46 protein-coding genes, 1 tRNA gene, 1 rRNA gene and 1 pseudogene are annotated in these 51,604 nt (G+C 60.1%); 39 read left to right on the forward strand and 10 right to left on the reverse strand.

Annotated features, from left to right (window positions below):
- The first annotated feature begins 3 nt into the window (after window positions 1-3).
- The 24 genes and pseudogenes from rrf to ACQUSW_RS13555 all read left to right on the forward strand — a co-directional run bounded on the left by rrf (window position 4) and on the right by ACQUSW_RS13555 (window position 23,671).
- A 5S ribosomal RNA gene (gene rrf, locus ACQUSW_RS13440) occupies window positions 4-120 on the forward strand.
- A 278-nt stretch (window positions 121-398) separates the two neighbouring features.
- The gene (locus tag ACQUSW_RS13445) at window positions 399-863 is read left to right on the forward strand and encodes a hypothetical protein (RefSeq protein WP_428932825.1); all 465 of its coding nucleotides are present in this window, start codon (window positions 399-401) and stop codon (window positions 861-863) included.
- On the forward strand, window positions 860-1,951 hold the full coding sequence (locus ACQUSW_RS13450; protein WP_428932826.1) for a hypothetical protein: 1,092 nt from the start codon (window positions 860-862) through the stop codon (window positions 1,949-1,951). Before ACQUSW_RS13445 ends, ACQUSW_RS13450 begins: the two co-directional genes overlap by 4 nt.
- A gap of 2 nt (window positions 1,952-1,953) precedes the next feature.
- Window positions 1,954-3,006: an HAD-IIA family hydrolase gene (locus ACQUSW_RS13455; protein ID WP_428932827.1), complete on the forward strand. Its 1,053-nt coding sequence runs from the start codon at window positions 1,954-1,956 to the stop codon at window positions 3,004-3,006.
- A gap of 38 nt (window positions 3,007-3,044) precedes the next feature.
- Entirely contained in the window at window positions 3,045-3,293 is a 249-nt protein-coding gene (locus ACQUSW_RS13460) for a hypothetical protein (RefSeq protein WP_428932828.1), read from the forward strand.
- Window positions 3,280-3,948 (forward strand): annotated as a pseudogene (locus ACQUSW_RS13465) (TlyA family RNA methyltransferase); the annotation flags it as partial. The gene ACQUSW_RS13460 and the pseudogene ACQUSW_RS13465, both read left to right, overlap by 14 nt.
- Before the next feature lie 222 nt (window positions 3,949-4,170).
- Complete coding sequence (locus tag ACQUSW_RS13470; RefSeq protein WP_428932868.1) at window positions 4,171-5,082, forward strand: NAD kinase; 912 nt, start codon at window positions 4,171-4,173, stop codon at window positions 5,080-5,082.
- Complete coding sequence (gene recN, locus ACQUSW_RS13475; RefSeq protein WP_428932829.1) at window positions 5,079-6,764, forward strand: DNA repair protein RecN; 1,686 nt, start codon at window positions 5,079-5,081, stop codon at window positions 6,762-6,764. Before ACQUSW_RS13470 ends, recN begins: the two co-directional genes overlap by 4 nt.
- A 91-nt stretch (window positions 6,765-6,855) precedes the next feature.
- A complete protein-coding gene (gene pyrG, locus ACQUSW_RS13480; protein WP_428932830.1) occupies window positions 6,856-8,556 on the forward strand; it encodes a CTP synthase in 1,701 nt (566 codons plus the stop codon).
- A 4-nt stretch (window positions 8,557-8,560) separates the two neighbouring features.
- Window positions 8,561-9,124 (forward strand): NUDIX domain-containing protein, encoded by a 564-nt coding sequence (locus tag ACQUSW_RS13485; protein ID WP_428932831.1) that lies wholly within the window; start codon window positions 8,561-8,563, stop codon window positions 9,122-9,124.
- Between the two features lie 2 nt (window positions 9,125-9,126).
- Window positions 9,127-10,032 (forward strand): site-specific tyrosine recombinase XerD, encoded by a 906-nt coding sequence (xerD, locus tag ACQUSW_RS13490; protein WP_428932832.1) that lies wholly within the window; start codon window positions 9,127-9,129, stop codon window positions 10,030-10,032.
- Between the two features lie 115 nt (window positions 10,033-10,147).
- Window positions 10,148-11,203, forward strand: a complete 1,056-nt coding sequence (locus ACQUSW_RS13495; RefSeq protein ID WP_428932833.1) for a hypothetical protein — start codon at window positions 10,148-10,150, stop codon at window positions 11,201-11,203.
- A gap of 1 nt (window position 11,204) precedes the next feature.
- On the forward strand, window positions 11,205-12,863 hold the full coding sequence (locus tag ACQUSW_RS13500) for an efflux RND transporter periplasmic adaptor subunit (RefSeq protein WP_428932834.1): 1,659 nt from the start codon (window positions 11,205-11,207) through the stop codon (window positions 12,861-12,863).
- Window positions 12,860-13,549, forward strand: a complete 690-nt coding sequence (locus ACQUSW_RS13505) for an ABC transporter ATP-binding protein (RefSeq protein ID WP_428932835.1) — start codon at window positions 12,860-12,862, stop codon at window positions 13,547-13,549. Before ACQUSW_RS13500 ends, ACQUSW_RS13505 begins: the two co-directional genes overlap by 4 nt.
- Complete coding sequence (locus tag ACQUSW_RS13510; protein WP_428932836.1) at window positions 13,546-14,880, forward strand: ABC transporter permease; 1,335 nt, start codon at window positions 13,546-13,548, stop codon at window positions 14,878-14,880. Before ACQUSW_RS13505 ends, ACQUSW_RS13510 begins: the two co-directional genes overlap by 4 nt.
- 62 nt (window positions 14,881-14,942) lie before the next feature.
- Window positions 14,943-15,809: a ParA family protein gene (locus ACQUSW_RS13515; protein ID WP_428932837.1), complete on the forward strand. Its 867-nt coding sequence runs from the start codon at window positions 14,943-14,945 to the stop codon at window positions 15,807-15,809.
- Entirely contained in the window at window positions 15,793-16,629 is an 837-nt protein-coding gene (locus tag ACQUSW_RS13520; RefSeq protein WP_428932838.1) for a segregation and condensation protein A, read from the forward strand. The genes ACQUSW_RS13515 and ACQUSW_RS13520 overlap by 17 nt, the downstream gene beginning before the upstream one ends.
- Window positions 16,619-17,209 (forward strand): SMC-Scp complex subunit ScpB, encoded by a 591-nt coding sequence (gene scpB / locus ACQUSW_RS13525; RefSeq protein WP_428932839.1) that lies wholly within the window; start codon window positions 16,619-16,621, stop codon window positions 17,207-17,209. Before ACQUSW_RS13520 ends, scpB begins: the two co-directional genes overlap by 11 nt.
- The gene (locus ACQUSW_RS13530) at window positions 17,206-18,042 is read left to right on the forward strand and encodes a pseudouridine synthase (protein WP_428932840.1); all 837 of its coding nucleotides are present in this window, start codon (window positions 17,206-17,208) and stop codon (window positions 18,040-18,042) included. The genes scpB and ACQUSW_RS13530 overlap by 4 nt, the downstream gene beginning before the upstream one ends.
- Before the next feature lie 17 nt (window positions 18,043-18,059).
- Complete coding sequence (locus ACQUSW_RS13535; RefSeq protein WP_428932841.1) at window positions 18,060-19,247, forward strand: prephenate dehydrogenase; 1,188 nt, start codon at window positions 18,060-18,062, stop codon at window positions 19,245-19,247.
- Window positions 19,248-19,319: 72 nt separating this feature from the next.
- Window positions 19,320-19,997 carry a (d)CMP kinase gene (cmk, locus tag ACQUSW_RS13540; RefSeq protein ID WP_428932869.1) on the forward strand — a complete coding sequence of 226 codons (678 nt, stop codon included), beginning with the start codon at window positions 19,320-19,322 and terminating at the stop codon, window positions 19,995-19,997.
- A 4-nt stretch (window positions 19,998-20,001) separates the two neighbouring features.
- Window positions 20,002-21,531: a ribosome biogenesis GTPase Der gene (gene der / locus ACQUSW_RS13545; protein ID WP_428932870.1), complete on the forward strand. Its 1,530-nt coding sequence runs from the start codon at window positions 20,002-20,004 to the stop codon at window positions 21,529-21,531.
- A gap of 96 nt (window positions 21,532-21,627) precedes the next feature.
- Entirely contained in the window at window positions 21,628-22,686 is a 1,059-nt protein-coding gene (locus tag ACQUSW_RS13550; RefSeq protein ID WP_428932842.1) for a Glu/Leu/Phe/Val dehydrogenase family protein, read from the forward strand.
- Between the two features lie 73 nt (window positions 22,687-22,759).
- Entirely contained in the window at window positions 22,760-23,671 is a 912-nt protein-coding gene (locus tag ACQUSW_RS13555; RefSeq protein ID WP_428932843.1) for an NUDIX domain-containing protein, read from the forward strand.
- A 68-nt stretch (window positions 23,672-23,739) separates the two neighbouring features.
- Here the strand turns inward: ACQUSW_RS13555 and tkt are convergent, their stop codons facing one another.
- The 3 genes from tkt to ACQUSW_RS13570 form a co-directional block, all read right to left on the reverse strand.
- Entirely contained in the window at window positions 23,740-25,791 is a 2,052-nt protein-coding gene (tkt, locus tag ACQUSW_RS13560; RefSeq protein WP_428932844.1) for a transketolase, read from the reverse strand.
- A gap of 65 nt (window positions 25,792-25,856) precedes the next feature.
- Complete coding sequence (locus ACQUSW_RS13565) at window positions 25,857-27,008, reverse strand: ROK family transcriptional regulator (protein WP_428932845.1); 1,152 nt, start codon at window positions 27,006-27,008, stop codon at window positions 25,857-25,859.
- Between the two features lie 40 nt (window positions 27,009-27,048).
- On the reverse strand, window positions 27,049-28,224 hold the full coding sequence (locus ACQUSW_RS13570) for an ROK family transcriptional regulator (protein WP_428932846.1): 1,176 nt from the start codon (window positions 28,222-28,224) through the stop codon (window positions 27,049-27,051).
- A gap of 175 nt (window positions 28,225-28,399) precedes the next feature.
- Here ACQUSW_RS13570 and ACQUSW_RS13575 point away from each other — a divergent pair, with 175 nt between their 5' ends.
- From ACQUSW_RS13575 to ACQUSW_RS13600, 6 genes are all read left to right on the forward strand, one after another.
- Window positions 28,400-29,449, forward strand: coding sequence for a substrate-binding domain-containing protein (locus ACQUSW_RS13575; protein ID WP_428932847.1), 1,050 nt, complete (start codon window positions 28,400-28,402; stop codon window positions 29,447-29,449).
- Window positions 29,450-29,523: 74 nt separating this feature from the next.
- Window positions 29,524-30,498 (forward strand): ABC transporter permease, encoded by a 975-nt coding sequence (locus ACQUSW_RS13580; RefSeq protein WP_428932848.1) that lies wholly within the window; start codon window positions 29,524-29,526, stop codon window positions 30,496-30,498.
- Window positions 30,499-30,548: 50 nt separating this feature from the next.
- On the forward strand, window positions 30,549-31,277 hold the full coding sequence (locus ACQUSW_RS13585; RefSeq protein WP_428932849.1) for an ATP-binding cassette domain-containing protein: 729 nt from the start codon (window positions 30,549-30,551) through the stop codon (window positions 31,275-31,277).
- An 8-nt stretch (window positions 31,278-31,285) separates the two neighbouring features.
- Window positions 31,286-32,188 carry a sugar phosphate isomerase/epimerase family protein gene (locus ACQUSW_RS13590; protein WP_428932850.1) on the forward strand — a complete coding sequence of 301 codons (903 nt, stop codon included), beginning with the start codon at window positions 31,286-31,288 and terminating at the stop codon, window positions 32,186-32,188.
- Entirely contained in the window at window positions 32,188-33,636 is a 1,449-nt protein-coding gene (locus ACQUSW_RS13595; protein ID WP_428932851.1) for an FGGY family carbohydrate kinase, read from the forward strand. The genes ACQUSW_RS13590 and ACQUSW_RS13595 overlap by 1 nt, the downstream gene beginning before the upstream one ends.
- Window positions 33,637-33,672: 36 nt before the next feature.
- Window positions 33,673-34,731 (forward strand): Gfo/Idh/MocA family protein, encoded by a 1,059-nt coding sequence (locus ACQUSW_RS13600; protein ID WP_428932852.1) that lies wholly within the window; start codon window positions 33,673-33,675, stop codon window positions 34,729-34,731.
- 40 nt (window positions 34,732-34,771) lie between these two features.
- Here ACQUSW_RS13600 and ACQUSW_RS13605 read toward each other — a convergent pair whose 3' ends face one another.
- Entirely contained in the window at window positions 34,772-35,179 is a 408-nt protein-coding gene (locus ACQUSW_RS13605; RefSeq protein ID WP_428932853.1) for an RNA-binding S4 domain-containing protein, read from the reverse strand.
- Here ACQUSW_RS13605 and ACQUSW_RS13610 point away from each other — a divergent pair.
- Window positions 35,178-35,321: a hypothetical protein gene (locus tag ACQUSW_RS13610; RefSeq protein WP_428932854.1), complete on the forward strand. Its 144-nt coding sequence runs from the start codon at window positions 35,178-35,180 to the stop codon at window positions 35,319-35,321. The two genes, ACQUSW_RS13605 and ACQUSW_RS13610, sit on opposite strands and share 2 nt — an antisense overlap.
- 35 nt (window positions 35,322-35,356) lie before the next feature.
- Window positions 35,357-35,430, forward strand: a tRNA-Pro gene (locus ACQUSW_RS13615).
- 180 nt (window positions 35,431-35,610) lie between these two features.
- Here ACQUSW_RS13615 and ACQUSW_RS13620 read toward each other — a convergent pair.
- Both ACQUSW_RS13620 and ACQUSW_RS13625 read right to left on the reverse strand, forming a co-directional pair.
- Window positions 35,611-36,204: a tyrosine-type recombinase/integrase gene (locus ACQUSW_RS13620; RefSeq protein WP_428932855.1), complete on the reverse strand. Its 594-nt coding sequence runs from the start codon at window positions 36,202-36,204 to the stop codon at window positions 35,611-35,613.
- Window positions 36,205-36,367: 163 nt separating this feature from the next.
- Entirely contained in the window at window positions 36,368-36,835 is a 468-nt protein-coding gene (locus tag ACQUSW_RS13625; protein ID WP_428932856.1) for a hypothetical protein, read from the reverse strand.
- Between ACQUSW_RS13625 and ACQUSW_RS13630 the strand changes: the two genes are divergently transcribed.
- The 6 genes from ACQUSW_RS13630 to drt3b all read left to right on the forward strand — a co-directional run bounded on the left by ACQUSW_RS13630 (window position 36,828) and on the right by drt3b (window position 43,207).
- Window positions 36,828-37,100 (forward strand): hypothetical protein, encoded by a 273-nt coding sequence (locus ACQUSW_RS13630; RefSeq protein WP_428932857.1) that lies wholly within the window; start codon window positions 36,828-36,830, stop codon window positions 37,098-37,100. The genes ACQUSW_RS13625 and ACQUSW_RS13630 overlap by 8 nt on opposite strands.
- Before the next feature lie 7 nt (window positions 37,101-37,107).
- The gene (locus tag ACQUSW_RS13635; RefSeq protein ID WP_428932858.1) at window positions 37,108-37,917 is read left to right on the forward strand and encodes a tyrosine-type recombinase/integrase; all 810 of its coding nucleotides are present in this window, start codon (window positions 37,108-37,110) and stop codon (window positions 37,915-37,917) included.
- 213 nt (window positions 37,918-38,130) lie between these two features.
- Window positions 38,131-38,709, forward strand: a complete 579-nt coding sequence (locus ACQUSW_RS13640; RefSeq protein ID WP_428932859.1) for a type IV toxin-antitoxin system AbiEi family antitoxin domain-containing protein — start codon at window positions 38,131-38,133, stop codon at window positions 38,707-38,709.
- Window positions 38,706-39,626 (forward strand): nucleotidyl transferase AbiEii/AbiGii toxin family protein, encoded by a 921-nt coding sequence (locus ACQUSW_RS13645; RefSeq protein WP_428932860.1) that lies wholly within the window; start codon window positions 38,706-38,708, stop codon window positions 39,624-39,626. Before ACQUSW_RS13640 ends, ACQUSW_RS13645 begins: the two co-directional genes overlap by 4 nt.
- Before the next feature lie 141 nt (window positions 39,627-39,767).
- Entirely contained in the window at window positions 39,768-41,156 is a 1,389-nt protein-coding gene (gene drt3a, locus ACQUSW_RS13650) for an antiviral reverse transcriptase Drt3a (protein ID WP_428932861.1), read from the forward strand.
- Complete coding sequence (gene drt3b / locus ACQUSW_RS13655; protein ID WP_428932862.1) at window positions 41,153-43,207, forward strand: antiviral reverse transcriptase Drt3b; 2,055 nt, start codon at window positions 41,153-41,155, stop codon at window positions 43,205-43,207. The genes drt3a and drt3b overlap by 4 nt, the downstream gene beginning before the upstream one ends.
- Window positions 43,208-43,632: 425 nt before the next feature.
- Here drt3b and ACQUSW_RS13660 read toward each other — a convergent pair whose 3' ends face one another.
- The 4 genes from ACQUSW_RS13660 to ACQUSW_RS13675 all read right to left on the reverse strand — a co-directional run bounded on the left by ACQUSW_RS13660 (window position 43,633) and on the right by ACQUSW_RS13675 (window position 48,422).
- The gene (locus ACQUSW_RS13660; RefSeq protein ID WP_428932863.1) at window positions 43,633-44,187 is read right to left on the reverse strand and encodes a hypothetical protein; all 555 of its coding nucleotides are present in this window, start codon (window positions 44,185-44,187) and stop codon (window positions 43,633-43,635) included.
- A gap of 420 nt (window positions 44,188-44,607) precedes the next feature.
- Complete coding sequence (locus ACQUSW_RS13665) at window positions 44,608-46,008, reverse strand: ApeA N-terminal domain 1-containing protein (protein ID WP_428932864.1); 1,401 nt, start codon at window positions 46,006-46,008, stop codon at window positions 44,608-44,610.
- A gap of 138 nt (window positions 46,009-46,146) precedes the next feature.
- Window positions 46,147-47,292 (reverse strand): hypothetical protein, encoded by a 1,146-nt coding sequence (locus ACQUSW_RS13670; protein ID WP_428932865.1) that lies wholly within the window; start codon window positions 47,290-47,292, stop codon window positions 46,147-46,149.
- 734 nt (window positions 47,293-48,026) lie between these two features.
- Complete coding sequence (locus ACQUSW_RS13675; RefSeq protein ID WP_428932866.1) at window positions 48,027-48,422, reverse strand: hypothetical protein; 396 nt, start codon at window positions 48,420-48,422, stop codon at window positions 48,027-48,029.
- 1,770 nt (window positions 48,423-50,192) lie between these two features.
- On the opposite strand from ACQUSW_RS13675, the gene ACQUSW_RS13680 reads away from it, so the two are divergent.
- Window positions 50,193-50,918, forward strand: coding sequence for a GntR family transcriptional regulator (locus ACQUSW_RS13680; RefSeq protein ID WP_428932867.1), 726 nt, complete (start codon window positions 50,193-50,195; stop codon window positions 50,916-50,918).
- The last annotated feature ends 686 nt before the right edge of the window (window positions 50,919-51,604 follow it).

Genomic DNA, 51,604 nt, shown 5'->3' on the forward strand with positions numbered 1-51,604 from the left:
TGTTACGGCGGCCATAGCGTGAGGGAAACGCCCGGTTACATTCCGAACCCGGAAGCTAAGCCTCACAGCGCCGATGGTACTGCAGGGGGGACCCTGTGGGAGAGTAGGACACCGCCGAACTTCTTTTTATGTGTAATGGCCACCCCAGGGTGGCCATTATGCGTTAACAGCGCGGTAGATTAGCAACACCGCACGTTAATGGCGTGATAGCTGAGCAACACAGCGCGTAAACACCACAAACAACACAGAGATTTCGCTGCACACATGCAGCACGACCCTCCCGGGAGGAACCGCAATGTCGGACGACGACGCAACGAACAGGCGACGCGACCGCGACGCGCAACACCCGCGAGACAACAAACGAGGCCCACGCCGCGACGACGACCGCCCTCGTTACAGTGACCGACCGCAGCGCAACGATCGCGAGCGACCACGGCACAATGACCGTGACCGGCCCCGCTATGGTGATGACCGTCGCCCCCGCGACGGCGACCGGTCGCGGTACCGTGACGACCGCCCGCCGCGCAGCGATCGTGACCGGCCACGGTATGGCGACAAGGATCGCCCGAGATACGGTGACCGCCCGCAGCGTTCTGATGGTGACCGGCCACGGTACGGTGATCGGCCACAGCGCAATGATCGCCCTCGATATAACGAAGGCGACCGACCGCGCTATCGCGATGGCGACCGTGAGCGCCCCCGCTACGGGGACCGAGACGGTGGATCACGGCACGGAAACGACCGGGACCGCGGCTATCGCGGCTCGAGCAGCCGCCCGCAGCGTCCCTCCGGTGACAGGCCCTACCGAAGCGACAACGAGCGCCCGCGACGCCACAGCGGCGAACGGCGCGATAATCGTATGAACGATCGCCCCTACCGTGGCCGCGACGGCCAGACACCTCGCGACAATAGTGGTCGCCCTTATCAGGCACGAGACGGTGGTGGCTACCGCGACCGCTCGTACCGCGATAATCCCCGGCACGGAGCAGACGACCGCCGACGCGAAGGACGCGACGACCGCGCACGCTACGACAACCGTGAACGCGCCCCGCGCCGGTTTGACGACCGTGAGCCGCGTGAGCGGCGCTATGAGGATCGCCCGCGTGATCCGCGGATTCCCGACGAGATCACGGCACGCGACCTGCATCCGGCTGCACGCAATGAGCTGAAGACACTCAGCAAAGAAAACGGTGACACTGTTGCGCGCCACCTCGCGATGGCTGCGCGGCTTATCGACACCGAACCTGCCCTCGCTCATGAGCACGCATTGGCTGCCGGGCGACGAGCAGGACGCGTCGCTGTCGTGCGCGAAACGGTGGCAATAACAGCGTATGCGGTAGAAGACTTCGCTCTAGCGCTGCGCGAACTTCGCACCTACCGCCGAATCTCCGGCAGCGACGACCAGATTGCACTGATGGTCGACAGCGAACGCGGAGTGGGCCGACCCGACCGAGCCCTCGAACTGGGCCGCAGCGTCGACCCCGCTACACTCCCCGCCGAAACGCGGGCCGCACTGGCGATCGCTATGTCGGGAGCCCGCCTCGACCGCGGTGAAACAGAACTGGCACTCGGTGAACTCCAAATTGCCGAAGCCAACCCCGACCGAGCCTTCTCGTGGAGCCCTGCGCTCTTTCGTGCCCGCGCCGCCGTGCTGGAAGACCTCGGCCGCGCAGACGAAGCCGCATTTTGGCATGAGCGCGCACGCATAGCAGCCGAAGCGCTCGGTGAATCAGAAGACACCTACCAAGAAATCGTCATCGACGACCTCGAAGACGACGCCGAAATTGACGTTGCCGAAATCGACGATGTCGAAATCGACACGGCTGACATCGGCGGGGCTGAAGGTAGCGAAGAAGAAGCCGGTGCAGCATCCGGTTCGGTCGAGACCGCCCACTCGAACGAAGTTGCTGACTCTAACGAGTCATCCGAAACCCACGACCCTCAGGAGTAAACATGGCGTTCTTCTCTCGTCGCCGCGCAGCAGCCACCCGGATGCCACTCGACGGCGTCGATCTGGTGCTTGCCGACCTCGACGGCGTCGTCTATGCCGGACCAGAAGAACTACCCCATGCCGTGAGTAGCCTGCAAAAAGTAGAACAGCAGATGCGCGTCGGCTACATCACCAACAATGCCTCGCGGACCGACGCGAACGTTGCCGAGCACCTCAGCAGCTTTGGCCTCATGGTGAAAGCCGATGACGTGGTGACAAGCCCGCAGGCCGCCATGCGGTTGCTGCGCACTTTGATCCCCGCCGAGTCAACGATTCTCATCATTGGGGGAGAAGGACTTGTCGTCGAAGCAGAAAAAGCCGGTTTTCACGTCACCCGAAGCGCAGACGATAACCCTGCTGCCGTTGTGCAGGGCTTCTCGCCCGACGTAGCCTGGACCGACCTAGCAGAAGCCGCATTTGCGCTGCAGATTCCTGAAGAAGAAGGCGGCATCCCCTGGATTGCCACCAATACCGACTGGACTATTCCGCAAGCTCGCGGCATGGCGCCCGGAAACGGCACGCTTGTTTCGGCCGTACACACAGCCATCGGTCGACTGGCCACCGTGGCAGGAAAACCAGAAACACCAATTTTTGAAGAAGCCATCGCCCGCTACCAGGCGGCAAAGCCGCTGTTTATCGGAGACCGCCTGGACACCGATATTCTGGGGGCAAGCAGGGCGGGTATCGATTCGGCACTCGTACTGACAGGGGTCGACCGCCCCAAACATGTACTGGCAGCGCCACGCGAGTCTCAGCCGACCTTTATCTTGGCTGATCTGCGCCAACTGCACGAGCCGTACCCCGAAACCGTGACCGACGGCAACGTCACCCGCGTGCGTGATGCCGCCGTTCGTATTGACGGGCCCGACGTGACGATCGTCTCGCACGGCAGCGAACCGGTCGACCTGCTCCGTGCCGGCGCCGGCGCTATCTGGGCGACCGGTCGAGCAATCTTCGGCTTCCGCGTTCCGGAAGAACTCTACGACGACCCGTTTTTCCGCCCCGGGCGACGCTAGCCCACAGCAGTGTCAGTGGGAGCGCGTAGGCTGACAGTGTGAGCGACAGCACCGAGCACCATCTGCCCGATACGCGGGAGCCTGCACAGGAAGACTCGCAGCATTATGCGCAGCCGCACGCGCAGCAACGCGAGCGCGATGAACCCACCGATGCGCTGTGGAGTCGGCTGCGGCTTATCGAAGGGCAGCCCCTGGCTGACCGTGCTGACGCGTATATGGCGGTGCACGACGAACTCTCTCGCAAACTAGACAGCGGACCCCGGGGTGCGGGCGATGACACGGCTTGATGCCGCACTAGCCCAACGAGGGCTTGCCCAGTCACGTACGCGCGCCGCCGAACTTATTGCGCAGGGGCTCGTAACGGTCAACAGCAAACCGGTTGTGAAGCCGTCGTACGCGGTGAGTGACCACGATGAACTGGAGGTTGCGGGCGCAGACCACTATGTGAGCCGTGCTGCACACAAACTCATCGCGGGCCTCGATGCATTTTCTCTGAACGTTGCCGACACACTGGCCCTCGACATGGGCGCGTCGACCGGCGGCTTTACTCAGGTGCTGCGTGAACGCCAGGCGCGATGCGTGCTGGCCGTCGATGTGGGGCACGGGCAGCTTCACTCGAGTATCGCTGCCGACAGCGGCGTTATCGCTGTGGAGGGATTTAACGTTCGCCACATGACACGGCAGACCCTGGCCGAGGCCACGGGAGTCTCGGAGGCCCCGCAGCTGCTGGTGGCCGACCTCTCGTTTATCTCGCTCGAGCTGATACTGCCGGCTGCGGCCCAGGTCGCGGCATCCGAAAGCAATGCCATATTTTTGATCAAACCCCAGTTTGAGGTGGGGCGCACAGCTGTGCGCGGCGGGCTGGTGACCGACCCGCATGCGCGGGTCGACGCGATAGAACGCGTACTGTGGTGGGCCTACGACGTGGGGTGGGCCACCCGAGGGCTGGTGCGATCACCGCTGCCGGGAACATATGGCAACGTGGAATACCTTGTGCACTTCGTACCCGGGGCACACGAGAANGGGGTGGGCCACCCGAGGGCTGGTGCGATCACCGCTGCCGGGAACATATGGCAACGTGGAATACCTTGTGCACTTCGTACCCGGGGCACACGAGAATCCGTCACAATGGATGAGCACGATCGAAGAACTCGCAGGAGGACGATGAACGAGCGCGACATTCTGGTGGTTGCCCACGCGCAGCGCGACGACACAGTCGAGGCCGCACGAAGGGTTATCGTGGCGCTGCGTGACGCAGGCGCACGACCGGTGTTATCGCCCGATGATCGGGCCGAACTTGCCGAGGTTGACCCGTTCTTTGCCGACGTGACGGCACTCGGCGAAGCCGACACCACCGTTGCCGATCTTGAACTAGCGATTGTGCTGGGAGGCGACGGCACGATCCTGCGCGCCGCCGAAGTTGTTCGTGAAGGAACCGCCCCTGTGCTCGGCATCAACATGGGGCACGTGGGATTTCTCGCAGAGATTGAACGCGACGATATGGACGACGCTGTGCGTCAAGCCATCGACCGCGACTACGAAGTTGAGCAGCGTCTTGCCCTATCAGTGCGGGTCAAAGACGCCGCAGGAACCGTCGTTTATGAGACATGGGCACTCAACGAAGCCACGGTCGAAAAAGCCAGCAGAGAGCGCATGATCGAAGTGGTCGTTGCCATTGACGGCCGCCCACTGTCGAGCTTCGGTTGCGATGGCATGGTGGTGTCGACGCCCACAGGATCAACCGCCTACAACTTCTCTGCCGGAGGCCCGGTGATCTGGCCCGGTGTTGAGGCGATCGCAGTTATTCCACTCTCTGCCCATGCGCTCTTTGCCCGGCCCCTGGTCGTGAGTCCGGATGCCCCCGTCGCCATCGAGCTGCTCGAACGCACAGACGGCACAGGAATCTTGTGGTGCGATGGGCGGCGTTCACACGACCTCCCGCCCGGAGCGCGAGTGATTATTCGCCGTTCGCAGCATCCGGTGCGGTTGGCTCGCCTGCATCCGGCAGCATTCACCGACCGGCTGGTGCGAAAGTTTCAGCTTCCGGTTGCCGGATGGCGGGGGACACGCGAATGATCGAAGAGATGCGCTTGCGCGACCTGGGCGTGATCGCCGAAGCCGTGCTGCCCCTCGGGCCCGGTTTTACCGCGATCACGGGCGAGACCGGCGCCGGAAAGACCATGGTGGTCACGGGCCTTGGACTATTGCTGGGCCAGCGCGCTGACTTTTCGGCGGTGCGCTCGGGCGCACGCCAAGCGGTGGTCGACGGTGTGTGGGAGGTACCGACAACCGGTGCCGTGGCCGAGATTGTCGACCAGTCGGGCGGAGAGCTCGAACCGATAGACGACGGCCGTGGCGAACTGTATGTATCACGCACCGTCTCGGCCGAGGGGCGCAGCAGAGCCAGCGTGGCAGGCCGCGCGGCTCCCGCCAGTCTTTTGGCAGCGCTGGCAGACCGCCTGGTCGTTGTGCATGGACAATCGGATCAGCTTCGCCTGCGCTCGGCCGTGGCACAGCGCGAAGCCCTCGACCGGTTTGGTGGGGCAGACATCAGCACACCCGCCCAGGCCTACCACGAGCTGTACGAGCAACATCGGCAGTGTGAAAACGAACTGACAGCTCTGCAAGAAAACCGTGAAGCACGCCAGGCCGAAGCCGCGCAGCTGCGCCACGACCTTGAACTGATTGAAGCAACCGACCCGCAACCCGGCGAAGACGCCGAACTGTTCGAGCGTGCCGAACGCTTAGCGAACGCCGAAGAACTGCGACTGGCAGCAGCACAGGCCCGCGCGGCGATCTCGGCCGAAGACGAAGACACCGATGTGACGACGCTGCTGGCCGAGGCACGGCGCCAGCTCGAACGAGTGCCGGATGCAGGCCTGCAGGCGATCGGTGAGACCATCGCCGATCTCGGATATCGCGCCGACGATATTGCGGCAGCGCTGTCGGCCTATCTCGCTGACCTCGACGAATCAGGTCCCCACGAACTGGCAGCGGTGGAAGAGCGCCGTGCGGCACTGGCCGTGCTCACCCGCATTCACGGTTCGCTCGACGAAGTGATTCAACTGCGAGAAACAGGCGGAACACGCCTGGCCGAACTCGACGACGATGACGACCGTATTGACCAACTGGCTGCCGAACGCGACCGACTGGCGGAACAGTTGAATGCAGCGGCCGAGGCCCTGACCGCTGCCCGCAAAAAAGCAGCCGGTACGCTCGCTGCGGCCGTGACAGAAGAGTTGCGGGCGTTGGCCATGCCCGACGCCTATCTTGACGTGACGGTGGGAGAAGGAACGCCCTCGGCAGCGGGCCGCGATGATGTGGAGTTCTTGCTTTCACCGCATCCGGGAGCCTCACCGCGGCCTGTTGCGCGCAGCGCTTCGGGCGGTGAGCTTTCGCGCGTCATGCTCGCGATTGAAGTGGTGATCGCCGAAACAGACCCCGTGCCGACCTTCGTATTCGACGAGGTTGATGCCGGTATCGGCGGGGCCGCCGCGATTGAAGTGGGCAGGCGTCTGGCACGCCTAGCGCAGCGGTCGCAGGTTATTGCCGTGACGCACCTGGCCCAGGTGGCCGCTTTTGCCGGTAACCATCTGAGCGTTGTGAAAACAGCCGATGGCCAGGTAACTGCTTCTGATGTGCAACGGCTCGACGGCGCCGACCGCGAAGCTGAGATGGCCCGCTTGCTTTCGGGGATGACAGATTCGGATGCCGCACTCACGCACGCACGAGAACTTCTTGCGCTGGGTCACAAATAAGAATCTGCGTCACAAATAAAAATCTGATGCTTCTGAACTGCTGAGTGTTTTCTCTGTTGTTTGGTCGTAGACGCTGATAGCATGGAAGCCCGTGGCAGACATTTCACGCGCACGGGCGGCAGACGACATCACCAGGCACATTTTTGTGACGGGCGGTGTCGTTTCTTCATTGGGTAAAGGCCTCACAGCCGCGAGTCTCGGTAATCTTCTTACCGCGCGCGGACTCCACGTGGTCATGCAAAAACTTGACCCCTACTTGAACGTTGATCCGGGCACCATGAACCCGTTTCAACACGGCGAAGTTTTTGTCACCGACGACGGAGCCGAAACCGACCTCGATATCGGTCACTACGAGCGGTTCCTCGACATCAATCTCAGCCAGGCGGCGAACGTCACTACCGGCCAGATTTATTCGCGGGTGATTCAGCGCGAACGTCGCGGAGAATACCTGGGCGACACAGTGCAGGTTATTCCGCACATCACCGACGAAATTAAACGGCGCATGCGTTTGCAAGCCGAGCAAGAGCCACGCCCCGACGTGATCATCACCGAAATTGGTGGCACGATCGGCGACATCGAATCGCAGCCGTTTATTGAGGCGGCCCGACAGATTCGCCACGAGCTCGGGCACCGCAACGTGTTCTTTGTGCATGTTTCGCTCGTACCTTTTATCGGGGCATCCGGAGAACAAAAAACCAAACCGACCCAGCACTCTGTTGCCACACTGCGCTCGATCGGTATTCAACCCGATGCGCTCGTGCTGCGCAGCGATCGGCCGGTAACAGAGTCGAACCGGCGCAAAATTGCGCTCATGTGTGACGTCGATGAAGACGCCGTCGTGAATGCGATTGATGTGCCGAGCATTTACGACATTCCCAGCATGCTGCACGATCAGGGCCTGGATTCGTACATTGTGCGTTCGCTGGAGATGACCAGCGCGGGCGATGTTGACTGGTCGCGCTGGCAAAAAGTGTTGCAGGCTGTGCATAACCCGCGCCACCAGGTGACCATTGGCCTGGTGGGTAAATATGTTGATTTGCCGGATGCCTACCTATCGGTGACCGAGGCACTCAAAGCCGGCGGTTTTGCGCACGAGGTTGAGGTGAAGCTGCGCTGGATTCCCTCGGACGACTGCGAAACACCCGAGGGCGCCGAGAAGGCGTTGGCCGACCTGGACGGCATTTGTGTTCCGGGTGGATTCGGTATTCGCGGCATCGAAGGCAAACTGGGCGCGCTGCGTTTTGCTCGTGAGCAGGGTATCCCTACGCTGGGGCTGTGCCTGGGCTTGCAGTGCATGGTGATCGAGTATGCGCGTAACGTGGCGGGTATTGACGGGGCTTCGTCGACAGAGTTTGAGCCCGAGACGCAGCATCCGGTTATTGCCACGATTGCCGAGCAGGTGGATGTCTTAAACGCGGGCGACCTCGGTGGCACGATGCGTCTGGGGCTGTCGACCGCGCAGCTGGCCGAGGGATCTTTGGCAAGCCAGGTGTATGACGGTGCTAGCGAGGCTGCCGAGCGGCATCGCCACCGTTACGAGGTCAATAACGCCTACCGCGAGCAGTTGGCCGAGGCGGGGCTGGTGTTTTCGGGCATCAACACCGACCACAACCTGGTCGAATATGTGGAACTATCGCGCGAACAGCATCCGTTCTATATCGCAACACAGGCGCACCCCGAGCTGAGTTCGCGACCCACATCGCCGCATCCGCTCTTCCGCGGGCTTGTCGGCGCCGCTATTGAGCGTCATCGTTCGAGCGAACTGTTTCACGACGAAAATGCGGGGGAGTAACCGGATGCTACTGCGTGACGAACCAGCCGCGGTAGAGGTTGTGAGCAGTGAACTACTGTTCGAAGGCGCGATCTGGAATGTGCGCTCGGACCGCTTTGTGTTTGGTGGCGAAGAACTGGAGCGGCAGTATGTGGAGCATCCGGGAGCCGTCGCGGTCGTTGCTGTTGATGACCAGCGGCGTGTACTGCTGATTCAGCAGTATCGACACCCGATCGGGCATCGCGACTGGGAACTACCCGCGGGGCTGTTAGATGTGCGCGGCGAAGAGCCATTTAGTGCCGTGCAGCGCGAGCTGGCGGAAGAAGCAGATTTGCGGGCTGAACGCTGGGAACCGCTGGTAGAAACGTGGACAACCCCGGGCGGCAACAGTGAACTGATTCGTATCTATTTGGCAACGGGTATTACGGCTGCCGAAGAAGCTTTTACTCGCGAAGCAGAAGAGGCCGATATTCGTTTGCAGTGGGTCGATTTGGCTGAGGCCGCCGCGGCTGCTGCCCGCGGTGATGTGCGCAACGCTATCTTGATGATTGGTGTTATGGCGGCGGATCGGCGTGTGAACGGGGCGTAACAGTGCGGCTGGATCGTGCACAAGAAGTATATGTGCGGCATTTAACGATCGAGCGCGGCCTCTCGGAACACACTCTGGCGGCGTATCAGCGTGACCTTGACGCCTACGTGGCCTGGTTACAGGGCGAAGGTATTGATGACCCGGCGCTGGTGACGGCCGACACTGTGGGCCGCTTTATTGCCGACCGTGCGTCGGCTGAGCCTGCTCCGGCAGCGAGCAGTCTTGCGCGCCTGCAGTCGTCGGTGCGGGGGCTACACCGTTTTTTGGTGCGCGAGGGTGTTGTTGACGATGACCCGACGCACCGGATGCGACCACCTAAGGTGGGGCGCAATTTGCCGCGTGCGTTGACGATCGAGCAGGTGGAGCGGCTGCTTGCTGCTCCTTCACCCGATGAACCGGTGGGGATTCGTGACCGGGCGCTGCTGGAACTGCTCTATGCCACGGGGGCACGGGTGTCAGAAGTGGTGAACCTTGACGTTGACGATGTGTCGCATGCTGAGCTGCTGCGGTTGCGAGGCAAGGGGAATAAGGAACGTATTGTGCCGGTGGGGTCGTTTGCGCGGGCGGCGCTGGATGCCTATCTCACACGGGTGCGGCCGACCCTGGCAGCGAAAGGGCGTGCCTCGGCGCGACTGTTCTTGGGAGTGCGAGGAGCACCCCTGTCGCGCCAGAGCGTGTGGCTGATTATTCGAGACGCGGCAGAAAAAGCACAGGTGAATGCCGATATTTCGCCGCATACTCTGCGGCATTCTTTTGCAACCCATCTGCTGCAGGGCGGTGCCGATGTGCGGGTGGTACAGGAGTTGCTCGGCCATGCATCGGTGGCAACGACACAGATTTATACGCATATTTCGGTGGATGCTCTGCGGGACGTTTATGCCACATCGCACCCGCGGGCGCGTAGTTAATATTTTTCGGACGAATTCTTCACAATCATCCTCGCGGATGATGGATAACGGCGCAGAAAGCCATACTCTTATTGCGTTGCACTTCTCTGCTCACCGATTTTGAGGAAACATCGCTATGCGTTCTGTTGTGCCTGCTCTTGCTCTCACTGCCGTTGCGGCACTGACGCTAACCTCGTGTTCACTGCTGCCGGGCGGGGGATCGGGCGAGCTGACCTGGGAAGACTCACCACTGAATAAGTACCTGTCGGCTGCGTGGGACTCTGATCTGTCTGAAGAAGAGCAGATGGCCCAGTTTGAACAGCAGCAGCGCGAAGAGCAAGAGCTGCTGGCACAGTGCATGGCCGATGAGGGGTTCGAGTACACGCCGTGGGTGCAAGACAGCTCGATGGTTTTTGGTAGCTCGGGTGACGAAGACGACATGCCTGTGTGGGAGCCCGATGACCGCAAATGGGTAGAAAAGTACGGTTATGGTGCCGTATATAGCCCGTGGGACGAATACTACGAAGAGCACCCCGAAGAGATGTATGAGGGCGAAGAGACGGTTGACCCGAACCAGGCGTACGTGGAATCGCTGTCGGAGACCGAACAGCAGGCGTACTTCGACACTCTCTATGGCGTTTTTGATGACGAGGCCTATGAAGAGGACGAAATCGTCGAGTGGAACTGGGAAGACAGCGGCTGCCAGGGTTATGCCTCGCACGAGGTATACCAGTCGCAAGACCTGCTGTCGAGCGATGAGTTCGCGGGGCTGCTGGAAGCACTGCAAGAAATGGGGGCGAACTCCGAAGACAGCCCTGAGATGCGTGAGATTGATAACGCATGGTCGCAGTGCATGGCCGATGCGGGTGAGCCCGGATTCACGACGCAGTATGCTGCGCAGGAGTCGATCTATGACGCGATGAACGAGGTGTGGGAATCCTTCTATGACGACCTCGACCCGGCGATCTTCGAAGACCCCGAGGCCGAGGTTCCCGACCCGAAAGACAGCCCCGAAATGGAGGCCATCTTTGAACAAGAGGTTGCTCTTGCTCTGAAAGACCTCGACTGCCGCGAAAAAGTGAACTATACGCAAGAGCAGTTGAAAGCGCAGTTTGCGATGGAAGAACGTTTTATTCAGGAGCACAAGGCAGAACTGGACGCCTTTAAGGCTGCTGCGGAGCAGAGCAAATAAGGTGCGTCGGTCACGAAAAAATACCCCGGATGCTGCGCATGACGAAACCGCAGATACCGGCGAGCAGCCCACACAAGAGTTCGACACTCTGATCGACGCCGACGCCGACGCCGCTGACCCGGGCGACGACACCGACATTCGCCGGGTGAGCGGGTGGGGTCGTGTGCTGCGCGGCAACCGCGCTCTGTGGTGGGTGGCTGCCGCAGCCGTGGTGAGTCTTGTCGCGGGGCTTCTCGTGGGGCGTTTTCTGATTGGCCCGGGCGGAGCAGAAGCCGAAGCACCCGAACCTGGCCTTGTGACTGTGCCGGTGGAATTTGGCACGCTCAGCAACGACGTCACCCTGCGCGCCGATGTCGGTTATGCCGATGCCGTCGATGTGACGCTTGACACGTCGTCTGTTTCTGGTGCTGCTGTTGTGACCGGGCAGGTGCCCGAGCAGGGCGCAACTCTCGACAAACTGGGTATTGTGCTCGAGGTCGTGGGGCGCCCGGTGATTGTGTTGCCGGGGGAGTTGCCTGCCTATCGCACACTGCGGTTTGGGGTGTCGGGTCCCGATGTAACCCAGCTGAAGCAGGCGCTCAAAGCCGTAGGCATTGACCCCGGCGATACCAACAGCAACATTTTTGACTGGGCGCTCGCCGATGCGGTCGAGCAGCTCTATGCCGAAGTGGGGTATCCGCTGCCGCCTGCTCCCGAGGGCGCCGAAGACGCGGTGAGGGCGGCGCGTGATGCCGTGCGTTCGGCCGAGAGTGCCGTTAACAGTGCTCAGCAGCAGATAAATCAAGACAATGCCGGCCCGTCGGAACTGGAGCAGTGGGAGGCCGACGTTGCAGTGCAGCGCGCCGAAGCTGACCTCGCAGCAGCAAAGAAAGCGCTGGAGAGCGCCAAAAAGGGTGACGGCGACCTCTCGGTGGCTGAAGCACAGCGACAGGTGCAAGAGGCCGAATGGGCACTGACCTCGGCAAAACTGCAGCGCGATCAACTGTGGCAAAACAGTGGCTCGGGCGGCGACGAAATGTTGCAGCTGGCCTATGAGCAGCTGAGCGCCGCACAGGAAGACCTCGAAACAGCGCAGGAAGGCGTGCTGCCGTATCTGCCGTCGAGCGAAGTGCTGTATCTTACAGATCTGCCCCGACGAGTCGATGCCGTCAACGTCACCCGTGGCAGCGTGCTGCAGGGTGCTGCCATGGTTGTCTCCGGTGCCAGCCTGCGCCTGACAGCCGCGGCGGCCGCCGCCGATGCGCAGCTACTCGAAGTCGGTGCAGAGGCCACCTTCGAACTTGCCGATGGCACTGCGCATCGCGCCGTGATCAAAGAACTCAACGCCGGTAAAGACGCCCAAGCCCGCTGGGAAGTGCTGCTCGAACCCGACCCCATGACGCCCGAACAGATTGACGAACTACGCGGCTCGAATGTACGCCTCGCGATCGGCGTCGGTGCCACCGACGGTGATGTTCTCTCGGTACCCGCCGCCGCACTCACGGCCGGGCCGGGCGGAGAATCACGCGTCGAAGTCGTAGAGGGTGACCCGCGCGACGGTGACCGAGCAGAAACACGCATGGTCGTTGTCGAGACGGGCCTGGCAGCACGCGGTGCCGTCGAAGTGCGCCCGAAAGACGGCGACCTCGCCGAGGGCGACCTCGTGGTGGTGGGCCGGTGAGTGAGCCCGCCGCGCACTCACCGCTGGTACAACTGCGCGATGTGACCCGTTCTTTTCCGGGCCCACCCGAAGTTCAAGCACTCAAAGCCGTAAACCTCACCGTCGACGCGGGCGACTACGTCACCATCGTGGGGCCGAGTGGATCTGGAAAATCGACCATGCTCAACATTCTGGGCCTGCTCGACCGCCCGAGCGTGGGCGAATATCGGCTCGCTGGGGAAATCACCGGCAGTCTCAGCGAAGACGAACGCGCTGCCGTACGCGCCCGCTTTATCGGCTTCGTCTTCCAGTCGTTTCATCTCATGCCCCGCCGCAGCGTGCTCGACAACGTGCTCATGCCCATGCTGTACTCGGGCGTACCCCGCAAAGAACGCGAAACTCGCGCCCGCGAAGCTCTCGACCGCGTTGGTCTCAATCACCGCGTCGATTTCTTTCCGCAGTCACTGTCGGGCGGTGAACGCCAAAGAGTCGCCGTGGCACGTGCCGTCGTCAGCGGACCGCGCCTGCTGCTGGCCGACGAACCCACCGGTAACCTCGACCAGCGCACCTCCGGCGAGGTGATGAACCTGTTCGAAGAACTCAACGACGAAGGCCTCACCCTCGTTATCATCACCCACGACGACGGCGTTGCCCGCCGCGCTCGCCGCCGCGTACGCATCACCGACGGCCGACTGGAGGAGCTGTGAGCACAAAAAAATCGCTGTTCTCACGTCTCTTTCGTCGGCGCAGCAATACCACCACGACTCCGGATGCCACCGAGACGGCCGCAACCGGCACAGCGGCGCTGGTACCCAGCATCCGGCACGCCGATCGTTTTCTTTTGCACGACCTCGTTGCCGAAGCCACCGCCGATATCGGTTCGCGCCCTGCACGCCTGGTAATGACGATTCTGGGCACCGTGCTCGGTATCGGTTCGCTCGTAGCAACCGTGGGCTTTGCGCAGACCGCTGCCGCACAAATTGCGGCACAGTTTGATAGCTATGCCTCCACCCAGGTGATTGTGACCCCCGCCGAAGCTAAGGGCCGCAACGCCAGTTTTGCCACGGGCAGCCTGCCCTGGGACTCCGCCGACCGCGTACTGCGCCTGGCCGGGGTCGAGGGCGCAGGCCTCAGCGGCAAGATTGCACTCGGCACCGAAACCATCACCGCGGTGCCCGTCAACGATCCGTCGGCGGCAGAAACAGCGTCACCGCCACTCATGGCTGTTTCTCCCGGCCTCATACCCGCCGTTGACGGCACAGTAAACGTCGGCCGCATGTTTGATGACGGCCACAGCGAACGCACCGACCGGGTTGCGGTGCTCGGCGAAAGAGCAGCAGAAAAACTCGGCATCAACCGGGTCGACTCACAACCGTCAATATTTATTGGCGGGCTCGCCTACGCCGTTATCGGGATTGCCGACGGCATGGAACGCCGCGGCGACCTGCTCGACGCCGTCATGATCCCCTTCGGCACGGCACGCGCCGACTTTGGGATGGGTGCCGCAGAAGAACTCACGATTCGTATCGCCGTGGGAGCAGGCCCCCAGGTGGCCGAGCAGTCGGTGTTGGCGCTCGCACCCGACTTTCCCGACACACTCAAAACCCGCGCACCCTCGGCCGGGTCCGACCTCGCCCAGAGCGTGCAAGCCGACGTCAACATCGTGTTTATTGTGCTCGGCGCCATCGCCCTGCTGGCAGGAGGCCTAGGTATTGCCAACGTCACCCTACTGTCGGTCATGGAACGCATAGGAGAAATTGGCCTCCGCCGAGCACTCGGAGCCACCCGCCGACAAATCGGCGCACAGTTCGTCGTCGAATCGGTGGTGATCGGCCTCATCGGAGGCCTCATTGGTGCAGCACTGGGCGTTATCGGCGTCGTCATCGTCGCCGCACTACAGGGCTGGACACCCGTCACCCACCCGCTTGTCGCCGTAGCCGGTACCGTATTGGGAGCACTGGTTGGTCTGCTCTCGGGCTGGTACCCCTCGTGGCGGGCAGCACGCATCGAACCCGTCAGTGCGCTGCGCGGCGCGTAGCGAATCGACTTCTCTCGCGGCGCGGCTAGAATCAAGCAAGCACGATCAGGCAGGAGATCTTGGTGGCCAAGCAGGCAGTGAACGACGACACCCCCATCGGCCCCACCGGGCGCCCATATCAGGGGTTCGCGATTCCCGAGCCGCTGACCTCACACGGGCCGGCTCGTATCATCGCGCTATGCAACCAAAAAGGCGGCGTGGGCAAAACCACCACGTCGATCAACCTCGCAGCCGCGCTCGCCGAATACGGCCGCAAGGTGTTGGCGGTTGATTTTGACCCGCAGGGTGCGCTGTCGGCGGGGCTCGGTATTCCTACGCACGACACCCCGACGATCTACGACCTGCTGCTCGACACCAAGCGCGATGCCCGCGACGCTATTGTGACGAGCCGCGTCGAAGGTCTCGATGTGCTTCCCGCCAATATTGATCTCTCGGCGGCCGAGGTACACCTGGTAAACGAGGTGGCGCGCGAAACGATTCTCTCGCGCGTGCTGCGCCAGGTGACCGACGACTACGACGTTATTCTCATCGACTGCCAGCCGTCGCTGGGCCTGCTCACTGTCAACGCTCTCACAGCCGCGCACGGCGTGCTGGTGCCGCTAGAGTGCGAATTCTTTGCGCTGCGCGGGGTTGCCCTGCTGATTGAAACCATCGACAAGGTGCGCGATCGATTGAACCCCGCCATTCGCCTCGATGGTCTGCTGGCCACCATGTACGACCCGCGCACACTGCACTCGCGTGAGGTGCTGGAAAGAGTTGTTGAAGCATTCGGCGACGACGTGCTCGAAACCGTTATTGGTCGCACCGTAAAATTCCCGGATGCTTCGGTCTCGGGCGTGCCCATTACAGAATTCGCGCCCGAGCATGCAGCAGCGCAGGCCTACCTACGGTTAGCGCGGGAGCTGGTTGCCCGTGGCGCCGTCGCCTGACCTCACAGCAGCGAGCGAGGGTGCTTCCGCGGCATCCGGCGACGGTTTTCGTGTTTCGCTGTCGAACTTCGACGGACCTTTTGATCTGCTGTTGAACCTTATTTCGCAGCATGAGATGGACATCACCGAGGTTGCACTGAGCCGCGTGACCGCCGAGTTTATTGCGTATGTGCGCGACCTGGGGCCGGAAGAGAATCTGGATGAGGCTTCGGAGTTTCTTGTTATTGCCGCAACGCTGCTCGATATGAAAGTGGCGGGCTTGCTGCCGCAGGGCGAGCTGGTCGATGCCGAAGCCGTGGCCCTGCTCGAAGCCCGAGACCTGCTGTTTGCTCGCCTGCTGCAATATCGTGCGTTTAAAGAGGTGTCGGTGTGGTTTGCGCGCTGTTTGCAGCGTGAAGATCGGCGGCATACGCGGGCCGTGCCGCTCGACGAAAAGTATCGCAAGCGCACACCCGAACTGGTGTGGACTCTCTCGCTCGACGATTTTGCTGCCATGGCTGTGTTGGCGATGACGCCGCGCGATATTCCGACCGTGGGGCTTGACCACCTGCACGCACCACTGGTGAGTATTCGCGAGCAGGCAGCGATTGTGGTTACCCTGCTGCGCAGCGCCGAAACAATCACCTTTCGAGAGCTGATCGCCCAGGTGAGTGAACCCGGCGTTATTGTGGCCAGGTTTTTGTCGGTGCTCGAACTGTACCGGCACGCAGCATGCTCCTTTGATCAGCTGGAACCGCTGGGTGAATTGACGCTGCGGTGGTCGGCCGAGAGCTGGTCGGATGAAATGCTGGCAACATTGGGAGCTGACTATGACCGATAACACGCAGCCTGAGCAGCATCCGAAACCCCTCACCGAAAAACTCGAGGCGATCTTGCTCATCATCGACGAACCGTTGAGCCTGGTGAGCCTCGCGGCAGCCGTGGGGGAGCCCGTACCCGCCGTGCGTCAGGCAATGCAGACCCTGGTTGCCGAATACGATGGCGAAGGCAGGGGCACACGCCGTGGTTTTGAACTGCGTGAGGTGGGCGGTGGTTGGCGGCTGTATGTGCGCGAAGAATACGACGACCTGGTCGCGGCCTATATTGGCAGCCAGGCACCCGCACGGTTATCGCAGGCGGCCCTCGAAACCCTGGCCGTGATCGCCTATAAGCAGCCGATTACGCGCAGCCAGGTTGCCTCGATTCGCGCCGTGAATGTCGACTCGGTGGTGCGCACGCTGCTCGGTCGCGGACTCATTACCGAACTTTTTGCCGACGCCGAAACAGGTGCCATGAACTACGGCACCACCGATGCGCTCCTGCAACACCTGGGCATCAACTCACTCGACGAACTACCCCCGATTTCTCCGCTCCTCGACGACGGCAGCGAAGGCTTTGACAGTATAGATATGAGCCGATGACACACCACAACAACCCCACACCCGCCGAGACTCGCAGCACCGACGGCGTGCGCCTGCAAAAAGCGCTCGCGAATGCCGGCGTCGCCTCGCGCCGCGTAATCGAGCAGTACATTGTGGCAGGCCGGATTCGCGTCAACGGCGTGACCGTGACCGAGCTGGGCACCCGAATTGACCCCGACAACGACCTCGTTGATGTGGATGGCACGGCCATTCAGCTCGACACCGCCAAACGCTATGTGATGCTCAATAAACCCACCGGCATTGTGAGCACCATGCGCGATGAACGTGGCCGCCCCGATCTGCGCCAGTTCACGCAGGAGTGGCCCGAACGGCTTTATAACGTGGGCCGCCTCGACGCCGAAACCAGCGGACTGCTCGTGCTCACCAACGACGGCGACATTGCCCATGTGCTCGCGCACCCCTCGTTTGCCGTGACCAAGGTGTATATCGCCAAGGTGCGCGGAATCGTGACACCGCACACCCTCAACCAGCTGCGTGAAGGAATCACGCTCGACGACGGGTCCATCGCCGCTGACCGCGCCCGCCTGCTTGACTCGAGCAAGCGCGGTGAGGGGTCAAGCATTGTTGAACTCACCCTGCATTCGGGGCGCAACCGCATTGTGCGCCGCATGATGGCTGCTGTGGGGCATCCGGTGATTGACCTCGTGCGTCGACAGTTTGGCCCCCTGCACCTGGGAACCCTCGCGGCCGGGCAGATGCGTGAACTGACTAGAATTGAACAGGGAGCCCTGCTAACCCTGTCGCGGCAGCACACCGACGCCGCGTCGGCTCCTGTAACCGACCAGCCTGGGCCTGCGCCCGACAGGCGCTAACCCGAGCACCACCAGCGATGAGCACCTCTTCTCACCACCCCACCAGTACCGCACCGGATGCTGCGCAACCGCCTGCACCGGCACCTACGCCCGTGCTGTCGCCCAGTAATGGCGTGGCTGCTCGGCTATCGGGCACCGTGCGCATTGTTGGTGCTGGCCTTTTGGGGGCCAGCATTGGGCATGCGCTCACTGCTCACGGCGTGGATGTTGTGCTCGACGATGTTTCGCCCTCACAGTTGCGCTTGGCGATTGACTACGGTGCGGGGCGTGCGGCATCCGGTAGCGATAACCCGCGGCTCGTGGTGGTGGCTGTGCCGCCCGATGTGACCGCTGATGTTATTGAGGCAGAACTGCAGCGCTACCCGCACGCTGTGGTCACCGATGTTGCCAGCGTCAAACTCGAGCCGCTGCGCACCCTACAGGCACGCGGCGTTGATATTACGCGCTACATTGGCTCGCATCCGCTGGCAGGGAGAGAACGCGGCGGGGCGATTTCGGCCCGTGCCGATATCTTCTTGGGCCGACCGTGGGTGGTGTGCCGTGACGAAGAGACCCGGCCCGAAGATCTGGCGGTTGTTGAAGACTTAGCGCTTGATGTGGGCGCGATGCCGATTGAAATGAGCCCCGAAGAACATGACCGGGCCGTCGCTCTCACTTCGCACGTACCGCAGGTGGTCGCGAGCCTCTTGGCGGCCCGCTTTGCCCACGCGCAGGAAGGCCTGCTGCGCCTGGCCGGGCAGGGTGTGCGCGACACCACGCGTATTGCTGCCTCGGCACCAGAACTGTGGGTGCAAATTTTGGGTGCCAACGCACAGCCGGTTGTCGACGTGCTCGACCAGCTTGCCACCGACCTGCACGAGGTCGCCCAGGCGCTGCGAGCCCCGGATGCCGCAGGGGCACGCCGCACGGTTGCCGAAGCGATTCGCCTCGGCAACGAGGGCGTCGAACGGCTACCCGGCAAACACGGCATGAACCGCCGCTTTGAACAACTGGTGGTGATGGTCGACGACACAGCAGGCCAGCTGGGCCAACTCTTTAGTGACCTGGGTGAACTGAACATCAACGTCGAGGATCTGCGCCTGGAACACTCACCAGGGGCACCGCTGGGCCTGGCTGAGATCAGCGTGGCCCCGGCCGCACTGCGCGGAGCCATCGACGGCCTCGAAGGGCGTGGTTGGCGGATCGCCAGCAGCACGAATGATTAGTCTTCGGCCGATTGGCCGTCGCCACAGACCGCTGCCACTCATTTAAATAGAACGCGAACAGAAAGCATGAGCATGACCGACATTATTGCCATCGACGGCCCCGCCGGCAGCGGCAAGTCGAGCGTGTCGAAAGCGGTGGCGCGCCAGGCAGGCTATGGCTACCTCGACACCGGTGCCGCATATCGGGCTCTGGCATGGCATGTGCTCGACCAGGCTGCAAGCACCGACGACGCCGCCGTCGTGCTGCAGGCCCTTGACAGTTTTGTGCTGCGTCTGGGGCTTGATCCCGATAACCAGACCGTCACGGTCGGCGACACCGACGTAACCGAGCAGATTCGGCAGCCGCGGGTATCGGCAGCTGTCAGCGGCGTTGCCCGCGTGGCCGAGGTACGCGAACGCATGAATACGATGTTTCGGCAGCTTGTCGCGGCATCCGGTTTGCGCGCCGTTGTTGTTGAGGGGCGCGATATAACCACGGTTGTTGCGCCCGATGCCCCCGTGCGTGTTTTGTTGACGGCAGCACCCGAAGTGCGTGCTGCGCGCCGTGCCCGCGAGCTTCATGGCGAAGACGCTGCGGCCGTGGCCGAAGCACTCCACCGGCGTGATGCCGCCGACAGTACCGTGGTTGATTTTTTGACGGCAGCGCCGGGCGTTGACGTTGTTGATTCGACCGAACTTGATTTTGAACAGACCATTGCCGCCGTGCGCGCGGTGATCGACCGCCGAGGAGCGGAAAATGAGCATGGATGACCATATGAGCGACGATCACTACGGTGATGCGTCGGCCGAAAAACTAGAAGAGCGTATTGATGCGCTCGATGACGAGCTGATTGAACAGCGCACGCAGGCGATGCGTGCAGGCCTTGCCGCCTATGAGCTCGATGACGACGACACCGAGATTCTTGAGGGAATCGGCGCCGTCGGCGACGGTATCGAATACCTGCCGGCACTGCCGGTGGTGGCCATCGTTGGCCGCCCCAACGTGGGGAAATCAGCGCTTGTCAACCGTATTCTGGGGCGGCGTGAGGCCGTGGTCGAAGACACCCCCGGTGTGACGCGCGACCGCGTGACCTACAAGGCTGAATGGATGAACCGTCGGTTCTCACTCGTCGACACGGGCGGCTGGGAACCGGATGCCAAGGGTATCGACCGTTCTGTGGCCCTGCAGGCCGAGATCGCTATCGACCTGGCCGATGTGGTGCTGTTTGTGGTCGATGCCATTGTGGGCGCAACATCGACCGATGAGCACGTGGTGCGCCTGCTGCGCACCACCAACAAGCCCGTGTTCTTGGTGGCCAACAAGATCGACGATGCGCGGCTTGAGCCCGAAGCCTCACCGCTGTGGAACCTGGGGCTGGGCGAGCCGCATCCGGTCTCTGCTATTCATGGCCGCGGTGTTGCCGACCTGCTTGACGCGGTCATGGAGAAACTGCCCGAGGTTTCGGCCGTCGCCAAACACGAGGTGGGCGGGCCGCGCCGCGTCGCGATTCTGGGACGACCCAATGTGGGCAAGTCGTCGCTGCTGAACAAGGCTGCGGGCGAAGAACGCGTGGTCGTGAACGACCTGGCGGGCACCACCCGCGACCCGGTGGATGAAATTGTTGAACTGGGCGGCAAAGTATGGCGCTTCGTTGACACCGCCGGTATTCGCCGCCGCGTGCACCTGCAGCAGGGTGCAGACTTTTATGCTTCGCTGCGCACCTCGGCGGCGCTAGAAAAAGCCGAAGTCGCTGTTGTGGTACTCGATGTCACCCAGCCGATCAGCGAACAAGACGTGCGCATTATTGACCTCGTGCTCGAATCGGGCCGGGCACTCGTTATTGCGTATAACAAGTGGGACATGCTGCACGACCCGAAATATGTAGACGCCGACCGCCGCCGCTACCTGGAACGCGAGATTGAAACCGAGCTGGCGCATGTGTCGTGGGCTCCTCGTGTGAACATCTCGGCCAAAACCGGGCGGCACCTCGACCGTCTCGTACCCGCACTCGAGACCGCTCTCGACAGCTGGGATCGCCGTATTCCCACCGGCAAGTTCAACGCGTTTCTTACCGAACTTATCGCCGCGCACCCACACCCGCTGCGCGGAGGCAAACAGCCACGCATCCTGTTCGGTACGCAAGCCGCCAGCCGCCCGCCCACATTTGTGCTGTTCACCACCGGGTTCCTCGACCCGGGGTATCGCCGTTTTATTCAGCGACGCCTGCGCGAACTGTATGACTTTGAGGGCACACCGATCGTGATCAATATGCGGGTTCGTGAACGCCGATCACGGAACTCTTGAATTCGCACCCGCGACGATGGTGCAATAAAGGCGGATGCCGCTGATCGGTGGCATCCGGCAATCATCAGCCCACAAGGCTGGAGAAACGAGGAAGCAATGACGCACACCCTGCCTTTACCGGAATTCACCCATGAGCGTGTCGAGTTGGTGACAGGCTCACGCAGTGGACTATTTATTGCTGTTGCGCTGCATTCGTCGGCGCTGGGATCGGCGCTGGGTGGTGCACGGTTGTGGACGTACCCAACCTGGAATGATGCCCTTGCCGATGCGCTGCGGTTGTCGGCCGCGATGACGCTGAAAAATGCTGCGGCGGGGCTCGATTCGGGTGGCGGTAAATCGGTGATTGGTTTGCCGGAGGGCACCACGCTGGATGCTGATCGTCGCCGGGCCGCGTTTCTTGACCTGGGTGATGCTGTTGAGCTGATGGGCGGCAAATATCGCACGGCAGAAGACGTGGGGTCGACCGCCGAAGACATGCTCGTGATCGCCGAACGCACCCAGCATGTGGTGGGGCTGCCGGATACAGCCGGTGGTGCGGGAGAGCCCGCAGGGCCCACGAGCCGCGGCGTTTATGCCTCGGTGGGTGCTGTGCTCGAGCACGTGACCGGAAGCGCTAGCGCCGCCGATCGCCGCATTACGATTTCGGGCCTGGGGCAGGTAGGAAGCCGGTTGGCGCGCCTGCTCGCCGACGAGGGCGCCGTGTTGACAGTGACCGATGTGAACCCGGCCAAGCAGCAGTTCGCGCAAGAACTGGGTGCCACCTGGGTGGAGCCGGGAACAGAACACACCGTGCCGGGCGATATTTTTGTGCCGGCGGGTATTGGTGGTGTTCTTACCGATGAGGTTATTGACGCGCTCGACGTGAAGGCCGTGTGTGGACCGGCCAATAACCCTCTCGCCGAGCGTTCGGGTGCCGACCGCTTGCAGCAGCGCGGCATTGTGTATGCGCCCGATTTTGTGGTGAACGCCGGTGGCGTGATTTACCTCGATCTTGAATCGAAGCACCATGGCACGCGCGAAGAAATCATGCAGCGCGTGGCAGGCATTGGTGACACGGTGCGGCGGGTGCTCGATGATGCCGCGCAACGCCAGATATCGCCCCTGGCCGCGGCAGAAGAGCTGGCGGCAGCACGGTTGCAGGCCGCCGCGCAGTAGCTCGTTGCCGCGCGGTAGCGTCTGTTTGCGTGTGGAGTGCCCGCATTGCCGGGTTGTGTGAAAACCTGGAGGGGTGAGCATTGTTCCTCCTGCACCCGGTGAGCCTCGTCGCCCCGACGGCCCGAAAGACCCTGGCGATGCCTGGGTGATCGCGCCCGACGGCTCAAAGTATTGGGGCCGGTTTGGTGCGGCGGGGCTGTTAGCTATTGATCCGCAGCGTGGTGTGCTGTTGCAGCACCGTGTGGGTTGGAGCCACTATGGCGGCACATGGGGTTTGCCGGGCGGAGCCCTGCACGAGGGAGAAGCGGCCGTGGCCGGTGCTATTCGTGAGGCGCAGGAAGAAGCTGGGGTTCCGGATGCCGCGGTGCGGCCGAGGTTCACGCATGTGCTCGATCTGGGGTATTGGCAGTACACGACCGTTGTCGCCGATGTTGTGGCACCTTTTGAGCCCGTGATGGGTGATGCCGAGAGTCTGGCGTTGGAGTGGGTGGCTGTGCCCGAGGTGGATGGCCGCGACCTGCATCCGGGGTTTGCTGCTGCCTGGCCGAGGCTGCGGGCTGTTGCGCAGGTGCGGCCGGTGCTGGTGGTTGATGCCGCGAACGTTGTGGGTTCGGTGCCGGATGGCTGGTGGAAAGACCGCGCTGGTGCTGCGCAGCGTTTGCGTGACGAACTGGTGGGTTTGCGCGTTTCGGATGCCACGGGTGAACCATGGGCTCTTGCCACGGCATGGTTTCCGCACGTGTGCCTGGTCGTAGAAGGCCAGGCGCGTAGCGTGATCGGTGGTGCGGATGTGGAGGTTGTGGCCGCTAACGGTTCGGGTGACGACGAGGTGGTGGAGCAGGCGCGGCGGGTTGTTGCGGCGGGCTCGGATGCTGTTGTTGTGACGAGTGATCGTGGTTTGGCTGCGCGTGCCGCAGAGGTTGGTGCTGCGGTGGTGTCGGCCGGGTGGTTGCGGCGCCAACTGGGGGATGCCGCAACCACCTAGCAACGAGGGGAGTTACGAGCAGTGAGACTCCATAGATCGCACGGTGACTGCCACCGTGATGGCAGTATTTACGCCGGTATCTGTGTGCTCTGACTACGGATCGAGTCGTGCGCGGCCGCAACGATCGCGTCGACGGATACTCCGAGACGTTCGAGCAGAATGTCTCCCGCTCCGCTTTGGCCATACTCCGATATTGAGACGGTGCGACCGTGGGAGCCGACCCATCGGTACCATCCGATATCGCTACCGGCTTCTACGCTGACGCGTGCTTGTACTGCGGGAGGAAGAACGTGGTCACGATAAGAGGAGTCCTCTTGCTCGAACCACTCCAGGCACGGAGCCGAGACGACACGAACTGCTAGTCCTTCGGCACGAAGTTTCGCAGCAGCGTCCAGGGCGAGCCCTACCTCTGATCCGGTTGCTATGAGAACCACCTCTGGTGAGCCTTCGGAGTCGGAGGCGATGTATGCGCCGCGCGCTGCCCCAGAGTCGAAGGTCGTTGCACAGGGCATCACAGGCACACCTTGACGACTGAGCACGACGGCGTGTGGGCCATCGGTGTGTGTAAGGATACGACGCCAGACGTCGACGGTCTCCACCCAGTCGGCGGGTCGTACGACTGCCAAACCGAGGACGGCTCGGTAGCTCCAGAGATGCTCGAGCGGCTGGTGGGTGGGGCCGTCTTCACCAACGGCAACAGAATCGTGGCTCCATACGTACGTGACGGGCAGATTCATCAGGGCAGCAAGACGTACCGAAGGGCGCATGTAGTCGGAGAACACGAAGAATGTTGCACCGAACGGCCGAGTGAGGCCCGAGAGCGCCATGCCATTGAGGATTGCACCCATCGCATGTTCGCGGATGCCGAAGTGCACGATTTGGCCGCCAGGGGCGCCGTCCCATTCGCCGACGGTGGCGGCACCGGGAGGCAGGTAGCTCTCGGCTCCGTCGATCTTGGTCCCGTTGCTCTCGGCAAGGTCGGCTGATCCACCCCAAAGCTCGGGCAGTAGTGGCACAACGGCGTTGAGTATTGCGTTGGACGCGACTCGAGTTGCAACCGCACGCGGTGCAGCGCGTAGCGCATCGAGCGCTGCCACCGCAGTAGAGGTGTCGCGCGATGCCATGCGATCAAACAGCGATGCCTGTGCGGGCTGTGCTGCCCGCCATTCGGCGACTGCTGATTCCCAAGCGAGCCGCTGCTCTTTTCCGCGGTCGCCGACCCTGCGTGCATGTGTCAGCAGCTCGTCGGGAAAGCAGAACTCTGCTTCGTCGTCGAGACCTAGCGCGAGCTTGGTGGCACGGACTTCATCGATGCCAGGGGCGCCGGAGTGTGCAGCGGCTGTGCCGGCCAGCGCGGGCATCGGGTTGCCAATACGTGTCCGTAGGCAGATGAATACCGGCTTGCCAGTGAGTTGCGTCGCCTCCGTGAAGCGGTCGCGAATTTCGGCGGGGTTCTCTGCATCATTGATCTCTAATACATGCCAGCCGTAGGCACGGTATCGCGCAGCGACATCTTCGGTGAAGGCGACAGCGGTGTCACCTTCGATGGAGATGCGGTTGTCGTCCCAAACCAGAATCAAGTTATCTAGCTGCAGAGTGCCAGCGAGGGAGGAAGCTTCGTGGCTGATGCCCTCTTCGAGATCGCCATCGGAGGCGAAACACCATACGCGTGGAGAGAAGAGAGAGGTTCCCAACAAACGCTGCAGACGCACTGACTCCATCGCGACACCGACAGCATTGCCAATACCTTGTCCAAGCGGGCCCGTGGTCGTCTCGACCCCAGGTGTGTGGCCGTACTCGGGGTGCCCGGGAGTGCGTGAGTCGAGTGTTCGCGCGGTCTTCAGGTCGTGCATTTTCAGACCATAGCCGGAGAGGAAGAGCTGCAGGTACAGTGCGAGGCTCGCATGCCCACACGACAAGATAAAACGATCGCGACCTTGCCAGTCTGGTGCCTGTGGGTCGTGGCGTAAGAACTCCTGAAACAGCACATACATAGCAGGGGTGAGGCTGACAGCTGTGCCAGCATGGCCAGCGCCTTTTGCCTGCACTATGTCCAAAGGCAGTACCCGCGCGTAGCGAACGACATCAGCGTCTTCTGTAGTTAACCAGCCAGTGTTCATAAGACTCCATCCGTTGATCCGTTACGATAACAAGTAAACGGATATATGTCTAATAGTGAACATAACTAGGTTGAGAGTAGTTGTTGCACCCTCGGGCCCGTAAATGCGACACCCGCTGCGAGCTGGCCGGCGCCGTTAAGGCCGGCCGCATCGCCTAATCGGCCGCGCTCGATGCGCAGCGCCATCGTTGCCAATGGGTGAGCGTCTTCATAGACCCGCTCCCGAATGCCGGCGAGTAGTACGTCAGAGACTGCGAGGTTGCCGCCGACGATCACCATGCTGGGGTTCAGAATGCCGATAGCGTCGCACAAGACCTCGCCTAGCCGGTTTCCGGCTTGCCTCAGGAGGCCGGATGTCGCGGGATCGCGTGCGTTGGCTAGTCGCACGATATCTTGGCTCGTCGTCACATCACTGAGCCCCATCTCGCGAAGCCTGCGTGCGATCGACCAGCCGCCGGCGGTTGCTTCGGCACACCCTTCTTGACCGCACCGGCACGGAGCTCCGCCGCGCCGCGGTAGATGGCCGAGGTCGCCGGCGGCGCCATGACTGCCGCGGAAGATTCTCCCGTCGGTGATGATTCCTGCACCGACGCCCATACCGACCTTGAGGACAATCAGGTCGCGGTCTGGTGACTCCAGTGCGTGGTACTCACCGAGCGCCATGATGTTGGAGTCTTTGTCAATAGCCACCGGTGTGCCGAGTCGATCCTGGACGAAGTCGATGACGGGGAAGCCATCCCAGCCATGCATGGTTGGTGCGCCGCTGATTCTGCCGTGTATCTGTTCAACTGGTCCAGGCAAGCCGAACGCCGCCCCGAACACCGAAGTCATGGGAACGTGAGCATTCGTAGCAAGGTCTTCTAGTCCGCCGCATACCTCTGTCAAAACGATCTCTGGGCCGTCGTTGATGTCTCGCACAGTGTCGGATGTGGCGAGTACCTCTCCGCGCAGATCAAGAAGTGCAATTCGTGTGTGGCTGCCACCAATGTCAGCGCCGAGTAGGTAGCCGCGGGCAGGATTGATCACCAGTCTCTCGGCTGGGCGCCCGCCAGTATCGCGGACAAGATTGTCGCGGATCACGAGCCCGGAGTCGAGGAGTAGTTGTAGCCGCGAGGCGACGGTCGCGCGCGCTAGGCCAGTCTGGAGAGTAAGCTGCGCGCGGCTGACTGCTTGTCCCGAGCGGATCAGCTCCAGGAGTTGACCGGTCGTATCGTCCACAGCATTCCTTTGTTTTCCGGTCCTCTCGGGCGGATTGATCTCACAGTAATTGTCCGATGTGCGTTGGACTAGTGATCGCGTCTACGACGAGCGCAGAGAGTCCGACCATGCCACCCGTGGGGTACAGGGTGCTCTGCTCGATTCTAAGGCTCGATGTTGCGAGAGGCAGGGAGCGGCGGTACACCATCTCTCGAATTCCTGCGAAGAGCAAGTCGCCTCCGGCGTTCACTAATCGTCCACCGATAACAACGATCTCGGGGTTCATGAGATTAATTGCCGTGGCAATGGCCCCACCGATCAAGCGTCCGGCACGTCGAATCGCCTCGAGAGCGTGGGGGTTTCCGGTATTGATGAGTTGGATGAGGTCATCGTGGGAGGTGACATCGATCCCACTGTTTTGAAGGTCTCGTAGTAATGCCCAACCTCCGGCGTAGGCTTCCAGGCAGCCGCGATTTCCACATTTACAGAGTGGGCCGGACTCCTCGGTTGTGAGTGTGTCCAGGTGGATGTGGCCAAGATCGCCTGCTGCTCCGTCAGTGCCTCGGAATAATCGGCCGCCAATGACCGATCCGCTACCTATGCCGGTGCCGATTTTTACGAGCATGAGGTGGGAGGCTTCTGGGAAGTTCACCCTTGTTTCGCCATAGGCCATGACGTTGGCATCCTTCTCCAATACGACTGGCGCTGAGTATCGGGAAGATAGCCAGGCAGGTACGTCGAATCCGTTCCATGCGGGCATGATTGGTGGCTTTACAGAGAATCCAGCACCGGCTTTGACAGGGGCGGGGATGCCGATGCCAATGCCGCTAATCTCATCCGCGGTCATTCCTTCGGCGGCCAAGAGCTCGTCGAACTTGTCGGCGAGTTCTTCCATGATGATGTGCGGGTCGCGTGTTGTGTCGATATCCAGCACGGTGCGACTGATGATCGTGCTGCCTAGATCGCAGATACCGACGCTTGCCTGGGTTACGCCGACATCCGCGCAAAGCACGCGACCACGGTCTGGGTTGAATCGAAAGTGGTCGGCCGGCCGTCCTTTCGTCTGCGCGCTCCCTGTGGACTCGGTGATCAGGCCTGTCTTGATCAGGGTATCTAGTCGTCCGTTCACCGCACTGCGTGACAGTCCACAGCGCGTTGCGAGTTCATTACGGGTCTGTTCGCCGTGCAGGCGTAATAGATCGACGATCTGGCTGCAGCCGATTTCTTGGGCGGTCATTCGCGGTTCCTTCATGCTGGTCATCTCCGAGGCTAGGCCGTGGGTGGGCTCTGGCGCGATTTAATGCTTGCTTATCACTCAGCACTGTTGTAGTTTTCTCAGAACATGAAGAAACTTCTCATAGTTTCACCATGCTAGTCCTAAAGTTCTGATAATAAAAGACGAAAGGTTGACAATGAAGGTCAATCAGTTCCGTCGGCGCATGCCGACGTTCGTAGTCGCCGCCAGTGCCCTTGCGCTTGTGCTCACCGGATGTTCAAATTCGGCGGGATCGGCCAAGTCGACTGATTCTGGCGAAGGTGAGGTAGCGTCCATCGGAAAGATTGCTGCGGTGATCAAAGGACTGGACAACCCGTTTTTCCAGCACATGGAGTCGGGGATCATCGATAGCGCAGAAGCGCTCGGCGTCGACGTTGAGATCCAGGCAGCGCAGGACATCACGGACACCACAGGGCAGGCAGACCGTCTCTCTGCGCTTGCGAACCAAGATTATGCATGCTTTGTCGTGAACCCCATCTCGGGAAATAACCTTGTGCAGGGTATCGCTCAGATTGCGGCTAGTGGCGTGCCAATCGTCAATATTGACAACCCGGTAGAAGCAGAGGCTGCAGAGGCTGCCGGCGCTGAACTCGCAACATATATCGGCACGGATAACGTCGCTGCTGGTGAGTTAGTCGCTCAAGAGCTCGCCGGTCTCCTTCCGGACGGCGGAAAAGTCGCGGCCGTCGGCGGCATCGCCGGTGATGTGACCAGTGGCCAGCGCATTGAGGGCTTCGAGAACGGTCTCGCTGCCGGTGGATTTGAACTTGTTCAGACTGTTTCTGCTAACTGGGACCGGCAGGAGGCGCTGACTCAGGCAGCAGCAATCCTGCAGGCAAACTCCGACCTCGTCGCATTTTTTGTCGCTAATGACGACATGGCCATGGGCGTATCTCGTGCTGTGCAGGACGCTGGCCTCCGTGAGACTGTCAAGGTCGTTAGTGTCGACGGCATTGATGGCGTTGCCTCTGGAGATATCGATCTCGCTGTTGCGCAGTACCCGTACGTCGTAGGCAAGATGGGCCTTGACGCCTGTGCTGCTGCAGCGGCTGGCCATGAGCTACCGAGTGCAGTCGAGACTCCTATTGCTCTGATTACGTCTGACAACGCACAGCAGGCGCAGGATGCATTCCCGGAGCCTCCCACTTCATACGACAACCCGTTCCTCGAGCTGCTTAAGAAGTAGTAGATCCCATGGGGCGGCGGTGATCGGTGACTGCTACCCCATCGGTGTAGACCGAAGATTGGAAAGGCATTTTCGTGACCACAGTAGCTCACGCAAGCAGTGCTCCACTGCGATTTGTTAGACAGTTTCGAAGCGTCTCGTTCTGGGCGGAGTGGGCCGCTGTCGTCGGCCTCATCGTGCTCACTCTTGTGTTCACGATACTGGAGCCCACCTTCCTCAGCAGTGGCAACGTCCGGAGCATGCTGCAGGCGTCATCGATCCTTGTAATCCTCGTTGTAGGACAAACTTTCGTGATCTTGACGGCCGGAATCGACCTGTCCATTGCTTCGGTCATGACACTTGCAGCCATTGCCTTTGGGCTGGCGATGGCGGCTGGCGTGCCGTTCGCAGTATCTAGCCTTATTGCGGTTGGCGCTGGATTCCTCGCGGGGCTCGCCAATGGTATTTTCATCGCCAAGGCGCGCATCACAGACTTCATTGTCACACTCGGAATGCTCTCGGCAGCCTCGGGTGTGGCCCTGGTTACTTCCGATGGCAAACCCACCACAGTTATCGAGCCCTTACTTCTGCGATTGGCAACACGAGGCTGGGGTTTAATCCCTTTCACGTTCATGATCGCCTTGGCGATCGCGGTGGTCGCTCACATCGTGCTTTTCCGCACACGTTTTGGAACTCATGTCCTCGCAACGGGTGGTTCTGTCGACGCAGCCAAAGCGACCGGTATTCGCACCGACCGCATCAAACTGGCGGTCTACATCATTGCCGGAGTGCTAGCTGGCATTGCCGCGATTCTGCTCGTTGGGCGCGTTGGTGCTGCCGAGCCGGCAGCCAATACGACGTTCCTCCTGAACTCAGTCGCGGCTGTTGTTCTTGGAGGGGTGAGCCTTTTTGGGGGCAAGGGCAACATTATTGGTCCACTGTGTGGTGCACTGCTGCTGACCGTTCTTACTAATGGACTCACAATGCTCGGAGTCTCACAGTTTTATCAGCCGCTTGCCGTCGGTCTCGTTGTGATCGGCGCTGCCTATCTCACGAGGTTCCAAAAATGACTCAGACATCGTCGACCGTCACCGCTGATCATGCTGAACAGGATCTACTGGTGGCGCGGGGCGTCACTCTTTCGTTCGGATCTGTACGCGCGCTGCGCAGTGTATCCCTGAGTCTGCGTGCCGGCGAGATCACCGCCATCGTGGGTGACAACGGCGCTGGCAAATCGACCCTGGTACGTTGCATTGCAGGTGTACATACCCCTGACTCGGGTGAGATTCTCTTCGATGGCAACGCCGTCAATTTCAGTGGCCCGGACCATGCTCGGCGCGCTGGTATCGAGACGGTGCACCAGAATCTTGCTCTTGTCGAAGACCTCCAGGTGTGGCAGAACCTCTTTCTCAATCGGGAGCTCACTCGCGGCATCGGGTGGATCAGGTTTCTCGATAAACGTAAGATGCGTGCCCAGGCGCAGGAGATGGTCTCTACTCTCGCAGTGAATGTGCCACACGTGAGTTCCACCGTGCGTCGCCTCTCCGGCGGTCAACGTCAAGCCATTGCTATCTGTCGTGCGGCCGGGTTCAGCTCGAAACTCGTCATCATGGACGAACCGACTGCTGCGCTCGGTGTTCAGGAGACGCAGAAGGTTGAAGAACTTATCCGACGTCTGAAGGACGAGGGTCACGCAGTGCTCCTCATCAGCCATAACTTCGATCAGGTTATGCGTCTGTCTGATCAGGTCTGGGTGATGCGTGCCGGGCAGTGCGTAGCCGGTCGTCGCTCCAGTGACACGGATGCCCAGGAGATAGTCGGCTTAATTACCGGCGCGATCAGCGAATAACGAACATCATGAAAGCAGGAATGACTGTGAACAAATATCCGAACACCATCGGAGTACATGCGTTGGTTTGGACAGGGCAGGTCGATGCCGATTCACTGGGAGCCGCCGCGCGACAGAGTAAGGCTGCGGGCTATGACCTGCTCGAACTCTCACTGCACGACATCGAGGAGATGGATTTTGCCGCCAGCAGGGCTGCCTTCGCAGAAGCCGGTGTTGAGATTGCCTGTTCGCGTGGTCTCGCTCACGATGCTGACGTATCGAGCGAGGATCCTGCGATCGTGGACCGTGGGGTCGGGTTGCTGGTTGAATCCATCGAGGCGACGGCGGCTATGGGGGGCACAATACTGACCGGGGCGTTGTACAGCGCTTTTGGTAAAGCTGCCCAGCCGCTTTCAGCCAAAGGGCGTGAGAATATCGTTAGCGCACTGCGCACGGTGGCCGAGCATGCCGTCGGCTTTGGGGTCACACTGGGACTCGAAGTTTGCAATCGCTATGAGACGAATGTGCTCAACACAGCACGCCAAGCGATTGCACTCGCTGATGATATCGATGCAGACAACATCATGATTCATCTCGATAGTTATCATATGAATATTGAGGAGCCGAACCAGGTTCGCCCGATCCTCGAAGCTGGTGATCGCCTTGGTTATATTCACATCGGCGAGAACAATAGAGGCTTTCTTGGTTCCGGTATTATCGACTTTGCCACGCACTTTTGGGCGTTGCAGCAGATCGGTTATGAGGGGCCTATTACGTTCGAGAGTTTTTCTTCTGCGATCGTTTCCAAGAGTCTGTCGAACGATCTGGCGATCTGGCGCAACCTTTGGGACGATAATGTTCAACTTGCTACTCTCGCCCGCTACTTTATTGATAACGGTTTAGTCGCCGCGGCGACTGCAGCGCTGCGGTGATGTCGATGGTGCCGGGTGGGACTGCCACGCTCGGGATCGATCTTGGTACGAGTGGTGTCAAGGTCGCACTCGTCGGTGAGGATGGCCAGATGATTACGGTAGCGTCTCGGTCATACGAAGTGACGACCCCTCAGCAAGGCTGGGCGGAGACTGATCCGACGGTGTGGAAGGACGCTGCGAAGTCGGCCGTGCATGAGGTTGTCGCTGCGAACCCGTCCGTTCGTATTACTGGCGTGGGGCTTGACGGGCAGATGCACGGCATTGTGTTGGTCGACGAGCACGGGGTGGCTCTACATCCCGCAATATTGTGGCCCGATGGTCGGGCAGAGACTGTGGTCGCAAGCTGGGCCGAGCATCTACCGGCTGCTGTGCGTGCGCGGCTGGCCAACCCGATGGCCGCGGGTATGGCGGGGCCAATCCTGGGATGGATAACACAGCATCGACCCGACCTTATAGACAGGGCGACTGCGGTACTTTTCGCGAAGGACTGGTTGCGTAACCAACTGATTCCCGGCAGCTTGGTCACCGACCCCTCTGATGCCTCGGCAACGTTGCTCTGGGACGTTGAGCGAGATACGTGGAGTAGCGAGGTGCTCGCTCATGCGGGTATTCCCGAGCGCGTGCTGCCGAGAGTTGTGTCGTCCACTGCGATTGCCGGGGTGCTTTCTCCGTCGATTGCGGCAGAGTGGAACCTGCCTCAGGGTGTTCCCGTGACTGTGGGTAGCGGAGACGTTGCTTCGACGTTGCTCGGTCTTGGAGCCATAGCAGGAGAGGCAGTGCTTATCCTTGGCACGGGCGCGCAAATCATCGTGTCCGACATCAGGCCTCAAGCGGAGTCTCAACCACGTTTCCACACCTTCCGCTCGTGGGATGCATCGACATACGCTATGTATGCTCTGACGAATGGTGGGCTGGCGTTGACCCGCGTCATATCTCTGTTGGGTGCAGACTGGGCAGAGCTTTATGATGCGGCAACACATACGCCAACAGAATGCACACCGATTTTCTCTCCCTTTTTCGTCACAGAGCGCTTTGTGGATGGTGGGCGAGGAGGACACGCGCGCTGGTCAGGACTAGAGCTGTCCACGGAACGTGCTGATCTGCTCTACTCAGCGTTGGAAGGGGTTGCCTTCCTGATCGCGCTGGGACTGGAGACACTACCGCATTCTGAGAGCTCAGAAGTCTCTGTCGTCGGGGGTGGTGCAGCACACTCGGGTTTCTTGCAACTTATTGCGGACATCATTCAGCGCCCCCTGCGCGCAGCAAATGTGACGAATGTCACAGCACGGGGTGCTGCACTACAGCCTCGAGTCGAGCAGTTACCTGCAAGCTCGCTTGTGGCTGGTGCGGTTCACGCGATGTATATGCCACGGCCCGTCAGCTCGTTGCTCTTACGCAGGCAGTCGGAGTTTCGTTCGTGTGCAGAAGGTCCAGTGGCCGAGGGGTAGCAAGAGAAATCGCTTGTTTTTGAGAGGGAGCCCGATATGCGTTCTGGTGTGCAGTTATCGCCACTCGTTTGGGCCGTTGTCGGACTGGGCACTGGCGGGCGTCACTTTCACGCGCCTCTGCTGAGGGCGGCTGATGGAATCGACCTTGCTATTGCCGTTGGACGGGACCGAGACGGTTTGCATCGCGATTTTGGCGCGGTCGAGGTGGTGCCCGACCTCGCGGCGGCGAGGTCAGCGGGTGCCCAGGCGGTGACGATTACTACCCCGGCCGGTACTCACGAAGAGCTTGCTCATGAGGCGATCGAACTCGGACTGCATGTGGTCGTGGATAAGCCGTTCGCGCTCACTGCCACGGGGGCTCAGGGTTTAATTGACCATGCAGATCGGCGTGGTGTTTTATTGTCTGCTTTTCAGAATCGTCGCTGGGATGGAGACTTTCTCACCGTTCGCTCATTCGTCGAGGATGGAAGCTTGGGAGACATCCACCGCTTCTATAATCGTATTCAGCGCTTTCATCCGGACTTACCAGCATGGAATGTGGGGCGGATGCCGGAGGATGGCGGAGGAACACTGCTCGATTTGGTGCCACACCTCGTTGATCAAGCTCTCGTGCTGCTTGGCCCTGCGCAGTCAGTATTTGCTGAGTTGCGTCGGGTTGGCGGGGGAACTGGGGGAGAAGACGATGTGTTGATGATCATTCGGCATGATTCTGGGGCGCAGAGTGTTATCGAGGCATCGGTCGCGGCTGCAACGCAGGGGCCACGCATGCAGGTGAACGGTTCTCGTGGCGGAGTTTTTGTGGAGGGTTTCGACGTGCAGGAGGTCGATCTTCTTGCGGGGCGCACCCCGTTGCTGCTCGGGGGAGACTGGGGGAGGGAGCCCGCAGAGCGCGTTGTTATGTATGACCGTGGTGATGGCCTCCAGCCGCATGCGCTGCGGGCAGGGGAATGGACGCGGCTTTATCCGCAGTTTGCTGCCGCTGTACGTGGGCAGGCTGTGGTTCCTGTTGATCCAGGGGATGCGGTTTGCACGGCTCAGGTGATTGATGCGGCTCGTGTTTCGGCATCCGAGGGCCGCTGGGTTGTGCTGGTGTGAGGTGATAGTGCGGCGACGACTTTTGTGGTGATAGTCGCAGTTATTTGCGGTCGGGTGTGCGGCCGCGGAGGCGGTCGATTTCGCGGCGTTCGCGTTTGGTGGGGCGGCCGGCGCCGCGGTCGCGAACGGCGACGAGTGCAATGGGTTCGCGGGGTGGTGTGGTGTCGTTCATGGCAGCGGGTACGAGGGGTGCGCCGATGCGGGTGGCGATGGGTTGGTATACGGTGAGGTGGCGGTCGAAGCCGGAGATGCGTACGCGCAATTGGTCGCCGGTGCGGATGTGGTGGGCAGCTTTGACGCGTTCTCCGTTGACGCGGATGTGTCCGGCTCGGCAGGCGGCGGTTGCGGCCGAGCGGGTTTTGAAGACGCGGACGGCCCACAGCCAGGCGTCGACTCGCACGGATGTTTTGCCGAGGAGTCGTTCGGGGAGTTGTGGGGGAGTGGTCATGGTTGCTGCACCGATTTTGCGCGACTATTGCCTTCTGTTTGCTGCGGTTGTTCTTATTGTTTCACGGTGGTTGCGGGGCGTGGCGTTTGTGGCAACGCCCGGGTGTGCTGTCGGTTCGCGCGAGTGGTTGTTGATCGGCTAAGCTAATGGAGTTGCCCGCGCCAAGTGTGCGGATAACGGGATGTGGCGCAGCTTGGTAGCGCACTTGACTGGGGGTCAAGGGGTCGCAGGTTCAAATCCTGTCATCCCGACAGAAAAGCCCAGGTGAGAGCAGGTTTCTCACCTGGGCTTCGTCGTTTCTGTTGTCCTTCTCGGAGGGGTTTATGGAAGCATCCGACCGCGGATGCTGATGCCTTCCGGGACGCGTCGATTGCGGCAGTTGCGACGAGCCGGGACCTGGAGCCGGTTTTGGGCCGCGATCGGCAGCCTTTTCATCGCCGAGGTGCCGTCGCCCGACTGGCCCTAGCGGGGCTCTCACGCTCGGGGTTCTCGTGCCCGTCGAGGAACGCGTTGGCTCGTGCGGCGGCGTCGGTGAGGTGCCTGGTGTCGGGATGGAGGTACCCGCGGGTGGTCTCGATGGATTTGTGGCCGAGGATGCCTTGGAGGACGTGGAGTGGGATGCCTGCGTCGGCGTGCCAGGTCGCTCCGGTGTGACGGAGCCCGTGCCGTGTGAGGCTGGGTAGCTCGAGCTCGGTGACAAGCTGATCCCACTTCGTCGCATCGCGCACGGACGCTGTGGTGAGCACCCCACCGCGAGGACCAGTCAGGAGCCGCTCGTCGGACTCACGGTCGTGGGTGAGTCGTTCCAGGACGGGGATGAGGGCTTGCAGGATGGGGACGTGGCGGATGTCTCGGCCTTTGGTTTGTTTGGTGACGAGGCCGCCTGCGCCGGGGTAGGTTTGGCGGCGTATCGTGACGATGCGTTGGTCCCAGTCGATGTCGCCGACTTGGAGGCCTGAGATTTCGGAGCCTCGCGCGGCGATGAGAGCGCCGAGCATGACGAAGTCGGAATAGTTCTGATGCACCTCCCTGCACCGGTTCGCCAGAGTCGTGAGGGTCGCGAGGTCTTTGAGCGCGTGCACGCGTGGCGAGAGGTCGTTCTCTTTGAGGTTGAGAGCTGATTTGCCGAGAGAGCGGCGGGATCGGTTGCGGGCGGGGTTGCTGCGCAGGAGGTCATCGCGGATCGCTTCATCGAGAGCGCGGACGAGGGGCGCGATCGTGTTTTTTGATCGTTGACACGGAGTGCTGGGTCTCCCATTTATCGATGGTGCGGTCGATCATCCTGGCCGTGATCTGCGACAACGGCAAATGCCCCAGCGAGGGGAGTAGACGGAGGCGGAGACCGAGCTTGTAGCTTTCGACGATGGAGGTGGGGTCGAGGCCCCGCTGCCACCGGTCTCCGATCATTTCGACGTAGTCGGAGAGCAGGATGCGTTTGTCGATCCCGAGCTCGGCGGAGGCTTGCATGTACTGGAAGAACTCGTCCGCTGCTTCCTCGTTGGGGACGACGAGTGCGCGGGTGACGCGTTTGCGGGTGTGTGGGTCGATCCAGCGGGCACGAGCACGTATCCCGGATGCGCGGTGTTCAAGATCGGTGGTGACTTTCACCCCGATCGGTGGCACCGGGAGTGGCGCGTTGGGGGCAGACGTGTTCATCGTTCTCGAGGGACGTGAGCCACTGTTCGACCTGTTCGATGCGGTACCTCGTCACCCCACCGATCCGGATGAACGGGGCCACTTCTTCTCGGCCCGCCACCTGGACAGGGGTCTGCTGAAGAAAAAGCTCGCCGAACACGACCTATTCCAGCCCGGATTCACTGGGATGACCGCCGACAGCTCCTTCCCGGCTCTCGTGTCGTACTGGCTCGAAGACATGGATCCTCGAAGACCGACTCTCCAGGACGACGAGGCTGCTCTATGAACGCAACATGCGCACCCTCGTGCTGCCGTTCTTCAAAGACGTCACCCTCCGCGAGATCGGCGTCGCTCGCTGCGACTACTTCCTCAAACAACTCGCGAAACAGAGCTACAACCGGGCACGCCAAGCACGCGTCGTCCTCCGCCTCGCCCTCGCGCTCGCAGTGCGCCACGAGATCCTTCCGCGCAACCCGATAGACCATGTCTCAAGGCTCCGCCGTCCAGTCCGCACCCCCGACACCTTCTCCTGGGACGAGCTCAAAGCCATCCGTGCAGGTATCAACACGTGGGAGCATCGACCAATCAAGGCGGGACCGAGACCGGACGGACAGCTCGGGCAGGTGGTGGGGGTCATGCTCGGCACCTCAGCACGCATCGGCGAAGTCCTCGCAATCCGCCTCAGCGACCTCGACCTGGACGCACCGATACCGTCGGTGCGAATCTCTGGAACGATCGTGAGCCGGAGGGGTGAACCTACCCACCGCCAAGATCACCCCAAGACTGCCCGCTCCGTTCGCCGGGTCGCGCTTCCTGGATTTGCGCTCCGTGCCATTCGCGCGCAGATCGAGAAGATCCGATTCACCCACCCGGATACGCTGCTGTTCTCCACTTGCGTCGGAATACCGCACACGACGAACAACATCCGCAGACAGCTTCGCGAGGTGATGGAGCGGGCCGGAGTACCTGACGTCACTCCGCACCGGTTTCGTCGAACCGCAGCAACCGCGATTAACGAGATCGGGGGGACTGTAGCTCGCCTCCGAACTCGTCGGGCACAACGACCCCTCGATCACGCGGGAGCACTATATCCGCCGCAATGAAAACGTGAACCCGGTCACCGCCAAGTTCCTCGAGCAGGCGTTCGGGAGGGCAAGCTGATGGGGGCCTTCACGAGCCCAGGTTGCCTGAGTCGCGGTCACTGACCTCAGCCCATTACTCTGTAAGGCGGTCCGACCTACACACCGAAACCCGCACCGCTTGCCCGCCTAACTCTTCACAGGTACTCTTGATGTGTCAAGAGTTAGGAGGACAAGGTGTCGATACGCGAGCTTGCGCCTGCTTTTACGCTCGAGGATGCCCGCGCTGTGGGATTTACTAAGGATCAGGTCTACTCCTTGCTTGAGCGGGACGAGATCGAGCGCGTGGGTCGGGGTGTTTATGTGCGCCCCGAAGTGCTCCAGCCTGCGTTCACCGCGCTTGCGGCGGCGACGGCGCTTCGCGAAGAAGCGACGCTCTGTCTGACGAGTGCTCTGGTGCATCACGACCTGAGTGACGCGATCCCGTTCGCCTCAGATATCGCGCTGCCGCGCGGGACGCACCGGCCGGTCGGTCTCTCAGACGTGAGTTGGCACAGCTTCGACCCCACAACCTTTTCAATCGGGCGGGAGTACACCGACGCGGGGGGAGGCGCAAAGGTTGCGATCTACTCGGCAGAACGGAGCATCGTCGACAGCTTCCGTCTGATGCACCAGGAAGGGAGTGACGTTGCGTATGAGGCACTCCGACGTTGGCTTCGAAGACGAGGGACCACACCAGCAGGTCTGCTGAAGGTTGCGGGCGCGTTCCCGAAGGCCCTCCCTGGCATCCGTCAAGCGTTGGAAGTGCTGCTGTGACCCCGCCAGCACCACCCAGAGAGACCCCAGCGGGACGTGCCTACAACGATCTGCGTAATCTCGCACGTCGACAAGCCCGGAACCCTGCCGAGTACATCACCTTGTACGCACTAGAGGGTTTCTTAGCCCGGCTCGCAGCATCCGAGTCCGCAGCAGATTTCGTTCTCAAAGGCGGCGTTCTGATGGCCGCCTTCGCCGAGCGGCGACCGACCAGGGACATCGACTTCGCCGCTCGAGGATTCGCGAACGATATCTTCGAGGTTGAACAGCGCGTCCGCGACATCATCGCGGTGCGGCGCGACGACGGACTCGAGTTTGACCTGGATTCTGTCAGTGGTGAACAGATCCGAGACGAAGCTGACTACAATGGTGTGCGGGTCAAGGTGACCGCAAGGCTGGCGAGCGCACAGGTCGCGCTGCACATCGACGTGAACTTCGGGGACCCCATCTGGCCCGCACCAACAGAGGCCGTCCTGCCACTCCTGCTAGGTGGCACACTGCGACTCCTGGGGTATCCAGATCACATGGTGCTCGCGGAAAAGATTGTCACCGCGCTTGAAAGAGGAGAGCAAAACACTCGGTGGCGTGACTTCACCGACATCGCGGCCATCGCATGCTCCAGAACCGTCGAAGGGGCAGACCTTCAAGAAGCGATCAGCGTTGTCGCCAGTTACCGAGGTGTGGAACTCGAGCCTCTCGGCCCTCTGCTGACGCAAATGCCAGCACTCGCACAACGCAAGTGGGAAGTCTGGCGAAAGAAACAACGACTCGAGCAGTCAACCCCGGTGAGCTTCGCTGACCTGCTCGGAACGTGCCTGGACTTCGCGGAGCCGGTCCTCGCAAGAAACGTGAGTCGAATGCAATGGTCTCCAGGTTCCCAGACTTGGGAGAAGAGCTCGGATGGCGTCAAAGGCTGAATCACTGATGATCGCACCTGCCACGAAAGACGACGAGAAGCTACGCGCCCGCCGGTGTCACCTCCTTCAATCGCGAGAGCCGCTCGCAGCAGGCGCTAAGGTCGCCGCCAAAGATTGCATACGTCAGATTGGCTTAGCATCATGAAAGCGATCCCATACACACTCCGGAGCTTCATCGAGCTGGCTGAGAATGAGAACCGTCGAGGCAAGGACATTAGCCGTCTTGATCCAGATGTGAGGCGCGCGACTCGAACCCTCCGCGAACGACGCGAACGGTTTCTCGCAGAGATCAAACGACTTGAGAGGGACGATCCCGCGCGTGATGAGGTCCGAACGGCATATCGTGAGGACCGGCTTGAACTGCGTCGTGAGCGCGATCAAGCAGTCGAAGCGGCTATGCACGATGCTCTCTCTAGGTTCGAAGAACAGCTGTCCAACGACAAGTTCACCTTCGGGCTGAGGGAAGGTCCAAAGGTGGGGCCTAAGGCGACCCCCACTTACCGAACCGACGCATCGCTCGACATCGCGTACCCCGCGAAGCAAGCAGCAGACGCTGTGAAACGTGCGGCACGTATCGATTCTTCCAGCCGCAACAGCATCATCAGGGCACTCCAGGAGACCCTCGACAAGAAATACCTGCACGCCATCTACAAGGTCGATGTCCGGGAGTTCTTCGAGTCCGTGCCGCACCGCACTCTCCTGCAACGCCTCGCTGCCTACCCCGAACTGGACAGCGTCACGAGTCAGCTCATCCGGCGCTTGCTCCACGAGTACGAATCAATCAAAGGCACCGACACTGGGATCCCCAGAGGCGTCGGCCTGAGCTCACACCTCGCGGAGTTGTATCTCAGCGAGTTCGATTCCAAGCTCAAGACGCACCCCGGGGTGCTGTTCTATGCACGTTACGTAGACGACATCGTCATGGTTCTCGAAAGCGGCACTCACCTCGCAGAGGTCAAAGACCTGGTTGCATCTGAGCTGGGTTCGCTTCATCTCACACTCAACCGCGACAAAACCTTCGAGCTCATCACCGACGATGCTGGAGACTATCCGCCTGACAAGGAGATTGAGTACCTCGGATACCGATTCTTTCGTGCCGACGGACGCCTCACGACCGGGCTGACAGTTAAACGCAAGGCACGACGCTCCGTAAGGCTAGAGCAAGCGCTAAACGCCTGGCTGTCCACGTCCCCCAGTGCGGTCGACCCGAATGACGGACACAACGGACTGCTTGTCGACCGGGTGCGGTATCTCGCAGGTAACACAAAGCTGCTCAATTCGAAGAGCAACGTCGCCATTGGCCTCTATTTCTCTAATAGTGCGCTTACTCCGGATGCTGCAGAACTTGCCGAATTGGATGGTATTTTGCAAGCCTTCCTCGAGAACCACGCATCAAAGATGCCCGACAAGATGAGCGAAAGAATGGCCCAGGTCTCGTTCGTGGAAATGTTTGCGAGCCAAACATTTCTCAGGTTTCGCCAGAAACGGATCGAACAGATCATGAACGTCTGGAAGGGGCAAGTGCGATGAAGTACCGTGCCGTGAAGCGTGATCGTCTGCGCGCCTTAACATCCGAAATTATGCCATACGAAGTCCCCATTCCATTCGATATCACCCGACTTTACGAGTTCCTTCGATGGCTCAAATTCAACTGGACCGGAGACCACAAATTCACAGTTCTGAAGGCGAGGCTCGGCGAAGCGGAAAAGTCTTGGCTAGAGATCATTTTCGACCCGATTAGCCTGGGCTCAGGACAACTTCTCGATGATAAGAAGACGGTTGAGTTCGATCTCGCTGGACGTAACCGGGGCAAGAACCCTGACCTTCGACATCCCTATAAGTTTCGATCAAGACGCAACAACGGAAAGTCGCGGGAGCTGTCAGTTCCACACCCTCACTCGATGATGCAGATGGCATCCTTTATTCACGAGAACCGAGACTCGATCCTTTATTACACGAACCGCAGCAGCTTCTCGATCAGACATCCCCACAAGGTCGCACGGCTCCAAGCCAAGATGGGTTCTATCTTCGAGGGGGTCGTCGACCGTGAGTCGTATGGAGTCGAGCAATCGGACCTTGAGTATGCACACGTCTCCTCATACTTCAGCTACCGCAGATACAACAACATCAATCGCTTCTACTCATCCCCAGAGTTTCAAGCCTGCGAGCGCAAGTATCCCCACTTGATGCGGGCGGACGTATCCAAGTGCTTCGATAGCGTCTACACGCACACCGTGTCATGGGTGACCAATGGCGTTCGGGCGAGCAAGAGCAAGATGAACGAGACGAAGGAGACCTTCGGCGGCAGATTTGATCACTTGATGCAGTATCTCAACTACGCCGAGACCAGCGGGATCATTATCGGCCCGGAACTCTCAAGAGTATTTGCGGAGATAATTCTGCAGGAAGTGGACGTAAGGATCGAGCGAGAGCTGGTCAATGCCGAGCTTCTTCGTGGCACGCACTACGAGATCATGCGGTACGTCGATGATTACTTCGTGTTCCTGGCCGACCCGCATAAAGCGCCTCAGGTCGAGGAGATCCTCGCCTCACAGCTGGCAGCATTCAAACTGCACCTAAACGAACAGAAGCAACGACACTTTGAGACACCGTTACAGTCGCACATGTCGGTAGCGAAGGTCAGGATTCGAGAGGACCTCAGGGAACGGACGCAGTACGAGTGCGATCCCGATGAGGAACCGGCGAAGGCAACGCTATATTTCTCATCCGGCAAGGCGATCCTTGATTACAAGGCGCTCCTTATAGATACAAGTCTCGAGCACGGCGAACTTGCTAACTCATACCTATACGAGCTCGGTCGGCGTCGCGACAAGACGGTGCGAAAGTTTCGGAAATATCTGAGTAGGGTCGTCGAGGCTGGCGACTCCAAGGCGATCAACGCGGCACGACTACTTTTGATCAAATACCTTGTAGCGGTTCTCGATGTTGCCGTATTTATCTACTCAGGTGCTCCTTCGGTATCCCACAGTGTAAAGTTGACACGAATGGTTGCCGCTTCAATGGGAGAGCTCAAAGTAAATGAGTTTGGAAGCCTTGAGATCTACCAATTTTCTGACAAAGTTGCCCGCGAAATCATTGCACAACTCAACGCAGTAAAAGACGAAGCATCGTTTGGTGCGCATACCTTGCTCCTCCTTGACTGCCTTATATTCGTCGCTCCAAACGTCCCAGAAGAGACCCTGAGGTCCTGCCTTGCTCGTAGGAAGAAAGCAGTCAAAGATCTAGATGCATTCGGGGTCCTAACCCTGCTGCGAAGGTTTCAGGATCCGACGTCTCAAAGCGCACTTAAGCAGGAGTTGCTTGACCGGGCCAGGATCCTGATCGAAAACGGAGCGGAGCACCGCGAGTATGAAGCTGCCCGCGCGATTCTCCGGCTCAGTCTTCCTACATTCCCCGGAGCCTCAGCGAAAGAGATATCGAAGGCGATGGGCAACGGAATCTCTGAGAGGAAGGTCAAACACCTGCAGGAAGTCCGGCGTGGTCCTTCGATGTTCTCGTGGGACGCTAGCGAGAACTACTACGAACGACTACTGCTGAAGTCAACCCAGTTCGTATACTAGAGGCGCAGCCATGACGCACTCACGGAGTCTCAGACTCCTACACACGGGCGCTTGGGAGCGAGCGTCATCGAACTCCCACCAACATCCTCATACAGGCATAGAGGTCTGACAGGCGGAGGCGTCCGAGCCTCGACAAGAGGCGCGCCCTTCCCAGTGCCCCGGGGAGCATGGGGAAAAGGTTTTCTCCATGCCGTTGTCGCTGGGAGCGAAAGAATGTCTCGCCGAACTCGTGACTGACTGTGTGATCAGCTTCGGCGCGGGCGCGCATCTTCCTCAGAGCCACTCAACTACCAAGAGATAGGCACGATACTCCTGGTCGATGGAGGAAGGTATGGTGGCGCGGTGCTCTTACGCCTCAAATTGGTCGCTTTGATTCGCGCGGGAGACTGCTGCGTGAAGGAGGCTGATTCTGTCCCGGCCGGAGGCTACCAGCCCATCGGATACGACTTGTCGTCGCCGAATAGTATCCTCATTCTTGTGATGACTTGGGTGAGCTTTTGCAGCAGTGGTGGGTTCAGGCCACCTCTGCGATCGCTGCTGGCCTCGTCGTGGCTGCTGTTCTTGCGATCTTTAGCCAACATGTCAGGAACGGATTCTGGGCGCCCATTGGCCGTGCTGTTCGCTGGTTTTGTGGTCTCCGTGTCACGACCAAAAGCCGAATCGATGCGCTTCATAGAAGCGCTATCGAGTTGCGAAGACAGGAGGAGCTCACCAAGCGGCGTTTCGACGACGTTTGTGAGTTGCTCGACGTCAGACCTATACTCACCGACAGCACCATAGTGCGTGAGCGAATTGAACGTCTCCAACAGATGGCAGACCAGGCGCAGGCACATGCCAAACAGCAGATTGAGAAGAACAACTCCTTGGCTGCGCTGCAGGTAGCGCAAGCGAATCAGCATGGAGCGGAGATCGCGAAGAGGGAACGTGAGGCAGGTCGAGCGGAGGGACATGCCGAAGCGATGACGGAGATTGCGGCTCAACGCGCAGTTCCGCCACTGCGTCCTGTGTAGCGAATCGATCAGCTTGCAATCGGTGATGCTTTTGCCCTTAGCAATACACAGGACGGCGTCAGTATTAACAATGTGAGTGTTGACGCATCATCGGGTGAATTCGTGTTTGCAGGGTCAACACAAACGTGCGGTGCCTTTGACGGGAAACTGGAGTTTCGGGGCCACAAAACTGACTTCGGACGTCGTCTGGGTGTCGATTTCACGGTCAAGTGGCAGGACACGTATGGAGAATGGTGGAGTCAGACAGTGAGGATCGAACGTGAGCCTCGTCGGATGACTGTACTTTGATCACGTTGTCGCCTCTTTCGCTTTCTATCCCGCTTGGCCACAGAGCATTGCGCCGAGACTCAGCGGCCGAGGGACTGCCAAAAAGAAAGGTGCCGACTTTTCTTATTTGTGTAGCACGGAACTTAGAACGAACGATCCTGACGCGTCGATTCGTAATTCGTGTGATTTGAACCACTGGAGTGCGTCTCCTACGACGGGTTGCCAATTCTGGGCAAGATCGCCGCTTGCTACCACGATGTTCGCGATCAGAAGACGAACTGTGGCTGCGGCCACCTGGCTGACTAGAAACGTTTCCTCTCCCGCGGGAAAGTCGTCACTTGCGTCGTAGTGCTTTATTTGGCGGTAGTTGTTGGCGACGGCGCGCGCAATGCCGACTTTGGAGTCGGCAACGTCGCTCCAGTCGACATCCAGCGAAGACAGGCAGCGGTAAACATGAGTGGCCATGGTTTCAGGACGTCGACCCGGCTTGTACGTGGCGTCTTCACCGTCTTTCTGACCGAGGATCTGGCCCGCCGCTTCCAAACACATTGAGAGGCTGATCACCCGATCTTCGAGCATTGCTCTCTCCCGGCTGAAGATCGCAGCGGCTGGATGGATGACGCGCTTCCAAGTTTCGAATTCTGAGCCCCAGCGGGTGAGCCCTTCGCTGCCAATTGATGCGAGGCGACCGACGCACTTCTGCAAGGTCGCTTTCTCCACCGGCGGTCGCGAGCGTTCCCGGAAAGTACACGATGCGTAGAGCGACCGACCCGACCGAGAGTAGACGTGCCCATCGCCGGTACGTGGGTAGTATCTCTCGTCCCGGATCTCGTGACGTCGAAATGGGATGTCCGCGCCGTAGAGGATCACGAGCAGTCTGCGGATCTTCTCATGCTCGTGCATGTGGTCATCGACAGACCTTGGCGAAGTGAACGTGCTTTGCAGGACGGCCCATTCGTTGACATGGAACCCCGGCTGACTTTGGTCGGTTTGCCATGTTGAGGTGAGGCGCATCTCGGCATCACCCTGCGTCCAGGTGACGTCTTCCGTAGTTTCTACCACGGCCTCAAGGCGCTCTACAAAGCCATGTTCGTCGGTGATGCTCTCATATGTTGCTGCGTTGAACGCCGTCCAGTGCTGGAGCGCGTCCATGTGTGATTGGAAGCCCGTCACGGTGAGGCCGTCTTGTGCGTATGCTGATTGGTCCCCGCCGACGAGACGATGAGCGGACAAGGTCCCTAGGCTGACGTTCCCGTTCTCCCGATAGCCTGCCCAACGGATCCCAGCGAGTGTGAACTGGTGCCCTGCTGTCACAAAGACGAGGCATGTTGGTGTCATCTGATGGACGAACCATCCGCGGATTACATCGAAACGTTCGTCAGCACCGAAATGCAGGTACGGCACTGTGAGGCGTGCGCCCCGGTCATCAAAAGTGAGCGTGGCGGGTGCAGCTTCTGATCCACCGCCACCTCCAAAGATCATGCCGAGATGCGTGGCCTGTGTGTCTAGCGGATCGTCAGCCACGAAAATTCTCCTCTTATGCGAGTGACGTTCGGGGCGTAGCTCCGTTTGGGGTGTATCACGGTTCCATCCGCTCGAGTCGTACGTCGGCGACAGCCCGGTTGCAGCTGCTTATGCGAGATTTTGGAATTCCTGTTGCGGTCATGCGACTTTTTCCCGTTGCCCAAGATCGAGCTGGTACACGGTTACAAGGAGAGAAGCCATAAGCATGACGGCGACGACGCAGTTGCGTTCGTTGACCTGGTCCTCGCCGAGCCGGTGTGAGACGACATGCCGGGTCAGGTGAGAAGGGCGGGGCTTGCCAGACTGCGGGTCCCAGTCATCGTAAAAGAGCACGAGAGGAGCACGAGTCGCTTGCTCCAGCAGCATCGGGTATGGCGTATCCATCTTCAGAAGATGATGTTTCGCAACCCGCTGCCGGTCACTGACCCATCGCAAGGCCTCTACGATGCTGTGGGTAACTTGAACCGCGGAGATAGCCCCGACCTTCCAGAGGCCCTTTCGGCAGGCCTCGAGCGCCTCACGAGCAATCGGAAGCACAGGCTCCAGTACTGGGTCGCTGAGGTCGTCGATCCAGTATGAGCAGTCCTCGAGGATCTCCGCTCGGCGGAGAACCAGCACCTCGGAGCGCTCATCCCCGGGCGAAGCGGCGAGTAGTGCGTTGAGCACGTCGGCGCGCGGCACCCAGGCCGCAGGGATACCATCTTGGTTGACCAGTTCCATGAGCGTAGGCAGCTTTTCATCTATGTCCTCCGGCCAGTTGTCCGGAACCTGCTGCCGTCGGCTGACCGCGTCCCAATCGATTGAACGCAGCATTTCTGTGATCGGCCGCATCATCGACGTCAAATCGACTTGCGGCTGAATCGCAGCAAACCAGTCCTTCGTTATCCCACCGAGAACGTACGAATAGTCGGGCACGCTCGCAAACAGCGACTGCTGGGCAGCCAAAACCTCGGAGATCGCCGTCTTCGGCATGATCGCCTGGAGGCTGAGTTCGGAGAGTGCGCTGGTGATGTTGAGCGCAGGCATTAGGACATCGATCTTCGGTAGCATGCTTTGCGCATTGGCGATCGAGGCCAGCACATTCGCATCGATCTGGGGCATTACTGATGCGAAGTCGAATGCCGGAATGAGCACGGAGACATCGACCTTCGACATGACGGCCGTGTATGCGTCCAAGATCGACTGCGCGCTACTGGCAAGGACCGCCGGATCATGCACGATACTTCTCGGCGGCAGCTCGTTTCCATCGTCATCTGGAACGATGACGATCTTCGTCGAACTCATCTGAAACCTCCATGCTTCGTAGCGACCCCTGGATCGGGTGTCGCCATGAAGCGCGGTCTACAGGGTCACAACTCAATTTGACCACCAGCGTCCGACATCGAATAGCCGACACGCAGGATCCACACCTCGATAGGCGTGGGATTGACAGAAGGGCGGTGTGCGCGGTTCAGCCTTCGGTGCCACTGTCACCCCGGAAAGAAAGAGAGCTTCGACAGGCACGGCACCGATCTGGCGGCTATGTGAGGGAGCCCATCTCGGAGCGATCTCGCCTACCCGAAGCAACAAGTCTTTTACGAAGAGCCCGTTGAGGTGGACGCGGCCGTCGGGAGGGTGCACCGCAGGCGGGGGACTCCTGTGGAGGGTACGACTCTCGCCGCGTACCTGATCGGAACGGAGCCCGATCGCGACCCTTACATAAACCCCACGTAAACCCCTTCAGGATCTGTCGAAAGCTACCAAGAGCCGGGACCTGGTGCATGCAAACCATGCAATCCATGACGTGAAATGGGGCAGTTTGCGGGGTAGAGATGCCCAGAAAATCAAGGATCCGGGCTGAACCGTCTACCTGGGGGTCAGGGGGCGCAGGTTCAAATCCTGTCAGCCCGACGCAAATTCAAAGCGGGGCCCCAGACCGCAGGAGGCTCCGCGCGCCGCCGTTCTCGATAACGTGACTTGTTTCGTTTTCTTGCAGCGTGTGGAGGGCGGCGTGGGGACTCAGCCCGACCAGTACAGGCTTATTCAAACCTTTGGACCGAATAGAACTGCCTGGTTTTGAAAGAGGACCTTCCGCGGAATCGCGGGAGGTCCTCTTCGTTTTGGTCGAAGTGGTTGCTTCGATGTTGAGTCGGGCTTGAGCGCAAGTCGTGTAGTGCTTCGTTGATCTCCGTGCGTTGCGAGTCGATCTTGACGTTTCGGTCGGTGACGTGGACGTCGAGGCGGCTAAAGAACGCTGTCGGTAGATCGCGGCGAACGTTGCTGGGTAGTTGCTTGTAGAGACTGCCATGGTCTTCAAGGAGGTCGACGAATGCGTAGGCCTTTTCGACACCTTGGAACACCGAGCACTTCACCGGGCTACGCGAAGCCCGCATTGTCTCGCTGGCATCCACCATCGACGACGTCTGAAATGGCATCGTCACCCACCACCCATGTGGCAGTGATTGCTCCAGCTTCGAGAGTTACTTGCTTTCGGCTAGGGCGGTCGCCGCCTCTTTTATCATGTGCTCATGAGATCTGCGCAGACACGCGCTCAACGACGACCGGAAGGTGCTGCGGGACGATCAGCTCGACGGCCTGGGCATATTCCGACCGCCACCCGAACCCGCATGTTCTCGTAAAACTGTTCGGTGTCTATTCTGAGTTCGAGTGCTTGTATTTGAAGTTTATTCGACCAGAGGATCCAAGGCCGATCGGGCTCATGCCACGCTTCAAGTACAAGGCCAAGGGTGGCCTCATTAACAGAGTCCCGCGTCCATTGCAGATGTGTCGCTCCTTGTCCTCGGAGGCATGGCTGATGGGGGCTTTCATGGCGTGGTGGTTTCTTTCAATGACGGTTCCTTTGAGTGGAACGTCTGCCTAGTGAGGGTTCGCAACAGAACCGATGCTGGTTCAAGGCTGCCGAGTTACGCCTCGAAAGGGCGATCACTAACTTCTGAGCTCCACTGCCACGAAGTGAACGCCGAGAGCGGACATGCCGTTACAAGTATGTAACTATGAGTTTTATTGGCCACCCGTTTGCCTTTGTGGACATGGCGAGGCTTCGGAGGGAAGAAACCTGTTCTATCGACAGGGACATGACCAGCGTCATATCTAGGAGTTGACCGGACTGGTCCCCAGCGACGAAGGTTCATTCTGGAAATCCCCATTGATGTGTTGCATGAGCGGTTCAAGCGCGAGCGTGAAGAGCGAAGGAACCGCCGCTAATCGCTCTTTGACCCGGCACGCTACTCGGTCGCTCTACGATGCGAACTTTGGTCAGCGAGGTCGCAAAACTCCCGAGGGGTTACTCCCGGATGGACCGCTCGGGATCCTGGTAGTGCAGGCGTTGGAGAACCGCTCACACAGTACAAATAATCCCAGAGTGTGATTTTGTGTTCTGAATGTGGAGCTCAATTTGATTCGCGGCGATTTCAGCATATGTATGGGTCACAATCCACAGATGTTGGTTCGCCGAGTCGGGGCAGATAACGTCGCTTTGGAAAGCTTCCTTGGTCTGTTGCAAAAAATATCTTTGACTCGCAACGATCGGCCACCCGTGCAGAGTTACTCCTCAAGACTGTGCCATGGATCGAGAGTAAATATCGCCGCAATCGGCGACAAGTCGTGCTGCGGTAATTCGCTCCGATCGAGTACAAGACCATCGTGAGAAGCACAATCGACTTGGCTGCCTAGCAACAGAAACCCGAGTCGACTAAAGCATCAGCTGACCCTGGTCAGCTGAAAGGGTCTCAGGTAAAAATAGCTCGAATTGGGGGAGGGATTCAATCAGCGTTGATGGTCTCGATCGCCACTGCGTGTGTCAATCAATGACTGTGGGACAGTTTTCGTGCTTGCCTCTGGGCCGGAGTGCCACGTAGCATTTGGCATGTTGTGGCTCACAGCGCTGAAGAAATTATCATTTATGGACTTGCGGAAGGTATGTGCAATTGTTGACGCCCAGCTATGGCTCTGTAGTTTTTAGACACTTGACTCACGAGCCTGAGACAAGTCGTGAATAAACATGATGAAATAGTCCAACATGCTTAAGGTTCAAATTTGTCGGGAAGTATCATGATTGGTTCTCATTCACCGGACAATGTACTTTTGTAGCCATGCATTTATCATTTCAAAGTTGCATATCGGTGTCTGTAATCAATGAGTCTCTGCTCGGTTCTTGATGAAGTGTATAAACGTAGAGGAACAATGTGATCGAAGAATATAAGGGTGACATAGACCGACGTGCCCTTCGGGATCAGGTGTACGACTCCGTGCTTCGGATCCTGTTCGCAGGCGAGGTCGAGCCGGGTGAGCGGCTCTCAATCGAGACGATCGCTCGGGACTTGCAGGTTTCTCCTACCCCAGTGCGTGAGGCGCTGGTGCATCTGGAGCGAACCGGTCTCGTCATCCGCGAGGCACTCAAAGGGTACCGGGTGGCGCCGCCTCTTAATCGACAACAGATGACGGAGCTCTTCGATGCGCGTCTGATGCTCGAGACGTTCGCTGCAGAAGGTGCCAGCGGCGATGCGCCCACCACCGCCCGGAGCCTCAGCGTCGCGCATCGCAATCACGTGCGCATCGCTGACGAGATCGTGCGCCGACATGAGCAGAGGGAGCGTGCGCCACTGAATGTGACGCAAGCATATTTCAAGGCGGATGCTGATTTTCACGCGGTCATGTTTAAGAGGGCGAATAACCGCTACGCGGTCGAAATGTACGCCCAGTTGGATGCACTTAGGCATCGCATGAGGCAGGCGGTGCACACAGGCCCCGCCGATGTTCGTGAGGCGGTGGCGGAGCACGCGGCCATCCTGCGTGCGTTCGAATTGGGTGTTACGGGAGACATCGTTGCAGCAGTGGCAGCGCACATCAACGGGGTGCGGACGCGCGCCCTCAACGAGCTCGATGCCGAGGATGAAACGCGCTCTGACTAGCCGTGGCTTGACTCCTGTGTAATTCTTGCTACCTTTCCTATAGGAAATAGTCCATTTGCAAGGGAGCAATATGGCTGACTATGTAACCGCCTACATCGGCAGTGATCAGTGCGCCCGCATCTTCCCGAGTGTCTACGCTCCGGGCGACATCGTCCGTGGGGCGGCTCGCGACCCGGCGGAGCGTCGGTGGGGCATAGGGGTCATTGGACGCCCACGGCGGCGGCCGCATAGTCGGCCTGTTATGGGGGACTGCCCCGCACAGCGGTGGCACGTTCTGGAAGAGGCGCTACTAGGCGACGAAGTCACGGGCTGTAATGCTGATCGGTCACCTGCAAGCTCGGCCCGGACGAGACCACCGTGAATGCGATATCGCCAGGCTCCATCGACATAGACATTATGAGCGGCACCCTCATACAGAGGAACGCAAGCAGGCGCTGCCAGGCGACGGCGTGTTGTTCCACGTCGGATCAACACATGACATCGCCGCCGCGAAGATACCGGGCTCGTGACGCGGTAATCCTGAACTTGTATTGAGCGCGGAATCGGAACAAAGGAGTTTCTATGGTGGAGAAGTTGAAGCAGACGTCAGCGATTCTGGATGATCGTTTCGTTACGGAAAAGAAGTTCGTGTCGATGCGGGGAATTACGGCTGCGGCGCGTCATCAGTTGAGTGATTCGGCGTGGGA

It is taken from the genome of Microbacterium luticellae (assembly GCF_050408645.1).
Taxonomy (GTDB): domain Bacteria; phylum Actinomycetota; class Actinomycetes; order Actinomycetales; family Microbacteriaceae; genus Microbacterium.

What these genes read in the sequence shown, in the direction of transcription:
- ACQUSW_RS13450 (WP_428932826.1), top strand. Translation starts at nt 860, where the DNA reads ATGAACGATCGCCCCTACCGTGGCCGCGACGGCCAGACACCTCGCGAC.
- ACQUSW_RS13455 (WP_428932827.1), top strand. Translation starts at nt 1,954, where the DNA reads ATGGCGTTCTTCTCTCGTCGCCGCGCAGCAGCCACCCGGATGCCACTC.
- ACQUSW_RS13470 (WP_428932868.1), top strand. Translation starts at nt 4,171, where the DNA reads ATGAACGAGCGCGACATTCTGGTGGTTGCCCACGCGCAGCGCGACGAC.
- recN (WP_428932829.1), top strand. Translation starts at nt 5,079, where the DNA reads ATGATCGAAGAGATGCGCTTGCGCGACCTGGGCGTGATCGCCGAAGCC.
- ACQUSW_RS13485 (WP_428932831.1), top strand. Translation starts at nt 8,561, where the DNA reads ATGCTACTGCGTGACGAACCAGCCGCGGTAGAGGTTGTGAGCAGTGAA.
- ACQUSW_RS13495 (WP_428932833.1), top strand. Translation starts at nt 10,148, where the DNA reads ATGCGTTCTGTTGTGCCTGCTCTTGCTCTCACTGCCGTTGCGGCACTG.
- scpB (WP_428932839.1), top strand. Translation starts at nt 16,619, where the DNA reads ATGACCGATAACACGCAGCCTGAGCAGCATCCGAAACCCCTCACCGAA.
- ACQUSW_RS13530 (WP_428932840.1), top strand. Translation starts at nt 17,206, where the DNA reads ATGACACACCACAACAACCCCACACCCGCCGAGACTCGCAGCACCGAC.
- ACQUSW_RS13535 (WP_428932841.1), top strand. Translation starts at nt 18,060, where the DNA reads ATGAGCACCTCTTCTCACCACCCCACCAGTACCGCACCGGATGCTGCG.
- cmk (WP_428932869.1), top strand. Translation starts at nt 19,320, where the DNA reads ATGACCGACATTATTGCCATCGACGGCCCCGCCGGCAGCGGCAAGTCG.
- der (WP_428932870.1), top strand. Translation starts at nt 20,002, where the DNA reads ATGAGCGACGATCACTACGGTGATGCGTCGGCCGAAAAACTAGAAGAG.
- ACQUSW_RS13550 (WP_428932842.1), top strand. Translation starts at nt 21,628, where the DNA reads ATGACGCACACCCTGCCTTTACCGGAATTCACCCATGAGCGTGTCGAG.
- tkt (WP_428932844.1), bottom strand. Translation starts at nt 25,791, where the DNA reads ATGAACACTGGCTGGTTAACTACAGAAGACGCTGATGTCGTTCGCTAC.
- ACQUSW_RS13570 (WP_428932846.1), bottom strand. Translation starts at nt 28,224, where the DNA reads ATGACCGCCCAAGAAATCGGCTGCAGCCAGATCGTCGATCTATTACGC.
- ACQUSW_RS13575 (WP_428932847.1), top strand. Translation starts at nt 28,400, where the DNA reads ATGAAGGTCAATCAGTTCCGTCGGCGCATGCCGACGTTCGTAGTCGCC.
- ACQUSW_RS13590 (WP_428932850.1), top strand. Translation starts at nt 31,286, where the DNA reads ATGAAAGCAGGAATGACTGTGAACAAATATCCGAACACCATCGGAGTA.
- ACQUSW_RS13595 (WP_428932851.1), top strand. Translation starts at nt 32,188, where the DNA reads ATGTCGATGGTGCCGGGTGGGACTGCCACGCTCGGGATCGATCTTGGT.
- ACQUSW_RS13600 (WP_428932852.1), top strand. Translation starts at nt 33,673, where the DNA reads ATGCGTTCTGGTGTGCAGTTATCGCCACTCGTTTGGGCCGTTGTCGGA.
- ACQUSW_RS13610 (WP_428932854.1), top strand. Translation starts at nt 35,178, where the DNA reads ATGGTTGCTGCACCGATTTTGCGCGACTATTGCCTTCTGTTTGCTGCG.
- ACQUSW_RS13605 (WP_428932853.1), bottom strand. Translation starts at nt 35,179, where the DNA reads ATGACCACTCCCCCACAACTCCCCGAACGACTCCTCGGCAAAACATCC.
- ACQUSW_RS13625 (WP_428932856.1), bottom strand. Translation starts at nt 36,835, where the DNA reads ATGAACACGTCTGCCCCCAACGCGCCACTCCCGGTGCCACCGATCGGG.
- ACQUSW_RS13635 (WP_428932858.1), top strand. Translation starts at nt 37,108, where the DNA reads ATGCGCACCCTCGTGCTGCCGTTCTTCAAAGACGTCACCCTCCGCGAG.
- drt3a (WP_428932861.1), top strand. Translation starts at nt 39,768, where the DNA reads ATGAAAGCGATCCCATACACACTCCGGAGCTTCATCGAGCTGGCTGAG.
- drt3b (WP_428932862.1), top strand. Translation starts at nt 41,153, where the DNA reads ATGAAGTACCGTGCCGTGAAGCGTGATCGTCTGCGCGCCTTAACATCC.
- ACQUSW_RS13670 (WP_428932865.1), bottom strand. Translation starts at nt 47,292, where the DNA reads ATGAGTTCGACGAAGATCGTCATCGTTCCAGATGACGATGGAAACGAG.
- ACQUSW_RS13675 (WP_428932866.1), bottom strand. Translation starts at nt 48,422, where the DNA reads ATGCCATTTCAGACGTCGTCGATGGTGGATGCCAGCGAGACAATGCGG.